At 69.6% G+C, this 57,465-nt stretch carries 50 protein-coding genes (1 of these 50 only partly in view); 19 read left to right on the top strand and 31 right to left on the bottom strand.

The features are described 5' to 3' along the window. From FHT26_RS11010 to FHT26_RS10990, 5 genes are all read left to right on the top strand, one after another. Window positions 1-53 carry the end of a helical backbone metal receptor gene (locus tag FHT26_RS11010; RefSeq protein ID WP_349238127.1) on the top strand. 745 nt of this gene lie to the left of the window's left edge, so only the last 53 of its 798 coding nucleotides appear in the window; its start codon lies off the left edge, out of view; the stop codon is at window positions 51-53. Then, a complete protein-coding gene (locus tag FHT26_RS11005; RefSeq protein ID WP_056802809.1) occupies window positions 32-670 on the top strand; it encodes a MarC family protein in 639 nt (212 codons plus the stop codon). The genes FHT26_RS11010 and FHT26_RS11005 overlap by 22 nt, the downstream gene beginning before the upstream one ends. 75 nt (window positions 671-745) lie before the next feature. Then, entirely contained in the window at window positions 746-2,119 is a 1,374-nt protein-coding gene (gene creD / locus FHT26_RS11000; protein ID WP_168560186.1) for a cell envelope integrity protein CreD, read from the top strand. Window positions 2,120-2,277: 158 nt separating this feature from the next. After that, entirely contained in the window at window positions 2,278-3,957 is a 1,680-nt protein-coding gene (locus tag FHT26_RS10995) for a GMC family oxidoreductase (protein ID WP_168560185.1), read from the top strand. After that, on the top strand, window positions 3,954-6,245 hold the full coding sequence (locus FHT26_RS10990; protein WP_168560184.1) for an EAL domain-containing protein: 2,292 nt from the start codon (window positions 3,954-3,956) through the stop codon (window positions 6,243-6,245). Before FHT26_RS10995 ends, FHT26_RS10990 begins: the two co-directional genes overlap by 4 nt. A 43-nt stretch (window positions 6,246-6,288) precedes the next feature. Here FHT26_RS10990 and FHT26_RS10985 read toward each other — a convergent pair whose 3' ends face one another. Further along, window positions 6,289-8,436, bottom strand: a complete 2,148-nt coding sequence (locus FHT26_RS10985) for a TonB-dependent siderophore receptor (protein WP_349238126.1) — start codon at window positions 8,434-8,436, stop codon at window positions 6,289-6,291. 264 nt (window positions 8,437-8,700) lie between these two features. Further along, window positions 8,701-9,144, bottom strand: a complete 444-nt coding sequence (locus FHT26_RS10980; RefSeq protein WP_168560183.1) for a universal stress protein — start codon at window positions 9,142-9,144, stop codon at window positions 8,701-8,703. A 194-nt stretch (window positions 9,145-9,338) separates the two neighbouring features. Between FHT26_RS10980 and FHT26_RS10975 the strand changes: the two genes are divergently transcribed. From FHT26_RS10975 to FHT26_RS10930, 10 genes are all read left to right on the top strand, one after another. After that, window positions 9,339-10,538, top strand: coding sequence for an acyl-CoA dehydrogenase family protein (locus FHT26_RS10975; RefSeq protein ID WP_168560182.1), 1,200 nt, complete (start codon window positions 9,339-9,341; stop codon window positions 10,536-10,538). Between the two features lie 10 nt (window positions 10,539-10,548). Then, window positions 10,549-11,361, top strand: a complete 813-nt coding sequence (locus FHT26_RS10970) for a methionine ABC transporter ATP-binding protein (protein WP_168560181.1) — start codon at window positions 10,549-10,551, stop codon at window positions 11,359-11,361. Next, entirely contained in the window at window positions 11,354-12,016 is a 663-nt protein-coding gene (locus tag FHT26_RS10965; RefSeq protein ID WP_168560180.1) for a methionine ABC transporter permease, read from the top strand. The genes FHT26_RS10970 and FHT26_RS10965 overlap by 8 nt, the downstream gene beginning before the upstream one ends. A 38-nt stretch (window positions 12,017-12,054) precedes the next feature. Continuing rightward, on the top strand, window positions 12,055-12,867 hold the full coding sequence (locus FHT26_RS10960; RefSeq protein WP_168560179.1) for a MetQ/NlpA family ABC transporter substrate-binding protein: 813 nt from the start codon (window positions 12,055-12,057) through the stop codon (window positions 12,865-12,867). Further along, window positions 12,864-14,237, top strand: a complete 1,374-nt coding sequence (locus FHT26_RS10955) for an LLM class flavin-dependent oxidoreductase (protein ID WP_349238125.1) — start codon at window positions 12,864-12,866, stop codon at window positions 14,235-14,237. Before FHT26_RS10960 ends, FHT26_RS10955 begins: the two co-directional genes overlap by 4 nt. A 34-nt stretch (window positions 14,238-14,271) precedes the next feature. Next, entirely contained in the window at window positions 14,272-15,246 is a 975-nt protein-coding gene (locus tag FHT26_RS10950; RefSeq protein WP_168560178.1) for an aliphatic sulfonate ABC transporter substrate-binding protein, read from the top strand. Continuing rightward, window positions 15,236-16,063 carry an ABC transporter permease subunit gene (locus FHT26_RS10945; RefSeq protein WP_168560177.1) on the top strand — a complete coding sequence of 276 codons (828 nt, stop codon included), beginning with the start codon at window positions 15,236-15,238 and terminating at the stop codon, window positions 16,061-16,063. The genes FHT26_RS10950 and FHT26_RS10945 overlap by 11 nt, the downstream gene beginning before the upstream one ends. A gap of 27 nt (window positions 16,064-16,090) precedes the next feature. Continuing rightward, window positions 16,091-16,879 carry a MetQ/NlpA family ABC transporter substrate-binding protein gene (locus FHT26_RS10940; RefSeq protein WP_168560555.1) on the top strand — a complete coding sequence of 263 codons (789 nt, stop codon included), beginning with the start codon at window positions 16,091-16,093 and terminating at the stop codon, window positions 16,877-16,879. Between the two features lie 133 nt (window positions 16,880-17,012). Next, window positions 17,013-17,534: a GrpB family protein gene (locus FHT26_RS10935; protein WP_168560176.1), complete on the top strand. Its 522-nt coding sequence runs from the start codon at window positions 17,013-17,015 to the stop codon at window positions 17,532-17,534. A 98-nt stretch (window positions 17,535-17,632) separates the two neighbouring features. After that, window positions 17,633-18,403: a fumarylacetoacetate hydrolase family protein gene (locus FHT26_RS10930; RefSeq protein ID WP_168560175.1), complete on the top strand. Its 771-nt coding sequence runs from the start codon at window positions 17,633-17,635 to the stop codon at window positions 18,401-18,403. On the opposite strand, the gene FHT26_RS10925 is transcribed toward FHT26_RS10930, so the two are convergent. The 13 genes from FHT26_RS10925 to FHT26_RS10865 all read right to left on the bottom strand — a co-directional run bounded on the left by FHT26_RS10925 (window position 18,388) and on the right by FHT26_RS10865 (window position 31,963). Then, window positions 18,388-18,828 (bottom strand): GNAT family N-acetyltransferase, encoded by a 441-nt coding sequence (locus tag FHT26_RS10925; RefSeq protein WP_168560174.1) that lies wholly within the window; start codon window positions 18,826-18,828, stop codon window positions 18,388-18,390. The two genes, FHT26_RS10930 and FHT26_RS10925, sit on opposite strands and share 16 nt — an antisense overlap. 7 nt (window positions 18,829-18,835) lie before the next feature. Next, a complete protein-coding gene (locus tag FHT26_RS10920; RefSeq protein ID WP_168560173.1) occupies window positions 18,836-19,297 on the bottom strand; it encodes a GNAT family N-acetyltransferase in 462 nt (153 codons plus the stop codon). A 15-nt stretch (window positions 19,298-19,312) separates the two neighbouring features. Further along, window positions 19,313-19,867 carry a DUF1697 domain-containing protein gene (locus tag FHT26_RS10915; protein WP_168560172.1) on the bottom strand — a complete coding sequence of 185 codons (555 nt, stop codon included), beginning with the start codon at window positions 19,865-19,867 and terminating at the stop codon, window positions 19,313-19,315. 36 nt (window positions 19,868-19,903) lie between these two features. Then, entirely contained in the window at window positions 19,904-20,911 is a 1,008-nt protein-coding gene (locus FHT26_RS10910) for a 2-dehydropantoate 2-reductase (RefSeq protein WP_168560171.1), read from the bottom strand. 10 nt (window positions 20,912-20,921) lie between these two features. Then, window positions 20,922-22,442, bottom strand: coding sequence for a tripartite tricarboxylate transporter permease (locus tag FHT26_RS10905; RefSeq protein WP_168560170.1), 1,521 nt, complete (start codon window positions 22,440-22,442; stop codon window positions 20,922-20,924). A gap of 45 nt (window positions 22,443-22,487) precedes the next feature. Continuing rightward, on the bottom strand, window positions 22,488-22,985 hold the full coding sequence (locus FHT26_RS10900; RefSeq protein ID WP_168560169.1) for a tripartite tricarboxylate transporter TctB family protein: 498 nt from the start codon (window positions 22,983-22,985) through the stop codon (window positions 22,488-22,490). A gap of 16 nt (window positions 22,986-23,001) precedes the next feature. Then, window positions 23,002-24,006 carry a Bug family tripartite tricarboxylate transporter substrate binding protein gene (locus FHT26_RS10895; RefSeq protein ID WP_490362782.1) on the bottom strand — a complete coding sequence of 335 codons (1,005 nt, stop codon included), beginning with the start codon at window positions 24,004-24,006 and terminating at the stop codon, window positions 23,002-23,004. A gap of 141 nt (window positions 24,007-24,147) precedes the next feature. Further along, a complete protein-coding gene (locus FHT26_RS10890; protein WP_168560168.1) occupies window positions 24,148-25,671 on the bottom strand; it encodes an acyl--CoA ligase in 1,524 nt (507 codons plus the stop codon). Window positions 25,672-26,020: 349 nt separating this feature from the next. Further along, complete coding sequence (locus tag FHT26_RS10885; protein ID WP_168560167.1) at window positions 26,021-26,662, bottom strand: peroxiredoxin; 642 nt, start codon at window positions 26,660-26,662, stop codon at window positions 26,021-26,023. A 36-nt stretch (window positions 26,663-26,698) separates the two neighbouring features. Beyond that, entirely contained in the window at window positions 26,699-27,310 is a 612-nt protein-coding gene (locus FHT26_RS10880; protein WP_168560166.1) for an RBBP9/YdeN family alpha/beta hydrolase, read from the bottom strand. Between the two features lie 22 nt (window positions 27,311-27,332). Continuing rightward, window positions 27,333-27,551: a TOBE domain-containing protein gene (locus FHT26_RS10875; RefSeq protein WP_168560165.1), complete on the bottom strand. Its 219-nt coding sequence runs from the start codon at window positions 27,549-27,551 to the stop codon at window positions 27,333-27,335. A 232-nt stretch (window positions 27,552-27,783) separates the two neighbouring features. Then, entirely contained in the window at window positions 27,784-29,565 is a 1,782-nt protein-coding gene (locus FHT26_RS10870; protein ID WP_168560164.1) for a carbohydrate-binding protein, read from the bottom strand. 265 nt (window positions 29,566-29,830) lie between these two features. Next, entirely contained in the window at window positions 29,831-31,963 is a 2,133-nt protein-coding gene (locus FHT26_RS10865; RefSeq protein WP_168560163.1) for a glycoside hydrolase family 52 protein, read from the bottom strand. Window positions 31,964-32,081: 118 nt separating this feature from the next. On the opposite strand from FHT26_RS10865, the gene FHT26_RS10860 reads away from it, so the two are divergent. Continuing rightward, on the top strand, window positions 32,082-32,984 hold the full coding sequence (locus FHT26_RS10860; RefSeq protein ID WP_168560162.1) for an AraC family transcriptional regulator: 903 nt from the start codon (window positions 32,082-32,084) through the stop codon (window positions 32,982-32,984). On the opposite strand, the gene FHT26_RS10855 is transcribed toward FHT26_RS10860, so the two are convergent. From FHT26_RS10855 to FHT26_RS10800, 12 genes are all read right to left on the bottom strand, one after another. Further along, a complete protein-coding gene (locus FHT26_RS10855) occupies window positions 32,930-33,628 on the bottom strand; it encodes an amino acid ABC transporter permease (protein ID WP_168560161.1) in 699 nt (232 codons plus the stop codon). The two genes, FHT26_RS10860 and FHT26_RS10855, sit on opposite strands and share 55 nt — an antisense overlap. A 19-nt stretch (window positions 33,629-33,647) precedes the next feature. Beyond that, on the bottom strand, window positions 33,648-34,343 hold the full coding sequence (locus FHT26_RS10850) for an ABC transporter permease subunit (protein WP_168560160.1): 696 nt from the start codon (window positions 34,341-34,343) through the stop codon (window positions 33,648-33,650). Window positions 34,344-34,355: 12 nt separating this feature from the next. Next, entirely contained in the window at window positions 34,356-34,730 is a 375-nt protein-coding gene (locus FHT26_RS10845) for a HepT-like ribonuclease domain-containing protein (protein ID WP_349238124.1), read from the bottom strand. Then, complete coding sequence (locus tag FHT26_RS10840; protein ID WP_168560159.1) at window positions 34,727-35,017, bottom strand: nucleotidyltransferase family protein; 291 nt, start codon at window positions 35,015-35,017, stop codon at window positions 34,727-34,729. The genes FHT26_RS10845 and FHT26_RS10840 overlap by 4 nt, the downstream gene beginning before the upstream one ends. A gap of 211 nt (window positions 35,018-35,228) precedes the next feature. Further along, a complete protein-coding gene (locus FHT26_RS10835) occupies window positions 35,229-36,062 on the bottom strand; it encodes an ABC transporter substrate-binding protein (protein WP_168560158.1) in 834 nt (277 codons plus the stop codon). A 100-nt stretch (window positions 36,063-36,162) separates the two neighbouring features. Then, entirely contained in the window at window positions 36,163-37,338 is a 1,176-nt protein-coding gene (locus tag FHT26_RS10830; RefSeq protein ID WP_168560157.1) for a trans-sulfuration enzyme family protein, read from the bottom strand. Then, window positions 37,335-38,708 carry a pyridoxal-phosphate dependent enzyme gene (locus FHT26_RS10825; RefSeq protein WP_168560156.1) on the bottom strand — a complete coding sequence of 458 codons (1,374 nt, stop codon included), beginning with the start codon at window positions 38,706-38,708 and terminating at the stop codon, window positions 37,335-37,337. Before FHT26_RS10825 ends, FHT26_RS10830 begins: the two co-directional genes overlap by 4 nt. A gap of 115 nt (window positions 38,709-38,823) precedes the next feature. After that, window positions 38,824-40,479, bottom strand: a complete 1,656-nt coding sequence (locus tag FHT26_RS10820; protein WP_168560155.1) for a family 2A encapsulin nanocompartment cargo protein cysteine desulfurase — start codon at window positions 40,477-40,479, stop codon at window positions 38,824-38,826. Next, window positions 40,479-41,408 carry a family 2A encapsulin nanocompartment shell protein gene (locus FHT26_RS10815; RefSeq protein ID WP_168560154.1) on the bottom strand — a complete coding sequence of 310 codons (930 nt, stop codon included), beginning with the start codon at window positions 41,406-41,408 and terminating at the stop codon, window positions 40,479-40,481. Before FHT26_RS10815 ends, FHT26_RS10820 begins: the two co-directional genes overlap by 1 nt. 85 nt (window positions 41,409-41,493) lie before the next feature. Continuing rightward, entirely contained in the window at window positions 41,494-41,730 is a 237-nt protein-coding gene (locus FHT26_RS10810) for a helix-turn-helix domain-containing protein (protein WP_168560153.1), read from the bottom strand. After that, a complete protein-coding gene (gene epsC / locus FHT26_RS10805) occupies window positions 41,727-42,617 on the bottom strand; it encodes a serine O-acetyltransferase EpsC (protein ID WP_168560152.1) in 891 nt (296 codons plus the stop codon). Before epsC ends, FHT26_RS10810 begins: the two co-directional genes overlap by 4 nt. A gap of 82 nt (window positions 42,618-42,699) precedes the next feature. Continuing rightward, entirely contained in the window at window positions 42,700-43,182 is a 483-nt protein-coding gene (locus tag FHT26_RS10800) for a rhodanese-like domain-containing protein (RefSeq protein ID WP_168560151.1), read from the bottom strand. 199 nt (window positions 43,183-43,381) lie between these two features. Here FHT26_RS10800 and tauA point away from each other — a divergent pair, with 199 nt between their 5' ends. From tauA to tauC, 3 genes are read left to right on the top strand one after another with little or no spacing between them, the layout of a single operon-like run. Further along, window positions 43,382-44,413, top strand: a complete 1,032-nt coding sequence (gene tauA / locus FHT26_RS10795) for a taurine ABC transporter substrate-binding protein (RefSeq protein WP_168560150.1) — start codon at window positions 43,382-43,384, stop codon at window positions 44,411-44,413. Window positions 44,414-44,447: 34 nt separating this feature from the next. Then, on the top strand, window positions 44,448-45,242 hold the full coding sequence (gene tauB / locus FHT26_RS10790; protein WP_490362781.1) for a taurine ABC transporter ATP-binding subunit: 795 nt from the start codon (window positions 44,448-44,450) through the stop codon (window positions 45,240-45,242). Between the two features lie 7 nt (window positions 45,243-45,249). Continuing rightward, on the top strand, window positions 45,250-46,116 hold the full coding sequence (gene tauC, locus FHT26_RS10785) for a taurine ABC transporter permease TauC (RefSeq protein ID WP_246867837.1): 867 nt from the start codon (window positions 45,250-45,252) through the stop codon (window positions 46,114-46,116). Between the two features lie 57 nt (window positions 46,117-46,173). Here the strand turns inward: tauC and FHT26_RS10780 are convergent, their stop codons facing one another. The 4 genes from FHT26_RS10780 to FHT26_RS10765 all read right to left on the bottom strand — a co-directional run. Further along, window positions 46,174-54,231, bottom strand: a complete 8,058-nt coding sequence (locus tag FHT26_RS10780) for a putative Ig domain-containing protein (RefSeq protein WP_168560148.1) — start codon at window positions 54,229-54,231, stop codon at window positions 46,174-46,176. A gap of 153 nt (window positions 54,232-54,384) precedes the next feature. Next, entirely contained in the window at window positions 54,385-54,819 is a 435-nt protein-coding gene (locus tag FHT26_RS10775) for a hypothetical protein (RefSeq protein ID WP_168560147.1), read from the bottom strand. Further along, on the bottom strand, window positions 54,819-56,309 hold the full coding sequence (locus tag FHT26_RS10770; protein WP_168560146.1) for an HlyD family type I secretion periplasmic adaptor subunit: 1,491 nt from the start codon (window positions 56,307-56,309) through the stop codon (window positions 54,819-54,821). The genes FHT26_RS10775 and FHT26_RS10770 overlap by 1 nt, the downstream gene beginning before the upstream one ends. Continuing rightward, a partial coding sequence (locus FHT26_RS10765; protein WP_168560145.1) for an ATP-binding cassette domain-containing protein occupies window positions 56,306-57,465 on the bottom strand: 1,160 nt, incomplete at its 5' end. The genes FHT26_RS10770 and FHT26_RS10765, both read right to left, overlap by 4 nt.

The raw sequence follows: 57,465 nt of genomic DNA, 5'->3' as shown, positions 1-57,465 counted from the left end.
TGCGGCAGCTGAGGGACCGGCAGAATGCCGCATGGACATCTACAAGCCGCTGATCGCCCTGCTCGCCATCGTGAACCCGATCGGCGTGATCCCGTTCTTCATCCATTTCACCGGGGGCTTCACCCGCGAACAGCGCCAGCGCACGATCCGCGTCGCCGCGTTCAGCGCTTTCATCGTGATCGCCGTCAGCGCGATCGCCGGGCTGAAGATCATCGAGTTCTTCGGCATCTCGCTGGCATCGTTCCAGGTCGGCGGCGGCACGCTGCTGCTGATCTCGGCGCTGCAGATGCTGAACGCGCAGCCCGCCGAAACGCGCCAGGAAGACGTCACCGAGGGCAACACCAAGGTCGATGCCGGCGACAGCATCGCGGTGGTGCCGCTGACCATCCCGCTGCTGACCGGCCCGGCCACCATCTCGACGATGGTGATCTACGCCGACAAGACGCGGCACTGGTGGGAGATCGCGGTGCTGGTCGGCTACGGCGTGGTGATCGGCATCGCGGTGTGGCTGGCCTTCAGCGCGTCCGGCCGCATCGCGCGGGTGCTCGGCAAGACCGGCATCAACGTGATGACGCGGCTGATGGGGCTGATCCTCGCGGCGCTGGCGGTCGAGGTGATGTCGGACGGGCTGGTGAAGCTGTTCCCGATCCTCGCGAGCAGCATCCACTGAGCCGGCTTCATCGCGATTTCACCGGCGCTTCACCGGTGCCCGCGACAGTCCGCCCCTTCAACTCCGGAGGCGGACATGAGATTGCAGCGTGCGGTGGCCAAGGGTCTCGCGATCCTGGTGGTGGTGGGACTGCTCTCGATCGCGCTGATGCGCATCGAGGGCCTGGTCGGCGAGCGCCAGGCGCGCTCGCTCGAGGCGGAACAGAGCATCGCCGACAGCCAAGCGGGCCGCCAGGCCGTGCTCGGCCCGGTGCTGCGCAGCCGTTGCGTCGAGACCTGGGACGAGCGCGAAGGCAGCGGCAAGGACGCGAGGAAGGTCGAGAAGCGCCGCGAGTTCGCGCTCAGCGCCATCCCCGCCAGCGCGTCGGTCGAGGCGCGTGTCGCGATGGAGCCGCGCTACCGCGGCCTGTTCAAGGTCAACACCTACGTGGCGCAGCTGCAGGTGGCGGCTGAATGGGGTCCGCTCACCGCGTTGCGTCCCGCCGCCGAGCACACCGGTTCGCGCATCGCGTGCGACGCGCCGGCGATGATGCTGGCGCTGAGCGACGCGCGCGGCATCCGCCAGGCCGCCGTGCGCCAGGACGGCCAGCCGCTGGAGGTGGTGGCCGGGACCGGGCATGAGAAGTACCTCGCTGGCTTGCGCGCCGTGCTCCCCGAAGCGCGCCGCCAGGCCGTGGCGCCGCTGCGGCTGGACATCGCACTGGACCTGGTCGGCACATCGTCGCTCGCCGTCGTGCCGCTGGCGAACCAGGCCCGGGCGCACATCGCCGGCGACTGGCCCCACCCGTCGTTCAACGGCCGCTTCCTGCCGGTGACGCGGCAGACCGGCAGCCAGGGCTTCGACGCCACCTGGTCGGTGTCGGCGCTGGCCACGCAGGCTCCGCAGGACTTCCTGCACGGCGCTGCTCGGCTGTGCGAGCCCGGCGCGCGGGGCGGCGGCGAGCCCTGCATCGACACCTTCGACATCGACTTCATCGATCCGGTGAACCCCTACTCGCTGAGCGATCGCGCGATCAAGTACGGCATGCTCTTCATCGGCCTGACCTTCGTCGTGGTCGGCATGGTCGAGCTGCTCGGGCGCCGGCGCGTCCACCCGGTCCAGTACCTGCTGGTGGGCTGTGCGATCAGCATCTTCTTCCTGCTGTTGCTGGCGCTGTCCGAGCACCTGGCCTTCGCGCCGTCGTATGCCGTCGCGGCCGGGGCCTGCGCCGGGCTGCTCGCCTTCTACGGCCGGCACATGCTGGGCGGCTGGCGAGCCGGCGCGCTGTTCGGTGCCGGCATCGCCGGGTTGTATGGCGCGCTCTACGTGCTGCTGCAGATGGAGCAGGCCTCGCTGCTCACCGGGGCGGCGCTGCTGTTCTGCGTGCTCGCCGGCGTGATGGTCGCCACCCGACGGCTCGACTGGCACGGCCTGGCCGAAACAAACTTGCAACAAGTCGACGCGACTTAGCACAACAACTTGGCAGCGGGCGGCGTGCGGGGCGCCGTCCGCGCGACGACGGCAGTCGTACCATGCCGCTTCATGAATGTGCTCAGCTTCGACAGCTTCGGTGCGCCGGACGCAATGCGCCATCGCCGGCATCCCGACCCGACGCCGGGGCCGTCGCGATGAGCGAGATCACCTACGACTACATCGTCTGCGGTGCCGGCACCGCCGGCTGCCTGCTGGCCAACCGGCTGAGCGCCGACCCGACGAAGAGCGTGCTGCTGATCGAGGCCGGCGGCAACGACGACTACCTGTGGATCCACATCCCGGTCGGCTACCTGTACTGCATCGGCAACCCGCGCACCGACTGGCTGTACCACACCGATGAAGACCCGGGCCTGAACGGCCGCTCGCTGCGCTACCCGCGCGGCAAGGTGCTGGGCGGCTGCTCCAGCATCAACGGCATGATCTACATGCGCGGCCAGGCGCGCGACTACGACCACTGGGGCGCGTTCGGCAACCCCGGCTGGAGCTGGCAGGAATGCCTGCCGTTCTTCAAGCAGCACGAAGACTTCCACAAGGGCGCCGACGAATTCCATGCCGCGCCCGGCTTCGACCGCAGCGGCCGGCGTGCGGGCGGCGAATGGCGGGTCGAGAAGCAGCGGCTGCGCTGGGACATCCTCGACGCGTTCGCGCGGGCCGCGCAGCAGGCCGGCATCCCGCACAGCAGCGACTTCAACCGCGGCGACAACGAAGGCGTCGGCTACTTCGACGTCAACCAGCGCCACGGCATCCGCTGGAATGCGGCCAAGGCCTTCCTGCGGCCGGTGCTGCGGCGGCCGAACCTGCAGGTCTGGACCGGCGCGCAGATCGCGCGCCTGCTGATCGAACCGGGGCCGAGCGACGGCTCGTGGGACGGCATGCCGCAGGCGAGCGGCGTCGAGGTGATCCCGCAGGGCGGCGGCGAGCGCGTGCGCGCCCGCGCGGCGCGCGAGGTGATCCTGTGCACCGGCGCGGTCGGCACGCCGCAGCTGCTGCAGCTGTCGGGCATCGGCCCGCGCGCGCTGCTGCAGCAGCATGGCCTGATGGTGATGCGCGATGCGCCCGGCGTCGGCGGCAACCTGCAGGACCACCTGCAGATCCGCGCCGTCTACGAGGTCGACGGCGTGCGCACGTTGAACGCGATGGCGAACTCGCTGTGGGGCAAGGCGATGATCGGCGCCGAGTACCTGCTGCGCCGCAGCGGCCCGATGAGCATGGCGCCGTCGCAGCTCGGTGCGTTCACCCGCAGCGACCCGTCGCAGCGCCATGCCAACCTGCAGTACCACGTGCAGCCGCTGTCGCTCGATGCGTTCGGCCAGCCGCTGCACCGCTTCAATGCGTTCACCGCCAGCGTCTGCAACCTGAACCCGACCAGCCGCGGGCGCATCGACATCCGCAGCGCCGATGCCGCCGCCGCGCCGTCGATCCGGGCCAACTACCTCGGCACCGACGAAGACCGCCGGGTCGCGGCGGCGTCGCTGCGCGTCACCCGCCGCATCGTCGCGCAGCCGGCACTCGCTCCGTACCACCCGAAGGAGATCAAGCCCGGCGTCCAGTTCGAAAGCGACGACGAACTCGCGCGGCTGGCCGGCGACATCGGCACCACCATCTTCCACCCGGTCGGCACTGCGAAGATGGGCCCGGCCGACGACCCGGACGCGGTCGTCGATGCGCAGCTGCGCGTGCACGGCGTCAAGCGGCTGCGCGTGGCCGATGCGAGCGTGATGCCCGCCATCACCAGCGGCAACACCAATGCGCCGACGCTGATGATCGCCGAGCGCGCCGCCCACTGGATCCGCGCGGAAGCGACCGGCCCGTGACGCTCGCCCTCGCCATCAACGCCTGCGTCAACCTGATCGTCGGCTGGGCGCTGCTGCTCGCCTGGCGCAGCGACCGGGCGCAGCTGTTCTCGCGCGACCTCGGCTGGGCCTTCGCGAGCCAGGCGATGATCCCCGCCGCCTACCTGATGCAGGCGCAGAACCAGGGCATCGTGTCGGCGCTCGGCACGGTCGTGATCGTCGCGGTGTCGGCGCTGTACCTGTCGCTGCTGCTGCTCGGCAGCGCCCGCCTGGCCGGCCGCGCGCCGACGCGGGTGCAGGGCTTTGCGCTCGGCGCGGTGCTGCTGCTGGTCGCCGCGCTGCTGGTGCCGCTGAACGTGCAGGCGGCGCAGGCGGTCAGCGCGAGCCTGCACGTGGCCGCGGGCGTCGTGGCCACCGTCTGGCTGTGGCGCCAGGGCGGCTCGGAGCGCTTGGCCGGGCTGCTGCTGATGCTGCTCGGCGTCAACCAGTTCATCTTCGTGTTCTGGGGCGCGGCCGGCATCGCGGTGCAGGCGACGGTGGCCGCGATGCTGCGGTTGACGCTCGGCCTCGCGCTGCTGCATGCCGCGGTGCGCCGCTCGCACGAGGAGTCGGGCCGGCTGCGCGACCGCTTCCTGCAGCTCACCGAGCATTCGCACCAGGGCGTTGCGGTGGTGCGCGGCGAAGACCTGCTGTACGCCAACCCGGCGCTGCTGAAGATCTACGGCCTGGGCTCGCTGACCGAGGTGCTGACGCTGTGGCGCGAGGCCACGATGCCGCCCGAGGAGCGCGAGCAGGCGCGCGACCGGCACCGCAAGATCATCGCCGGCGAGCTGACGCAGGCCAGCTGGCAGGGGCTGCGCTACCGCTTCGACGGCACGCCGATCCAGCTGCGCTTCAGCGCCTGGCGCATCGACTGGGACGGCCGTCCGGCCGAGCAGGTGGTGGTGACCGACGAGACCGCGCAGCACGACGCCGCGCAGGCGATGCTGTACCAGGCGACGCACGACGAGCTGACTGGCCTGCCGAACCGCGTCGCGCTGCTGCAGCGGCTGCGCGACCTGTGCGCGGCTGAATTGCCGACGCCGTTCGCGCTGGTGCTGATGGACGTCGACCGCTTCAAGCTCTTCAACGAGGCACACGGCCCGTCGATCGGCGATGCGGTGCTGCGCTCGCTGTCGGCCGCGCTGCAGCTGGCGCTGGCCGGGCGCGCCGAAGTGATGCGCCTCGGCGAGGACGAGTTCGCGTTGCTCGCGCCGGGCAGCGAAAGCGACCGCACCGCGCACACCGTCGCGCAGGCGGTGCGCCAGCTGCTGATGCAGCCGCTCGCGCTGCCGCAGCACGAGTTCTTCCTCGATGTCTCGATGGGCATGGCGACCTACCCGGCCACCGCGCGCGAGCCGGAGGCGCTGCTGCGCGCGGCCAACGCCGCGATGCACGAGGCCAAGCGCACGCCCGGCACCTCGGTGCAGTTCGCCGAGGAGCGTTTCGAGCGCGGCTCGGGCGCGTCGCTCGACGCCGAGCAGGCGCTGCGCGCCGGCATGAAGAACGACGAGTTCTGCCTGGTCTACCAGCCCAAGGTCGATGCGCAGAACAAGACGCTGGTCGGCTTCGAGGCGCTGGTGCGCTGGGACCGGCCGGGGCTCGGGCGCATCAGCCCGATGGAGTTCATCCCGGCGGCCGAGCGCACCGGGCTGATCGGCCCGCTGGGCAACCTGATCCTGACGCAGGCCTGCCAGCAGATCTCGGAATGGCGCGGCGCGTTCGGCAAGACGGTGCCGGTGGCGGTGAACGTGTCGCCGCTGCAGCTGCTGGACCCGGGCTTCCCGGAACTGGTGCTGCGCACACTGCGGCACTTCGACGTGCCGCCGGCGCTGCTGACGCTGGAGATCACCGAGAGCGCGGCGGTGACCTACATGGAGCAGGCGCGCGAGCAGATCCGGCAGATGCGGGCGCACGGCATCGAGGTCGCGCTGGACGACTTCGGCACCGGCTTCTCGTCGCTGAACATGCTGCGCAGCCTGCCGCTGCGCACCGTGAAGATCGACCGCAGCCTGATCGACCCGATGCCGGCACCCGACGCGACCGCGGTCGTCAAGGCGATCTGCGACCTCGCGTCGGCCTTGCGCCTGGACGTGGTGGCCGAAGGGGTCGAGACGCGCGAGCATGCGCGCGCCGCGACCGCCGCGGGCTGCGACGTGCTGCAGGGGTACCTGTATGCGCGGCCGCTGTCGCCGGACGAGGCCGCGCGGTGGCTGAGCGAGATGCGCAGCCCGGATGCCAATCCGGGACTCCCCGTCACGACCCATTGAAGACCCACCCGGATGGGCCTCCGGGCGATGGCCGTGGCTTGCGTCAGAGCTTGTAGTCGAGCGACACCGCGACATTCCGCGGCGCGCCGTAGATCGCGCCGTAGGCCAGCCCGGTGACGTACTTCTTGTCGAAGAGGTTGTTGACGTTCAAGCGCACCGTCGCGGCCGGGGTCAGCTCGTAGGCCGCGAACGCATTGGCCACCAAGTAAGCGCCCTGCTTCGCGCCGCCGATCTTGCTGACCTCGGACTGCCAGCGACCGCCCGCGCCGACGCGCAAGGCCGGCAGCACACGGGTGTCGACGCGGAAGTTGACGGTGTTGCGCGGCACCCATTCGTAGATGTCGTTGCCGTCCGGCCCGGTCAGGATCAAGCGGGTGTAGCCGACGGTCAGCCTGGTGTCCCGGGCCACGCGGCCGGTGGCCTCGATCTCGTAGCCCTTGGACTTCACGTCCTTGCCCTCGTACCAGTCCTGGTTGTAGCGCGGGTCGGTCGTCGGGACGTCGGTGATCTTGCCGGCATAGGTCGCGAGGCCGTCCTGCTTCGCGGTGAACAGCGCGAAGGTCGTCAGCAGCGACTTGTCCAGCCATTCGGCCTTCACGCCGACCTCGGTGTTGACGCCCTTCATCGGGTCCAGGTACTTGCCGTCGTGGTCGGTCTGGTCCTGGTTCTGGAAGATGTCCGAGTACGACACGTAGCCGAGGAGGCCGGGCGTGAAGTCGTAGGTGAGCCCGACGTAGGGGCTGGTCTCCTTCGTGACCGGGTAGTCGGTGTTGGTGGCTACCGTGCCGTAGATCGACGCGCCTTCGCGCGCGAGACGCACGGCGTTGACGCCGAGCACGCCCTTCAGCGAATCGGTCAGCGCCAGGTGCGAGGCGGCGTACAGGCGGGTCAGCGTCTGCTCGCCGCGCGTGCTGGGCTGGCGCGGGCCCCATGCCGGTTCGGCGAACGCGTCGCCGCCATAGGGGAAGGCCGGCAGCGCCGGCGGGTTCAACAGGTCGGTCGACGGCTCGAAGGTGTCGACGGCGGTCTTCTCGCGCGACCGGCTCACGCCGAACAGCAGGCTGTGCCGGCGACCGAACGCGGAGACCTCGCCATTCAGGTTGACGTCCAGCACGTGGTTGTCGGCGCTGCCTTCGCTGCGGTAGGGCCAGACGACCAGGCCGGTGTTGTCCGGGTTCAGCACGCCGGTCGGCGAGTAGGCATACAGCAGCCGTGTCGATTCGTTGCCGTGGCGGTAGTTGTAGGTCGCTTTCGCCTCCCAGTCGGTGGACAGGTGGTGGGCGTACTCGACGAAGGCGTTGTACGACTTGTTGTTCCAGTAGGTCCAGTTCTGCGAGGTCGACGAGCCGACATCGAAGTCGGCCTGCGTGCCGTCGGAGCGCAGCAGCGTCAGCGAGCCCCACATCGGCGAATCCTGCTTCGCGTCGACCGCGGTGACGCCCAGCGTCAGCACGCCGTCGGTGCCGACCTGGCCGTCGACCACGCCGTAGAGCGAGCTGCGTTCGTTGTGCAGGTCGCGGATCCAGGCGTCCTTCTGCTCGTGGGCGACGACGAACCGGCCAGCCCACGAGCCATCCTCGGCCAGCACCTTGTTGTAGTCCAGCGCCACGCGCTTCAGGCCGTAGGAGCCGAGCGTGACGCTGGCCAGGCCGCCGTCCTCGTTCTTCGGGCGCTTGCGGATGTAGTTGATCGTGCCCGATGCGTTGCCGACGCCGGTCAGCAGCCCGTTGGCGCCGCGGATCAGCTCGATGCGCTCGAACAGGAAGGTGTCCTCGCGGCCGACGACGGTGCCCCACGAATTGGTCATGCCCAGGCCGTCGACCTGCGTCAGCTGGATCTCGAAGCCGCGCGCATTGAAGGTCGCGCGGTTGGTTTCGTACTGCTCGACGTTGATGCCGGTGGCCAGGCCCAGCGCTTCGTTGCTGCCGGTCAGGCCGAAATCGGCCATCTCGGCCTGGTCGATGGTGCTGATGGTCTGCGGCGTGTCCTTCACCTCCATCGGCAGGCCGGTGGCGCCCTTGGAGACGCGGTGGGCGCGTTTGCCGGTCACCGAGACCTTGTCGAGCGTGGTTTCTTGCGCCTTGGCCTGCGGGGCCGTGGCGTCGGCCGTGCGGGCCTCTTGCGCCCGGGCATCGCCCAGTGCCACGCAGGCCGCGAGCGCGCAGGCCGTCATCAGGAATGGTTGCTTCACTGCTGCTTCTCCAAATACAACGTCGGGATCGAACGGCGCTGGACGCGGCACTTCGGCGGGCATGGCTGCGCCACGCGCAGCCGATGGCGGACGCGTCCTGCTCTGAAGGGGGGTGGGGTTGCCGGCGGCGATCGATCTCGCGGCGGAAGGCGGTCTGCCAGCGCTCCTGGCCGGCGAGTCTACAGGCTGATAAGAACTATTCTCAACAAAGCGTTTTGAAGCGTGGCCTGGTGTCTTGTCGGCGCGACGCCGGCTTGCGCTCGATCAATCGGCGGGCGGTCGCACCAGCAGCACCGGCACCGGCGAGCTGCGCAGGATCTGCTCGGCATCGCTGCCCAGCAGCCAGCGCCCGACGCCGCGGCGGCCGTGCGTGCCGAGCACCACCACGTCGGCCGGCCAGCGCCCGATCTCGTCGACGACGACATCCGCGAGCCGGTTCGACATCGTCTCGAACAGCGCGGTCTCCGCCTCGACACCGGCTGCCTTCGCGCGTGCCGCGCCTTGCGCCAGCACCGCGTTGCCGGCGTTCTTCATCACGGCGGCCACGTCGCCCGCATAGCCGCCGAAGCCGGTCGCGAAGCTCAGTTCGTCGACCATGTGCACCAGGCGCAGCTTTGCGTGCGTCAGCTTCGCGAGCTGGACGGCCTCATCGAGCCCATGGTTGGAGGTGTCGCTGCCGTCGACCGGGACAAGGATGCGTTGGTACATGGGGCGCCTTCCGCGAATGGGGAGCCTCGATCTTGCCGCGGGGTGGATGTCCGCGTCGTTGAGGTGGGGCAAGGGCCCGGCAGGCAGCTGCCGTCGAATCCCGCCGAAGCTCATGCCGGGGTTGCAAACCGCAGATCGACCGGCGATTTCCTTCCTTCGCCGCGAGCAGGCCGCGGCCCACACTGCACGCCACGATGTCCCAGGTTCTCCCGTTGTCCCGCCATGCCGATGTGCATGAGCGCATCACTGCAGCCACCACCACGCTCGTCTCGCAGCTCGCCGCCACCGCGGTCGAGCGCGACCGTGCCGGTGGCCACGCCGCCACCGAGCGCGGCCACATCCGCGCCAGCGGCCTGCTGGCGCTGACGATCCCGCGCGAGTTCGGCGGCCTTGGCGCCGACTGGCCCACCTTCCACGGCGTGCTGCGCCAGCTCGCGCAGGCCGACAGCGCCCTCGCCCACCTGTTCGGCTTCCACCACCTGCAGCTCGCCGGTGTGCTGCTGTACGGCAACGCCGACCAGCAGCGCACGCTGCTGCGCCGCACCGTCGACGAGCAGCTCTTCTGGGGCAATGCACTGAACCCGCTCGACAAGCGCGCGCTGGCCCGCGAGGTCGACGGCGGCTTCGTGATCGACGGCCTGAAGAGCTTCGCGTCCGGCTCGGTCGGCTCCGACCAGCTGACGGTCTCCGCCTGGCACGAGCCGACGCAGACCGCGCTGATCGCCGCCGTGCCGACACGCCGCGAAGGCGTCAGCGTGCAGGCCGACTGGGATTCCTTCGGCCAGCGCCAGACGGACAGCGGCAACGTCGCGTTCCACCAGGTGCTGGTCTCGCACGACGAGGTGCTGCAGGCGCCCGGCGTCGTGCCGACCGCTCGCGCGACGCTGCGCTCGCAGGTGGCGCAACTGATCATGGCCAACCTCTACCTCGGCATCGGCCTCGGCGCGTTCGACGAGGCCCGCCGCTACACCCGCGAGTCGAGCAAGCCGTGGTTCGCGTCCGGCGTCGCGCAGGCCGGCGACGACCCGTTCATCCAGCACCGCTACGGCGAGCTGTGGCTGCTGCTGCGCCCAGCGATCGCGCTGGCCGACGAAGCGGGTGTCCGGCTCGACCAGGCGCTGCGCCAGGGCCCGTCGCTGACGGCCGCCGAGCGCGGCGAGGTCGCGATCGCGGTGGCCGAGGCTAAGGTGCTGTCGCACCGCGCCGCCATCGAGGTCAGCTCGCAGCTCTTCGAGCTGACCGGCGCCCGCTCCACCTCGCAACGCTACGGGCTCGACCGCTTCTGGCGCAACGCCCGCGTGCACACGCTGCACGACCCGGTCGACTACAAGCTGCGCGACATCGGCCGCTACGTGCTGAACGGGCAGATCCCCGAGCCGACGGCCTATTCATGAGCCACCCTGCATGAGCAACATCCAGAACCTCGACCCCGGCCTGCCGCCGCCGCTGATTCGCCTCGACGGCCTGAGCAAGTCCTTCGCGCTGCCCAACGGCACCCGCTTCGACGCGGTGAAGAACGTCTCGCTGCAGGTGCGCCAGGGCGACATCTTCGGGCTGGTCGGCAAGAGCGGCGCCGGCAAATCGACGCTGCTGCGGCTGATCAACCTGCTGGAGCAACCCGACCACGGCAGCGTCACGGTCGACGGCCGCGCGCTGACGGCGCTCGGCAAGCGCGAACTGCGCGAGGCGCGGCAAGGCATCGGCATGATCTTCCAGCAGTTCAACCTGCTTCAGAACGCCAGCGTGTTCGACAACGTCGCGTTCCCGCTGCGCATCCACGGCCGCTGGCGCGCGGCCGGGATCGCGCAGCGCGTGCACGAGTGCCTCGCGCTGGTCGGCCTGGACGAGAAGGTCGACGCGCACCCGGCGCAGTTGTCCGGCGGGCAGAAGCAGCGCGTCGCGATCGCCCGCGCGCTGGCGCCGCGGCCGTCGGTGCTGCTGTGCGACGAACCCACGTCGGCGCTCGACGCCGAAACCACGCAGTCGCTGCTGGCCACGCTGCGCGACATCAACGCGCAGCTCGGCGTCACCATCGTGATCGTCACGCACGAGCTGCCGGTGGTGCAGGCGCTGTGCCGGCATGTCGCGGTGATCGAAGACGGCGCGGTGGCCGAGCAGTTCGCGCTGGCCGAGACCGGCGCGCTGCGCAAAACGGCACTCGGCCGCGCGCTGGCCCGCCTGGCGGCCGCGCCGCTGCAGGAGGCGGCGTATGCCTGACAACATCGTCGCCATCCTGCCGGAGCTGTCGACCGCGCTCGGCCAGACGCTGCTGATGCTGGCCATCGGCCTGTCGGCCGCGGTGCTGCTCGGCGGGCCGCTGGGCATCTGGCTGTTCCTGCTCGGGCCCGGCCAGTCGCTCGCGAACCGCCCGCTGTTCGCCGTCGTCAGCTGGGCGGTGAACACCGTGCGCTCGTTCCCGTTCATCATCCTGCTGGTCGCGCTGGTGCCCTTCACCCGCGCGATCGCTGGCAGCTCGATCGGGCCGGTGGCCGCCGCGGTGCCGCTGTCGTTCGCCGCGATTCCGTACTTCGCGCGCCTGGTCGAGCAGAACCTGCGCGACGTGCCGCGCGGCGTGATCGAGGCGGCGCATGCGATGGGCGCCTCCGAGCTGCAGATCATCTGGCGCGTGCTGATCGTCGAGGCGCGCTCGGGCCTGGTGCTCGCGCTGACGGTACTCGCGATCAGCTTCCTGTCGTACTCGGCGGTGGCCGGCGTGGTCGGCGGCGGCGGCATCGGCGACCTCGCGATCCGCTACGGCTACTACCGCTTCCAGACCGACGTGATGGTGTTCACCGTCGCGATCCTGATCGTGCTGGTGCAGGCGATCCAGCTGGTGGGCAACACCATCGCGCGCCGGCTCGACAAGCGCTGACCCCCTCGTTCCCTTCTTCCGTTTCCCCAGGAGTACCCATGTCGTTCGCACGCCGCTCGCTGCTGGCCCTCGCACTCACTGCCGTCGCGCTCGGCGCGGCCGCCCAGCAGAAGAAGGAGATCGTGTTCGGCGCCACCGCCGGCCCGTACGCCGACCAGATCAAGCTCGGCATCAAGCCGCTGCTCGAGAAGAAAGGCTACGTCGTGAAGGTCGTCGAGTTCAACGACTACATCCAGCCGAACCACGCGCTGGCGCAAGGTGCGCTCGACGCGAACGCGTTCCAGCACATCGTCTACCTGACGAAGTTCGCGACCGAGAACAAGCTCGCGATCAGCGAGCTGCTGAAGGTGCCGACCGCACCGATCGCGATCTACAGCCGCAAGCACAAGACGCTGGACGTGAAGGAAGGCGCCGTCGTCGCGCTGCCGAACGACCCGACCAACGCGGCGCGCGCGCTGGTCGTGCTGCAGGAGATCGGCTGGGTCAGGCTGCGCGAAGGCACCGACCCGATCCGCGCGTCGGAGAAGGACGTGGCCGTCAACCTCAAGAAGATCAAGCTGGTGCCGATCGAGGCGGCGCAGCTGCCGCGCTCGCTGGACGACACCGACTACTCGTTCGTCAACGGCAACTTCGCGCTCGCGTCGGGCCTGAAGCTGACCGAGGCGCTGGCGCTCGAGAAGACCGGGCCGACCTACCAGAACGTGGTCGCGGTGCGCACCGCCGACAAGGACACGCCGTGGGTGCGCGACATCGCCGAAGCCTACCGCTCCAAGGAATTCCTGGCCATCACCGACACGAAGTTCCCCGGCTTCGTGAAGACCGACTACCAGCAGGCGCTCGCAAGCAAGTGATCCGCTTCAACGCCTTCCAGATGAACACGGTCGGGCACCAGTCGCCCGGGCTGTGGACGCATCCGCGCGACCGCTCGCACCGCTACACCGACCCGGACCACTGGGTCGAGCTCGCGCAGCTGCTGGAGCGCGGCCGCTTCGACGGCGTGTTCCTGGCCGACGTGCTGGGGGTCTACGACGTGTACCAGGGTGCTGCCGACGCCGCGCTGCGCCACGGCGTGCAGGTGCCGCTGAACGACCCGCTCGCGCTGGTGCCGCTGATGGCGCAGGTGACGCAGCACCTCGGCTTCGGCGTGACCTGCGCGCTGACCTACGAGCACCCGTACCCGTTCGCGCGTCGCATCAGCACGCTCGACCACCTGACGCGCGGCCGCATCGGCTGGAACATCGTCACCGGCTACCTCGACAGCGCCGCTCGCAACCTGGGCCTGCCGCAGCAGCCGGCGCACGACGACCGCTACGACGTGGCCGACGAGTACCTGGAGGTCGTCTACAAGCTGTGGGAACACAGCTGGCAGGACGATGCGGTGGTGCGCGACAAGGCGCGCGGCGTCTTCACCGACCCGGCCCGCGTGCACCCGATCCGCCACCGCGGCGAGCACTACCAGGTGCCCGGCATCCACCTGTGCGAGCCGTCGCCGCAGCGCACGCCGGTGCTGTACCAGGCCGGCACGTCGCCGCGCGGCAAGGCGTTTGCCGCGCGCCACGCCGAATGCGTGTTCGTCAGCGGGCCGAGCGTCGCGGTGGTGCGCAAATACGTCGACGGCATCCGCGCGGCGCTGGTGGCGCAGGGCCGTCCGGCGAACGATGTGCTGATCTACGCGCAGGCGCTGGTCATCACCGGCGAGAACGAAGCGGCCGCAAAGGCCAAGCATGCCGAGTACCGCGAGCACATCGACCTCGAAGCGTCGCTCGCGCTGCTGTCCGGCTGGACCGGCGTCGACTTCAGCCGCTTCGCGCCGGACGCGACCGTCGAGTACATCGACACCGAAGCCGGCCGCAGCGCGCTCGCGTCGTTCAACCAGGCCGACCCGTCGCGGGTGTGGACGGTCCAGGAAGCCGCGCAATTCATCGGCCTGGGCGGCCGCGGGCCGGTGATCGTCGGCGATGCGGTGCAGGTGGCCGACGAGCTGGAGCGCTGGGTCGACGCGACCGGCGTCGACGGCTTCAACCTGGCGTACGCGGTCGCGCATGAATCGATGCGCGATGTCGTCGACCACGTGGTGCCCGAGCTGCAGAAGCGCGGCCGCTACCGTCGCGAGTACGCCGGCGGCACGCTGCGCGAGCAGCTGTTCGGCCGCGGCCCGCGGCTGGGCGCCGACCACATCGCGAAGCGGCTGCGGCTCGATGCCGTGCCCGCCGCCGCCTGAACTTCCCTCTTGAGTTGTCGACCGAAAGTTGCCGATGAAACGCCGTACCGTCCTCCATGCCGCCGCTGCCGCGCTGGCCGCACCCGCCTTCGTGCGCGCCGCCGACGCGAAGGAGCTGCGCCTCGACTATGCGTACTACTCGCCGTCCAGCCTGGTGCTGCACCGCTTCGGCTGGCTCGAAGACGACTTCAAGCGCGACGGCGTCAACGTCAAGTGGGTGCTGAGCGCCGGCAGCAACCGCGCGCTCGAGTACCTGAACAGCAACAGCATCGACATCGGATCGAGCGCCGGGCTGGCCGCGCTGCTCGCCAAGGCCAACGGCAACCCGATCCGCACGCCCTACATCTTCTCGCGCCCGGAGTGGACTGCGCTGGTGGTGCCGAAGGGCTCGCCGATCAAGTCGCTGGCGGACCTGAAGGGCAAGAAGGTCGCGGCGACCAAGGGCACCGACCCGTACCTGTTCCTGCTGCGCGCGCTGCACAGCGTCGGGCTGAAGCGCAGCGACATCGAGCATGTCGCGCTGCAGCATGCCGACGGCCGCACCGCGCTGGAGCAAGGGCGCGTCGACGCCTGGGCCGGTCTCGATCCGCTGATGGCCGCCAGCGAGCTGGACGCCGGCTCGACGCTGCTGTACCGCAACATCGCGTTCAACACCTACGGTTTCCTGAACGTGCGCGAAGACGTGCTCGTGCAGCGCCCGAACGACGTGAAGCGCGTGATCGCCGCCTATGAGCGCGCGCGGCTGTGGATCCTGGCGAACCAGAGCGAGGCCGCGAAGATCCTGTCCGAAGAGGCCAAGGTCAGCCTGCAGGTCGCGCTGCTGCAGATCAAGCTGCGCACCGACCTCGGCAACCCGCAGCCGTCGGCCGAGCATGTGAAGGCGCTGCAGGCCGCGGCGCCGATCCTGCTCGACGAGCAATTGGTCAAGCCCGCGACCGACCTGAACCGCACGATCGCCGAGCTGGTCGACACCCGCTTCGCGGTCGGCGTGATCCAGCGTGCCGCCTGAGCTGTCGCTGGCGGCCGAGCCGGCACCTGCTGCGGCGCCGGCGCGGCGAAGGCCGCTTCGCTGGCGGCTGCCGGTGGGCCTGGTGCTGCCAGTCGTGGTGCTGGGTGCGATCGAGCTGGCCGCCTGGCTCGGCTGGTCGGGCAGCCGCGCGCTGCCGCCGCCCAGCGAGGTGCTGCGCACGCTGATCGGCCTCGGCGGGCAAGCGCTCGGGCTGCACGTGCTCGCGAGCACCGGCCGCGTCGCGGCGGGCTTCGCGCTCGGCAGCGGGCTCGCGCTGGCGGCCGGCTCGGCGGTCGGCCTGTCGCAGCGAATCTCGGCCTGGCTCGACCCCTCGGTGCAGGGTCTGCGCGCGATCCCGTCGCTGGCCTGGGTGCCGCTGCTGCTGCTGTGGCTGGGCATCGACGAACTGCCGAAGGTCGTGCTGATCGCGATCGGCGCGTTCTTCCCGGTCTACCTCGGCGTGGCCTCGGGCTTTCGCGGCGTCGACCGCAAGCTGGTCGAGGTCGGCCGGCTGTTCGGCTTCTCGCCGCTGACGCTGGTGCGGCGCGTGCTGCTGCCGGCGGCGCTGCCGTCGGTGCTGACGGGGCTGCGCAACGGCCTCGGCCTCGCGTGGATGTTCATGGTGGCCGCCGAACTGATCGCCGCGAGCAGCGGCCTGGGCTACCTGCTGACCGACGGCCGCGAGACCGGCCGCGCCGACATCGTGCTCGCGGCGATCGCGCTGCTGGCGCTGCTCGGCAAGCTGAGCGACGGCGCGATGCGCGCGCTGGAGCGCCGGCTGCTGGTGTGGCGCGATGCGTTCGAGCCCGGCGCCTGATTCCCTTTTCCTCCCACCCGCATGACCATGACCTTCCATCGCCGACCCCTGCTGTTGTCCGCCCTCCTCGTTGCCGTCGCCGGCCCGGCCGCCGCGCAGGAGACGATCAAGATCGCCGTCACCGGCGGCCCGCATGCGCAGATCGCCGAGGTGGCGAAGAAGGTCGCCGAGCGCGATGGGCTGAAGCTGCAGATCGTCGAGTTCAACGACTACATCCAGCCGAACGCGGCGCTCGACGCCGGCGACGTGCAGGCCAACAGCTACCAGCACCTGCCGTTCCTGCAGTCGCAGATCCAGGCGCGCGGCTACAAGATCAGCCCGGTCGGCTACACCGTGACCTTCCCGATGGGCTTCTATTCGAAGAAATACAAGTCGCTGGCCGAGCTGCCGCCCGGCGCGAAGGTCGGCATCCAGAACGATCCGTCGAACAGCGGCCGCGCGCTCGCGCTGCTGCAGAAGTACGGCGTGATCAAGCTGAAGCCGACCGCGGGCATCAGCGCGACGGTGCAGGACGTGGTCGAGAACCCGAAGAAGCTGCATATCGTGCAGGTCGAGGCGGCGCAGCTGCCGCGCTCGCTCGACGACCTGGACGCCAGCGCGATCAACACCAACTATGCGGTGCAGGCCAAGCTGGTGCCGACGCGCGACGCGATCGCGATCGAGGACCCGAAGAACCCGTACGCCAACCTGCTGGCGGTGCGCACCGACGACAAGGACAAGCCCTGGGTCGCGAAGCTGGTGAAGGCCTTCCAGTCGCCCGAGGTGAAGCAGCTGGTCGAGTCGACCTTCGCCGGTTCGATGGTGCCGGCGTTCTAAGGCCCCCCAGTCGCTGCGCTCCTGCCCCCAAGGGGCGCCACCCAGCGGCCCGGCAAAGCCGGTTCCGCGGGCGTTGCTTGATCAGGCTCGGTTTACGTTGTACCGTGCGGGCGCGTCCGTTGGAGGCCCCGCCATGTCCGACACCATCGAACTCGTTGACTACGATGCCCGCTGGCCTGCCCTGTTCAAGGCCGAGCAGCAGGCGATCCGCGCCGCGCTCGGGCCGGAGATCGAGGCGTGCATCGTGCACATCGGCAGCACCGCGGTGCCCGGCCTGCCGGCCAAGCCGATCATCGACATCCTGCTGATCGCGCCGGTGACGGCGCAGTGGCCATCGTTCATCGAACCGCTCGAAGGCCTGGGCTACGTGTTCTGGCCCGACAACCCGCGGCGCGACCGCATGTTCTTCGTGAAGGGCATGCCGCCCTACGGCACCGGCCGCACCCACCATGTGCACGTGCGCGTGCCGGCCGATGCGCAGGCCGAGTTGCGGTTTCGCGACCAGCTGCGCGCGCACCCCGAACTGGCTGCGCAATACGTCGACGTGAAGCGGGCACTCGCCACACGCTACCGCGACGACCGCGAGGCCTACACCGAAGGCAAGTCGCGCTTCATCCGCGAGTTGCTCGCGGCCGCCTGCGTCGACGGCGCATGAGTGAGCCCCCCAGTCGCTTCGCTCCTGCCCCCAAGGGGCGCCACGCCAGGGGCCCGGCAAAGCCGGTTCCCCGGCGCGTTGCTTGATCGGGGACCCGCATGAAGTGGTTGCGCGGCTTGACTGGTGGGCGTGAAGTCTTCGGAACGCTCGAGGGCGACGAGGTCGTCGTGCACAGCGGCGACCTGTTCGATGCCCCGTCCCCCACCGGCGAGCGCGTGCCGGTCGCGGGCCTCGACTGGCTGACGCCCTGCCGGCCGTCGAAGATGATCGCGTTGTGGAACAACTTCGCCGCGGCGGCCGAGAAGAACGGCTGGTCGCGGCCGGTCGAGCCGCTGTACTTCCTGAAGGCGCCGAACAGCTTCGCGGCCCATGGCCAGGCGATCCCGGTGCCGGATCCCGACGTCGGCCGCATCGCCTATGAAGGCGAACTGGCGATCGTGATCGGCCGGCGTGCGAAGGCCGTCGCGGTCGACCAGGCCGCGGCGCACATCTTCGGCTACAGCTGCGCCAACGACGTGACCGCGATGGAGCTGATCGCGCGCGACCCGAGCTTCGCGCAATGGGCGCGCGCGAAGAGCTTCGACGGCTTCGGCGTCTTCGGCCCGGTCATCGAGACCGGCTTCGACCCGGCCGCCGCGACGCTGCGCACGACCGTCGGCGGCCGCGAGCGCCAGAACTACCCGCTGGCCGACATGTTCTTCACGCCGGCCGAACTGGTGTCGCGCCTGTCGCACGACATGACGCTGGAGCCGGGCGACGTGATCCTGTGCGGCACCTCGCTGGGCGTGCTGCCGATGAAGCCGGGCACGCGCGTCGAGGTGACGATCGACGGCATCGGCACGCTGGCCAACGTCTATGGCGCCGGCTGAACCGGCGCCAGCGCCTTCTTCATGAAGTAGCGCGCGAAGCCCGGCGGGTAGTCGTCGATCTGGCCGAAGCAGGTGTAGCCGAGCTTCTCGTAGAAGCCGCGCGCCTGGAACTCGAAGGTGTCGAGCCAGGCGCCGACGCAACCGCGCTCGACGGCCTCGGCTTCGGCGCGCTGCATGATCTGCGTGCCCAGGCCCTGGCCACGCGCGTCGGCGGGCACGACGAGCAGCTGGATGAACAGCCACTGGAAGCCGGTGTAGCCCCAGGCGCCGCCGACGACCTGGCCCTGGTCGTCGTGCACCAGCACCGCGAGCTGGCGTTGTCCGCTGGCGCCGGCCTGCGACAGGTTGTACACGCGCAGCGGCGCGAGCACCGCCTGGCGCAAGGCTTCGTCGTCGGAGTCGGTGAGGGTCAGCGTGTAGGGCATCGGGTGGTCACAGCATCTTGCGGTAGATCTGGAAGCCGGTTTTCTCTGCGACCTGGTCGTAGAGCTTCATCGCGGTCGCGTTGGTCTCGTGCGTCATCCAGTAGACGCGGCCGGCGCCACCGGCGCGGGCGCGCTCGTACACGCCGTCGATCAGCGCCCGGCCGACGCCGCGGCCGCGCGCGGCCACCGTCGTGAACAGGTCCTGCAGGTAGCAGGTCGGCCCGAGCAGCGTCGTGCTGCGGTGGAACAGGTAGTGCGTCAGGCCCAGCAGCTCGCTGCCGCGCGCGGCCACCAGCGCATGCACCGGCTCGTAGGCGTCGAAGAAGCGCGACCAGGTGGCCCGCGTGATCTCGTCGGGCAGCGCGGTGGCGCCCTCGCGGCCGTAGAACGCGTTGTAGCCGTCCCACAGCGGCTTCCACGCGGCGAAGTCGTCGCGCGCGACGGGGCGGATCGTGAAGTCGGGTTTCATGGCAGCGAGCCCAGGTCAGTCGGCGGACGCGGCGCGGTGCTTGCGCACCAGCCGCACAAGGGTGTTCCAGGCGCGCGTCGTCAGCGGCGAGCCGAGGCGCTTCTCGAGGAAGGCGTTCGGGCTGCCCGGCGAGGCGCCGAGCTTGCGGCTGACGCTCAGCACCTCGCCCGGTGTCAGCGCGATCAGCTCGACGTTGCCGTTCGCCGACGCGAGCGGCAGCGTCGGCGGCGTCACGTCCGGCGAATGCAGGAAGGACACGCAGAACTCGTAGACGCTCGCGCGGTCGATGCCGGCGAACGGGTCAGTGTCGACCAGCGCAGCGAGGTAGTCGACGCTGCGCACAAAGGCGGGCTCCTTCAAACCGCAGCGGGTGTCCAGCAGCACCCGCGCCCGGTCGAACACCTGCTGCGCCGCCGCCGCGGACGGCGCGGCATAGACCAGCGTGCCGTTGGTCAGCAGCGACGCGGCGGCGTCGGCACCGGCATCGAGGAACGCAGCTTCGAGTTGCAGCTTCGTCGGGCAGTTCGTCCGCCCGAGGTTCAGGTTGCGGAAGAAGACAGCGAGGTCCATGCCATCGTCACGCCGGGCGGGTCCAGGCTTCGCGTCTCAGGCGGGCGAGATCGCGAGCTTGCCGGCGTGTTGCGCCAGCGTCTGCGCCAGCAACCCGGCCACCGCATGGATCGCCTCGATGTTCGGCGCCGGCGTCTGCGTGATCTGCGCGAGCTCGACCACCGAGCCCACCAGCGCCTGCAGCTCCAGCGCGCGGCCGTGTTCCACGTCCTGCAGCATCGAGGTCTTGTGCGCGCCCACCGCTTCGGCACCGGCGATGCGCTTGTCCAGCGAGACCTTGAACTCCACGCCGAGCTTCTCGCCGATCGCCTGCGCCTCGGTCATCATGCGCGCCGCGAGCTGCCGGGTCGCCGGGAAGCGGCAGATGTCCTGCAGCGTCGCATGGGTCAGCGCGCTGATCGGGTTGAAGCTCAGGTTGCCCCACAGCTTGACCCAGATCTCGCCGCGGATGTCTTTCGAGATGGGCGACTTGAAGCCGGCGCGCATCAGCGCCTGCGACAGCGCCTCGATGCGCTCGCTGCGCGAGCCGTCGAGCTCGCCGAGCGTGAAGCGGTTGCCTTCGACCACCCGCACGACGCCCGGCTCGACCAGTTCCGACGCCGGATAGACGACGCTGCCGATCACCCGCTCGGCTTCGATGTGCGCGCCGATCAGGCCGCCGGGGTCGACGCTCTCGAGCGAGCGGCCTTCGTACGGGCCGGCCAGCTTGTGGAAGTACCACCACGGCAGCCCGTTGATCATCGTGACCACCAGCGTGTGCGGACCGAACAGCTCGCGCAGCTCGGGCAGCACGTCCTTCACCTGGTGGGCCTTCAGCGTCAGCAGTACCACGTCCTGCGGGCCGGCCTCGGCCATGCGCTGCACGGCGCGCAGGTTGCGCGCGACCTGCTCGCGGCCGTCTTCCTCGATCAGCCTGAAGCCGTTCGCGTTGATGGCCGCCAGGTTGCGGTTGCGGGCGATGAAGGTGACCTCTTCGCCGGCCAGTGCCAGCCGGGCCCCCAGGTAGCCGCCGATGGCACCGGCGCCGACGATCGCGAATTTCAAGGCAGTCCTTTCAAGGATGGTCTCCGACCGGCGCGGATTCGCGCGTGCGCGCCCAGCCACGCGCCCGCTGCACCGCTGGCCACAGCAGGATCACCAGCGCCAGCGCGGTGATGCCGCCGACCAGCGGGTTCGACCAGAAGATCGAGAGTTTGCCCTGAGACGCGAGCATCGACTGCCGGAAGCTCGCCTCGGCCATGTCGCCCAGCACCAGCGCCAGTACCATCGGCGCGAGCGGGTAGCGCAGCTTCTTGAAGACGTAGCCGACGACGCCGAACACCAGCATCATCGCCACGTCGAACATCGCGCTGTGCACGGTGTACGCGCCGATCGCGCAGATCACGATGATCACCGGCGCGATCACCGAGAACGGGATGCGCAGGATCGCCGCCCACCACGGCACCGTCGTCAGCACGACGATCAGCCCGACCAGGTTGCCGAGGTACATCGACGCGATCAGCCCCCAGACGAAGTCCTTCTGCTCGACGAACAGCATCGGCCCCGGCTGCAGCCCCCAGATCAGCAGGCCGCCGAGCAGCACCGCCGCGGTCGGCGAGCCGGGGATGCCGAGCGTCAGCATCGGCAGCAGCGCCGAGGTGCCGGCCGCATGCGCCGCGGTCTCGGGCGCGATCACGCCCTGGATCTGCCCCTTGCCGAAGCCCTGCGGGTCGTCGGACATGCGGCGCGCCATGCCATAGCTCATGAACGAGGCCGGCGTCGCGCCGCCCGGCGTGATGCCCATCCAGCAGCCGATCGCGGTCGAGCGCAGGAAAGTCTTCCAGTGCCGCGCCAGCTCGCCCCAGGTCTGCCACACCACCTTGAAGTCGATCTTCGCGCTCTTGCCCTTGAAGGCCAGGCCTTCTTCCATCGTCAGCAGGATCTCGCCGATGCCGAACAGCCCGATCACCGCGATCAGGAAGTCGAAGCCCTTCAGCAGCTCGGGCACGCCGAAGGTCATGCGCAGGTTGCCGGTCACGCTGTCCATGCCGACCGCGGCGAGCGCGAAGCCGAGCATCATCGACGCGATGGTCTTGGCCGGCGGCTCCTTGCTGGTGCCGACGAAGCTGCAGAAGGTGAGCAGCTGCACCGCGAAGAACTCCGGCGGGCCGAACTTCAGCGCGAACTTCGCGAGCAGCGGCGCGAGGAAGGTGATCAGCAGCACCGCGAACAGCGCGCCGACGAACGACGAGGTGAACGCCGCGGTGAGCGCCTGCGCCGCCTTGCCCTGCTGCGCCATCGGGTAGCCGTCGAAGGTGGTGGCCACCGACCACGGTTCGCCGGGAATGTTGAACAGGATCGACGTGATCGCCCCGCCGAACAGCGCACCCCAGTAGATGCACGACAGCATGATGATGGCCGACGTCGGGTTCATCGAGAAGGTCAGCGGCAGCAGGATCGCGACGCCGTTGGCGCCGCCGAGTCCCGGCAGCACGCCGATCAGCACGCCCAGCGTCAGCCCGATCAGCATGAAGCCGAGGTTGGGCAGCGTGAGGGCCACGCCGAAGCCGTGCATCAGGTTGGTGATTTCTTCCATGCGCTCTCTCCCTGTGGGTTCTTGTGTGCGCCGGCGGAGGAACTTCTACAGCCCGAGAAGATGCTCGATCGGCCCCTTCGGCAAGGGCACGAGGAACCACTTCTCGAACACCGCGAACAGCAGCAGCGGCACGCCGACCGACACCGCCACGGTCAGCGGCCAGCGGTACTGGCCGTGCCGGCGCATGAAGTAGCCGATCAGCAGCGCCGACGCGAGGTAGATGCCGAGTCCCCAGATCAGCGCGACGTACGCGACCATCGGCAGCAGCACCGCGACCACGCTGCGCAGCTGCGCGCGCTCGGCGAACGGCGGGTCGGGCTGGCGCCAGCGCCGCAGCTCGCCGACCACGATCGCGAGGCTCGCCGCCAGCAGCAGCCCGCCGATGTAGAACGGAAAGTAGCCGGCGCGCGGGCCGTCGTCGGCCCAGCCGATGCCCACGCGCAGGCTGTCGCCGATCACCACCAGCGCGATCGCGGCCAGCACGCCGGCCATGCCGAGTTCCGGGCCGCGCTTGCCGACCGGTTCGGATTCAGGTTCGCTCATGCATCGCCTCGTCGGGTCATTGCGCCAGGAAGCCGGCCTGCTTCATCAGCTCGCGGTGCATCTGCTCGTTCTTGCCGAGCCAGTCGACATACTCCGCACCGCTCATGAAGGTCTGCTTGAACGCACCCTTGTCCATGAAGTCCTTCCACTCCGGCAGCGCGCGCAGCTTCTTGAACAGGTCGACGTAGAACGCCACCTGGTCCGGCGTCACGCCCGGCGGCATGAAGATGCCGCGCAGCATCAGGTAGTCGACCGGCACGCCGGCCGACGCGCAGGTCGGGATGTCGTTCCAGCTCTGCGTCGGCGTCAGCTTGCTGCTGTACGGCAGCTTGTCCTTGTCCATCACGCACAGCGCGCGCAGCTTGCCGGCGCGCCAGTGCGATTCGGCCTCGATCGGGTTGTTGACCGTCGAGTCGACGTGCTTGCCCACCAGCTGCACCGCGACATCGCCGCCGCCCTTGTACGGGATGTAGGTGAGCTTCCTGCCGACGGCCTTTTCCAGCATCGCGGTGATGATCTGGTCTTCCTGCTTCGAGCCGGTGCCGCCCATCTTGAAGCTGTTGGCCGGCTGCGCCTTGATCGCGTCGATGTACTCCTTCGCGGTCTTGTACGGCGACTCGGCATTGACCCACAGCACGAACTCGTCCTGCGCGAGCATCGCCACCGGCGTCAGGTCGCGCCAGTTGAACGGCACGCCGGTCGCGAGCGGCGTCGTGTACAGGTTCGACAGCGTGATGACGATCTTGTGCGCGTCGCCCTTCGCACCCTTCACGTCGAGGAAACCCTCGGCGCCGGCACCGCCCGCCTTGTTGACGACGATGATCGGCTGCTTCATCAGGTTGTTCTTCGCGACCACGCCCTGGATGAAGCGGGCCATCTGGTCGGCCCCGCCGCCGGTGCCGGCCGGCACCACGAACTCCACCGGCTTGGCCGGTTCCCAGGCCTGCGCCGCACCGCCCACGCTGGCCGCACACAGCGCCGTCGCGGCCGCCACCCACTGCTTGAACTGCTGGTACTTCAAGATCGCTCCTTGTGGTTGTCACGCTGGGAGGTGATCACCCCCCGGGGTCCGTCGGTGTCGTTCTTGTGGGTGCGGCCGCCAACGTCCTCACGGACGCCGACCGCGGGCGACCGGCAGGGTTCGCCCGGGAAGAAAACGGTGTCAGCCGAGCCCGAGCTTCTGCGCCAGGCCGATGCGCTGCAGCTTGCCGGTGGCGCCTTTCGGGATCTCGTCCATGAAGAGGATCTTCTTCGGCACCTTGTAGTCGGCGGCGCGCGTCGCGACGAAGGCCTGCAGCTCGCGTTCGGTCGCGGGCTGGCCTTCGCGCAGCACGACGACCGCAGCGACCTCTTCGCCGAGCTTGGGGTGCGGCATGCCGAAGCACACCACCTGCGCGACGGCCGGGTGGTCCATCAGGATCTCGTCGACCTCGCGCGGGCTGACCTTCTCGCCGCCGCGGTTGATGATTTCCTTCAGCCGCCCGGTCAGGCTGATGTAGCCGTCGGCGTCCATCGTGCCCTGGTCGCCGGTGCGGAACCAGCCGTTGGTGAAGCCCTCGGCGTTCGCCTTCGGGTTGTTCTCGTAGCCGCGCGTCACGTTGGCGCCGCGGATCACGATCTCGCCGATGCCGCCGGCCGGCAGCAGGCTGCCGTCCTCGCCCATGATGGCCACCTCGGGCCCGGCCGCGAGGCCTACCGCGCCGGGCTTGCGGGCCGCCGGCGGCAGCGGGTTCGACGCCATCTGGTGGGTGGCCTCGGTCATGCCGTAGGCCTCGATCAGCGGGGCGCCGAACACCTCTTCGAGCTCGCGGATCACCTGCGGCGGCATCGACGACGACGACGAGCGCAGGAAGCGCAGCGGATGGCGTTTGATCACGTCGGCGTTCTTGGCGGCGCGCGACAGGATGGCCTGGTGCATCGTCGGCACCGCCGTGTACCAGGTGGGCTTGGCTTCGTCCATCCAGCCGAAGAACTTCAGCGCGTTGAAGCCCGGCGTGCAGAACACCTGCGAGCCGGCCGACAGCGGCGCGAGCACGCCGGCGATCAGGCCGTGGATGTGGAACAGCGGCATGATGTTCAGCCCGCGGTCGGCCGCGGTGAACGCGAGCGTGCGGCGGATGTTGCCGGCCGATGCGCACAGGTTGCGTTGCGACAGCGGCACGATCTTCGGGCGCGAGGTGGTGCCGGAGGTGTGCAGCACCATCGAGACGTCGTCGGGCTCGGCCCAGGCGGGTTGCGCGACCGACGCCGCGATGGCGCCGTCGCGCGGTTCCAGCACGAAGCTGCCGGCGGCGGCACCGTCGTGGACGACCAGGTCGATCACGCGCACGCCGAGCTTCGCGGCCACGCCGATCGCCGGCGAGACGCTGCCGCGCTCGACGACCAGCGCCTTCGCGTTCAGGTCGGACAGGTAGAACTCGAATTCGTCGGCGCGGTAGGCCGGGTTCAGCGGCGCGCTGGTCACGCCGCAGGCGCAGGCGACGAAGCAGGTTGCCATCTCGGGGCCGTTGTTCAGCACGATGGCCACGCGGTCGTTGCGCCCGATGCCCAGGCCGTTCAGCCGCGCAAGGGTTTCGGCGATCAGTCGGCGCAGTTCGCGGTGGCGCAATGGCGGCCGGTCGGGAGCGGAGACGGCGACGTCATCATCGACGCCGGTGGCAAGCAGATCCTTCAAGCTGTCGGACATCGGTGCCTCGCTAGATGGGAACGAGGCCGCGCGTCGACGACGCACGCCCCCCAACGTGGTGTGTTTCTACTTGTTGTCGGAGGCGAGTGTGCCGCACGAACCCGGCGACTGGCAAGAACGGGGGTTCCCCGATCAGTGCGGGCGGGTGTCGAGGGCCGTCATGCTTGTGAGGGGGCAGCGGAGCTGTCTGTCCAGGGGCGCGCGCAAACCCCACCCGTTCGCCCTGAGCACGGACTGAGCTTGTCGAAGGCCCGTCCGTCGAAGGGTGGGTGCCCCGGCACGAGGGCTTCGACAGGCTCGGCCCGAACGGCTTTCCTTGCCAGCGCGGGCCTTCCTCGGCCCTCCCCGGTCAAGGCTTGTTGGGCTGCGGCGTCAGGCGCAAGTAAGGGGTGATGGCCGTGTACCCCTTCGGGAACTTCTTCCTGATCAGCTCCGGGTCCTGCAGCGACGGCACGATCACGACGTCGTCGCCGTCCTTCCAGTTGCCCGGTGTCGCGACGCTGTGCGAATCGGTCAGCTGCAGCGAATCGATCACCCGCAGGATCTCGTCGAAGTTGCGGCCGGTGCTGGCCGGGTAGGTGATCGTCAGGCGGATCTTCTTCGCCGGGTCGATCACGAACAGCGAGCGCACGGTGGCGGTGGTGCTGGCGTTCGGATGGATCAGGTCGTACAGCTCGGCCACCTTGCGGTCGGCGTCGGCCAGGATCGGGAAATTGACGATCGTCTTCTGCGTCGTGTTGATGTCGTGGATCCACTTCGTGTGCGAGTCGACCGGGTCGACGCTCAGCGCGATGGCCTTCACGTTGCGCTTCGTGAACTCGTCCTTCAGCCTGGCCGTCAGGCCGAGCTCGGTGGTGCACACCGGCGTGAAGTCGGCCGGGTGCGAGAACAGCACGCCCCAGCTGTCGCCGAGCCACTGGTGAAAGCGGATCGGGCCGTCGGACGATTGCTGTTCGAAGTCGGGGGCGATGTCGCCCAGTCGCAAGCTCATGGAGTTCTCCTGATGATGGAACGAAGCGTGGTCGGGTCAGACGGCGAACGAGAACTCGTGCAGCGCGGCACGTTCCGGCCGCCGCGATTGCTCGACGCGGTGGATCAGGAACTCGGTCAGCTTCTTCGCCGCCGGCAGCGGGCCGAAGCCCGCCTCGGCATTGATGTGGCCGGCATCGCCCAGGTTCACGAAGCCGCTGCCCCAGGCCTGGGCGAACGATTCCGCGCTCGACGCGCTCATCCACGGGTCGGTGTCGCTCGCGAGCAGCGTGGCCGGCAGCCGCAGCCGCTGGCGCAGCGGCTGGTCGTCGAGCCCGAAGCGCGCCGGATCGGCCGGCGCCACCAGCAGCGCGGCGCGCACGCCGTGGGCGCTGCGCCCGCAGGTCGACAGCAGGTGTTGCGCCAGCGCCAGGCAGCCGAAGCTGTGCGCCACCGCGACCCACGCGCCGAGCGGCTCGGCGGCCAGCGTCTCTCCGATGCGCGCGGCCCAGGCCGCGAGGTCGGCGGTGTTCCAGTCGTGCTGCTCGACGCGCACCGCGCGGCGGGACTGCCGCAAGTGCCCCTGCAGCCAGCTCTGCCAATGCGCCGGGCCGCTGCCGCGCAGCCCGGGGATCACCAGCACCCGCACCGGGCTGCCCTGGAATGCCATCGCGGTCTCCTTCACGGTCGGGTCAGAGCGTCGCGATCGACACCTCGGTCGACTTGACCAGCGCGATCACGTCCTTGCCGACCGCGAGCCTCAGCTCCTTGACCGACCGCGTCGTGATCACCGACGTGACGATCAGGCCGGATGGCGTCTCGACGTCGATCTCGGAGACGACCGGCCCTTCGATGATTTCCTTGACCTTGCCGCGGAACTGGTTGCGCACGTTGATGGCGGTGATGCTCATGAATGTCCTCGGGGTGAGAGTGAGCATCGATGATGGGCACGCGGCCCGGTGCCCGCAACGAATGAAACCGGATCAGGTCATGCGGATAGCGAATTTGGGTGCGCCATGAAAAAAGCGCCCTCCCCCGAAGGGAGAAGGCGCTTGAGGATCCAGCTACGCCCGTGGATCCGGCTCTGCCGATCCACCAGGCGGCGCCCCTTGGGGGCAGGAGCGCAGCGACTGGGGGCCCTGTTTACTTCCAGTCAGCCGATTGCAGCAAGGGGTCGACCGGCAGGCCGAAGCTGTTGCCGACCTTCTGCCCCACCGTGCCCGGCGCTGCCAGTGCGGCGCTGCCGCACGAGCCGCTGGCCGGCTTGATGATGGCCCACAGCATCGCGCCGTCGCGGGGGTTCTTGTTCGACGCCGTGCTGTTCAGCACCGCCGCGGTGTAGCGCTGCACCGAGTACGGCAGGTTCAGCGTCGCGCCGTACTGGTCCTGCAGGATGCGCGAGCCTTCGCACTGCGCGTCGCCGTCGTTGATGACCAGCTGGCCGCCGCTCCAGCCTTCCGGCGCCGGCTCGAAGCCGATCGACACGATGGTCTTCGACGGGTAGAGGCTGCGGTACTGGTTGTACGCGACCACGCCGTCGAAGTGCTCGTAGCGGGCGTCGTAGCTCATCACGTTGACCAAGTCCAGCATCGCCGCGGTGGCCGGGTACTTCAGCACCACGCCGCGCTCGCGCCCGGCGTTGCCGCCCCAGTACGACATCTTGCCCGCGCAGCGCGAGTCGGCCGTGGTGCCCGAGGTGCAGTCCGCGCCGCTCGACCAGCCGGCCAGCGTCAGCACGCGGCCGCCGCCTGCGATGTCCACTGCGCGGCGCAATGCCTTGATCGCGTTGGCGTAGCGGTCCACGTCGCCGTCGACCTCGTAGTCGACATCGAGGCCGTCGAAGCCCATCTCCGTCTGGATCTTCGCGAGCGCGTTGATGATCGGGCCGCTGCCGGCCGCGCCTTCGGCCGCGATCGGACCCCAGTTGTTGTAGGTCGCGCCGCCGACCGCCAGGATGATCTTCAGGTTGCGCTTGTGCAGTACGTCGATCGCGGCCTTGATGTCGCGCGGGGTGGCATTGAAGTTGATGCCGGTGCCCGAGAAGCTGTTGGTCGCGATGCCGGCCCACGAGAAGTTCGGGTCGGCGAACGAGGCCATCACGTGCGTGTAGGTGGCCGGCACGCGCGCCAGCTTGCTGGCGGTGTAGACCTCGGCCGCGCTCTTGCCGGTGGCGTCGAACCAGTTGTCGCTCCAGCTCGGGTAGTAGCCGACGTAGACGCGCTTGCTCTGGTTCGCCGACAGCGCGCCGGCCGGCAGGTCGCCTGCCGGGGCGGGAGCCGGTGCCGGTGCCGGAGCAGGCGCGGGGGCCGGTGCGGGTGCAGGCGACGGCGCGGGGGCCGGTGCCGGCGCCGGGGCATTGCTGCAGTTGCCGGTCGGCGTCCACGGCTGGCCGCTGCCGACCGGGCCGCTGTTGGTCGACGGGTTGTTGCCCTGCGTCCACCAGTTGGCCTTGTAGTTCACGCCGTTGACGCTGACGACCGCGCCGCCGTTGTACGCGGTGCTGGCCGACCAGGGCATCGCGCAGGTGCCGGGAGCCGGGGCGGGCGACGGGCTCGGCGCGGGGGCAGGTGCCGGAGCGGGCGCCGGAGCGGGCGCCGGAGCGGGCGCCGGCGCCGGGGCGGGCGCGCTGCCGCCGGTCGGCGACCACAGCGTCGGCGTCGCGGCCGGGTTCCAGTTGGTGCCGGCCCAGGCGGTGTGGGTCACCAGCGCGACATACAACGCGCCGTTGTAGCTGACGATGGTCCCGGCGGTGTAGGTCACGCCTTCCTGCCAGGCCGGGGCCGTCGCGGCCTGGGCCAGCAGCAGGCCGTCGAACGATGCCTGCGCGGCCACCGCCGCCGTCGCCGGCTGCAGGCTGGCGGCCTGCACCTGCGACCACAAGCCGCCGATGGCCACGGCCACCACGGTCATTCCCACGCTCTTCATGATCTGTCCCTTTCAGTGTTGTGACGACGAAGCACTGAGGGAATTCTCGAAGGCACCTTCACCGGCGGCGAGCGATGTCTTGCAACAAGATGCGAGCGCTTTCAGAGCGACGCGAATGGTGGCTCCAGACGCCAAGCCGGTGCCATCGGATGCCAATGCAAGGCATCAACAGGTATTAGATTGGTTATGTACCGGTCTGCTTTGGTATTCTTCCTGTCGCACAGCTTACGTTTGGTTTCAAACAAGGCGGCCGGCGTGAACCCGGTCAACCCTGGGGCGCACGCTCGGTCAGCCAGATCTGGCTGCTGACGCCGCGTGGGTAGTACTTGGCGGCGAACACCAGCCCGTTCTTCACCTGCTCGCTCCAGCAGTGCACGCTGAGGTCCGGGTGCAGCTGCCAGGCGGCATGGGCTTCGTCGGCACGCATGCCGACCGTGCCGAGCGGCATCTGCAGGATCTCGCGGGCGACGAACTGGCAGACGTAGGCCTTGGCCGGGAAGGTGTTGTCGCTGCGCGAGGTGATGCGCCAGCCGCCGTCGGCGAACAGGCAGGTGTCTTCGCGCAGCACGTGCTGGCCGACGTGCCGCTTCAGCGCGGCGAGGTACGGCGCGTACTCGCCGTCCGCCGCCAGCGCGTCGCGGCAGCCGGCGAACCACGGGTAGGCCAGCGCCTCGATCACCGGCAGGATCACCGCGTCGTCGTCGGGCGCTTCCAGCAGCGCCGGGATCAGCCCGTCCGGCCGGGCCGCCGCGGCGACGGTCGCCGCGGCGCGCCGGGCCTGCGCATGGGCTCGTTCGGCCAGCGCCGGCCGGTCGAGCTGCGTGAACAGCCGCTGCAGGACGACGTACGCCGCCCAGGCCTTGCCGGCGATGTAGGTGTTGCCGGCGGCCTGGCCGAGCGACGGGTCGAGGCAGTCGTAGGTGGTGATCTCGCGCCCGCCCTCGCAGCGACTGCTGTCGGCGCGCGGCACGCCGTTGCGCAGCGCCGGCTCCGGGTGGTCGCGGCGCTCCAGGCTCTGCAGGCAGCGCTCCAGCAGCGCGGCATGGCGCCGTGCCCACGCGAGGTCGCGACCCTGGTGCGCATACAGCCCGGCGCACAGCGTCCAGTTCAGCAGCTCCTCGGTCGTCATCTGCGAGAAGCAGCCGGTCAGCCCGGCACGCTCGTAGGCCGAGCGGCCGGGCGGCGAGAAGATGCCGTCGACGCCCATGTCGTGCGTGAAGCTGACGCCGCCCGGGTGCGTCGCGTCGCTGCCGGCGAAGCGCAGCTCGTCGTCGTAGGCGTAGCCGGCGGCGTACTGGTCGAGCACGTTGCGGATCGTCCACGGGTGGTGCAGGCCTTCGTACAGCGAATGGTCGGCCACCAGGTCGAGCGTGTTCAACATGTTGTACTCGCCCTCGTTGACGACCCACAGCGCGCGGCCGTCGCGCTCGAGCAGCTGGGTCGAGTACAGGTACGAGCGGGTCGCGTGCGCCACCGTGAAGCGCTGCGCCGCCGACAGCGCGCTGGCCGCGAGCCGCGCATCGGCGGCCCGGCAGGCCTGCACCGCCTCGTCGAAGTCCGACAGCGCGAAACGCGCGACCGACTCCACCGAATCGAACCAGCGGTTGTAGAGCTGGCGGGTCGCGATGCCGCCGGTGATGACGCCGGCCCGGTGGAAGCAGAACGCGAAGCGCAGCGTGCGGCGCTCGCCGGCCGGCACCTCGGCGCAGACCAGACCCCAGCCGCCCAGCATCGACCCGCGGTTGCTCGGGTGCCGGTCGCCCAGCACCGCCAGCGGGTCGAAGCCGATGCCCGACCAGGCGTCGGGCGCGTCGGTCGCGAAGCCCTGTTCGAGCCCGTCGCCGATGCCGATCCCGTCGGCACGCTCCCCGAGCACCAGGTGGCGCAGCCCGCGCAGCGGATCGATGCCCGACAGCCCCACCGCGACCCGCCGTGCGCGCGTGCCGGCCCGGTTGTCGACCTCGATCTCGGCGCGCACCGCCGGCACGAAGGCGCGCATCGCGTCCAGCGGCGCGCAGGCGTCCGGATCGGGCAGCGCGCGCACCGGCGAGTACAGCGTGAAGCGCAGGTCGCCGGCCTGCCAGCGGTCGGTGGCCAGCGAGAACTCGCGCTGCACCTCGTCGGGTTCGAACAGCCGCGCGCCGAGGCCCGATGCGCCGAGGTGGGCGTCGCCCTGGTCGCTGACGAAGCGCTGCCGCTCGGCGTCGTCGGGCGGCTCGCAGAACGGCAGCGTCTCGAACAGGCCGGGCTGCTGCGCCGATTCGAGCGCCACCAGCACCGACTGGCCGGGCGCGCCGCACAGCTCCAGGTCCATGCCGCCGCGGGCGCCGGGAAAGCCGAGCGTCAGGCTGGCGTGGGCGCCGACCGGCGCATGCTGGGTGTTGAAGAAGCGATTCATGCGCAATCCCGGTGTAAGGTGCCGATTCTGCGAGCGCGGCCGCGGCCCGGCCATGTCCCGAAGCGGGATGCGCTTGCCCTGAACCGCGAACCCCGCGGCCACCGCAACCCCACGAGCCATGTACCCCGTCCGTCCCGAGACCGCGTTGCCGGACTACACCAAGCAACCGGACGTGCGCACGACCGTCACGATGACCGACGCCCACACACGCCGCGTCGGCCCGCGCTGGCAGTACCCGCGGCATGACCACCCGTACTTCGAGCTGTGCCTGCTGCTGTCGGGCGAGCAGCAGGTGCGGCTGACCGGCCGCACGCTGGCCCAGCAGGCCGGCGACCTGCTGCTGATCACGCCGTTCGAGGCCCATGCGTCGAGCACGCCGGTCGCAGCGCGCCTGTATTGCGTGCACTTCGACCTCGACGACCTGGAACTGCGCCGCCTGCTGTGCCGTGCCGGCACGCGCATCTTCGCCGCCGACAGCGCGCTGACGCAGCGGCTGCAGCCGGCGCTGCAGCGCATGCTGGCGCTGGCCGCCGACCATGCGGCGCTGTCGCCGCTGGCGCACCGGCTGGAACTGGGCGCCTCATTGATGACGCTGTTCGCCGCGCTGACCCGCGGGCTCGAGCAGGAGGAGATCGCCGCCGCCCCGGTGCCGCAGCTCGCGCTGCAGACCGCCGGCCGGCTGGCCGAGCTGATCGAGCGCGAGGTGCAGCGCGGCGGCGCCGAGACCTCGCTCGAAGCGGCGATCCGCCGGCTGGGCTACACGCCGGACCACGGCAACGCGTTGTTCCGGCAGGTCTACGGCATGTCGGCGCGCCAGTACCGCTCGACGCTGAAGCTGCGCCGCGCGAAGCTGCTGCTGATGGACGCGCAGCTCAGCATTGCAGCGGTCGGCGAGCGGCTCGGCTACGCGAGCGGTGCGCACTTCAGCCGGCAGTTCAAGCGCTGGTGCGGCGTGGCGCCGGCCGACTACCGGCGCGACAGCGGCACGGCCGCCGTCCCGAGCCGCCGCTCCATCGCGTAGGCCACGCGCGACAAACCGAAGCACAGCACGAAGTAGGTGATGGCGAGCGCGGCATACACCTGCACCGGCTTCGTGAACACCTGCGTGTTGATCTGCGTCGTGATGAACGCCACCTCGGTCAGCCCGATGATGTAGCCGAGCGAGGTTTCCTTGATCGTCGAGACGAACTGGTTCACCAGCGACGGCAGCATGTGGCGCAGCGCCTGCGGCAGGATCACGTAGCGCAGCGCGCCGAAGCGGCCGAAGCCGAGCGAGCGCGCGGCCTCCATCTGGCCGGTCGGAATGCCGCGCACGCCGGCGCGCACGATCTCGGCGATGTAGACGCCGTCGAACACCACCAGCGCGACCAGCATCGTCGTGAACTGGTCGGTCTTGTGGCCGGTGACGGCGGGCAGGAAGAAGTAGGCCCAGAACACCACCATCAGCAGCGGGATGCCGCGCACGACGAACACCAGCGCCGTCACCGGCCAGCGCAGCGCGCGGTGTTCGCTGATGCGCGCCAAGCCCAGCAGCAGCCCGAGCGGAAACGCCAGCAGCAGGCCGAGCGACGCCAGCAGCAGCGTCAGCGCGAGCCCGCCCAGCGGACCGTTCGGGTACTGGCCGATCAGGAAGTAGAGCCAGTAGGTGTGGATCAGCTCGATCATCGCGCGCTCTGTTCGGACATCACCGGGAGCGCACCGGGTAGCGGTGCTGGTACCAGCTCGCCAGGCCGGTGATGGTGAGCGAGATCGTCAGGTAGGCCGCGGTCGCGAACGCGAAGGCCTCGACGCTGCGGAAGGTGGCCGACTCGACCTGCGCCGCGCGGTACATCATCTCGGCCACGCCGATCACGGTGGCGATGCTGGTGTTCTTCCAGAGGTTCAGCGTTTGCGAGATCAGCGGCGGGATCGTGACCCGCACCGCCTGCGGCAGGATCACCAGCTGCATGGCCTGCAGGAAGCCCAGCCCGAGCGCGCGGCTCGCCTCCATCTGGCCCGGCGGCACCGCGCGGATGCCGCTGCGGATGTCCTCGGCCATGTAGGCGGCGGTGTAGAGCGTGAGCGCCACCACCGCGCTGATGGCCTCGATGTTGGTGGCATACAGCCGCTGCTTCAGCGCCTCGGGCAGCATCTCGGGCGCGCCGAAGTACCAGAACAGCATGTGCGCCAGCAGCGGCACGTTGCGGATCGCCTCGACGTACGAGACGCCGACTGCGCGCAGCAGCCGCGACGGCGACAGGCGCAGCATCGCGACCGCGGTGGCCAGCGGCACCGCCAGCACCAGCGTGACGGCCGTCAGCTGCAGCGACAGCACGAAGCCGGCCACCAGCGCATCGTGGTACTGGCCGGACAGCAGCAGGGAGAAATCGAAAGAGAACACAGGGACTGCGGTTCAGGAAATCTCAAGGAGAGGGCAAGCCGGCCTGTGCATCTTTGATCCGCGCCAGAAGGCCGGGAAGGTCGCCATGGATCGTCTTCCAGACGATCTCGAAGTCCACCTTGAAATAGCCGTGGCCAGGGCATTGCGCATCTGATAGGCGAACGCCAGGGGCAACTCGGGGTGCTGGGCCGCGAACTCGGGGCAATGCCGTTCGATGTTGTTGCTGGCCTCTCCGATGATCTCCAGATTGCGGACCACCGCATCCTGAACAAGCTGGTCGTTCAGGAAGGTCGATTCGTCCAGATTTGCCGTGTAGCGGTCGATGCGCCCGATGGCTTCTGCGATGTGCGCGAGATAGTCGGCAAGCCGCTGTGGGTCGCGACTCATACCGGGCGAGCTTCGGCAAGCACCGCGGCGCGGAACTTGTCGGGCAAGGCGTTGGGGGTCAGAACATCCACCGAAATTCCGAGCAGTTGACCCAACTCGTGGCGGATGGCTCCGATGTCGAACAGCGTGGTTTCCGGGGTGGGATCGATGAGGATGTCCAGATCGCTGCCGGTGGTGTCGTTGCCGCGTAGAACAGAGCCGAACACCCGGGCATTGCGCGCGCGATGGGACGCGACGACGCGACGAATCGCGTCGCGGTGCGAGTCCAATGCTTCAGAGGGCTTCATGCGTTCTCCTGCAACAGATTCTGCGCAGTGTTGCTTCTGCATCTCGCATTTGACAACAAAAAAGCCCCACCTTCCTGCGAAGGCGAGGCTCGTGGGTATCGCTTCGGAATCGGGGCGGCGAGCGTTTCACCAGGCGCACCGAACGCCCGTCGGTGCCCGCGCGTGCCTGGCTTCGCGGCGGCTGGCGCGATCGCTCTTCGAGTGCAGGCCGTCAGCTGTCGATCTTGTCCGAAACGAACTTGAAATCACGCGACTGGAATTTCAGCCGCGTGTTCGGCCCGTACCACTTCTGGAACAGCTTGTCGGCCTCGCCCGATTTCTCGAGGTCGCGCAGCACGCCGTCGACGACGCCCTTGACGCCGGTTTCGCCCTTGCGGATGCCCAGCGCCAGCGCTTCGGTGCTGATGCTCTGCGGGATGATCAGGTAGTTCTTGGCGGCCGGGCCGAGCTTGCCGAAGTCGTCGATCAGCGACGCCTCGTCGTTGACGTAGCCGACGCCCTTGCCCTGCTGCAGCGCCAGGAAGGCCTGCTGCGTGGTCTCGAAGGTGACGACGTCGACGGTGGGCACCGCCTTGCGGATGTTCGGCTCCTGCGTGCCGCCCTTGACGGTCAGTACCTTCTTGCCGGCGAGCTGCGACAGCTGCGAGATGCCGCTGTCCTTCTTCACCAGCACCTTCTGGCCGGTCACGAAGGTGGTCAGCGAGAAGTCGACCAGCGCCTCGCGTTCCTTGTTGTGCGTGAGCGAGGCGGCCAGCAGGTCGACGCGGCCTTGCTGCAGCTCGGGGATGCGGGCGGCGACCGCCAGCTGCTTGAACACCGGCTTCACGCCGAGCTTCGCGGCGATCGCGCGGCCGATGTCGACCTCGTAGCCGACCACGTCGCGGGTCTTCGGGTCGACGAAGCTGTTCGGCTCGTCGGTGCCGAGCACGCCGATCACGATCTCGCCCTTCTTCTGGATGTCGGCGAGCTGGTCGGCATGGGCGCCGACCGAGAACACCGCGGCGGCGGCCGCGACCAGCGTGGACAGGAACAGGCGTTTTTGCATGGAGGTTCTTTTCAGCATGTGGTTGGAATCAGGGTTCGCAGCCTACCGAACAGCGCTCGGTCTGCGAACGACTGAATCCGGATAAGCAAAAGCGTGTCGGTTAGATGCGCGCCAGTGCCCCTTCGAGGTCGGCCCGCTGGTCGGCCAGGTCCTCGACGCCGACGCTCAGCCGCACCAGTGCATCGCCGATGCCGAGCTGCGCACGCTGCTCGGCCGGGATCGTCGCGTGCGTCATCAGCGCCGGATGCTCGATCAGGCTCTCGACGCCGCCCAGGCTCTCGGCCAGCGAGAACACCTCGCAGGCTTCGAGGAAGCGGCGCGCGCCGGCCAGGTCGGTGTCCAGCGTCACCGACAGCATGCCGCCGAAGCCATGCATCTGGCGCTTCGCGAGCGCATGCTGCGGGTGCGATTCGAGGCCGGGGTAGTGAACACGTGCGACCTTCGGGTGGCGCTCCAGCCACTGCGCGAGCGCCGAGGCGTTCTCGCCATGCCGCTGCATGCGCAGCGCCAGCGTCTTGACGCCGCGCAGCGTCAGGAAGCTGTCGAACGGCCCGGCGATCGCGCCGACCGCGTTCTGCAGGAAGCCCAGGCGCTCGGCATGCCCCGCGGCCTCGGCGCGCTGGCCGACCACCGCGACTCCGCCGATCACGTCGGAGTGGCCATTGAGGTACTTGGTGCTCGAATGCACCACCACGTCGAAACCGAGCTCCAGCGGGCGCTGCACGTACGGGCTCGCGAAGGTGTTGTCGGCCACCGCGAGCAGGCCGTGCTCGCGCGCGATGCGGGCGACGGCCTCCAGGTCGGTCAGCTTCAGCATCGGGTTGCTCGGCGTCTCGACCCAGACCATCTTCGTCTCGGGCCGGATCGCGGCCCGCAGCGCCTGCGGGTCGGACAGGTCGACGAAGCTGAAGCGGTGCCCGGCGCTGCGGGTGCGCACCTTGTCGAACAGCCGGAAGGTGCCGCCGTACAGGTCGTCGCTCGCGATCACGTGGGCCCCGGCATCCAGCAGCTCCAGCGTGGTCGAGATCGCGGCCAGCCCGGAGGCGAACGCGAACGCGCGCGTGCCGCCCTCGAGGTCGGCGACGCAGCGCTCCAGCGCCCAGCGCGTCGGGTTGTGCGAACGGCCGTAGTCCAGGCCCTTGTGCACGCCGGGGCTCTGCTGCACGTAGGTGGAGGTGGCGTAGATCGGCGGCATGATCGCTCCGGTCGTCGGGTCGGGCGACTGGCCGGCGTGGATCGCGCGGGTCGCGAACTGGTGGGTGTCCTTGGAGCTCATCGGCGTGCCTTGCGAAGGTGATTCAAGAGGTCGAAGCGGGTGATCAGGCCGTGGAATGTATCGCCGTCGGCGACGATCGCGACGAGGCCGCGGTCCAGCACCTGGCGCAGCGCGGCGATGCTCGAACCCGGCCGCAGCGTCTCCAGCGCGCTGCTCATCGCCGTGCTGACGGTGTGGGCATAGTGCGCCGGGTCGCCGTGCAGCTGCATCAGCACGTCGGACTCGTCGATCACGCCGGCCAGCCGCGTGCCGTCGAGCACCGGCAGCTGGGACACGTCGGCCAGCCGCATGCGCTGGAACGCGGTCAGCAGCGTGTCGTCGGGCGACACGCTGACGACGCCGCCCTCGTCCGGCCGGCGGGCGACGATGTCGCGCAGGTCGCCGTACTGCGTGCGGGCAAGCAGGCCCTCGTCGATCATCCAGCTGTCGTTGTAGACCTTCGACAGGTAGCGCGTGCCGGTGTCGCAGACGAAGGTGGCGACGCGCAGCGGCTTCGTCTGCGCGCGGCAGAAGCGCAGCGCGGCGGCCAGCAGCGTGCCAGTCGACGACCCGCCCATCAGGCCTTCGGCGCGCAGCAGCGCGCGCGAGGTCGCGAAGCTCTCTTCGTCGGGGATCGAGTACGCATGCTTGATGCCGGACAGGTCGGCGATCGGCGGGATGAAGTCTTCGCCGATGCCCTCCACCGCCCACGAGCCGGCCGGGCCGTGCGTGCCGGTCAGCACCTGGTCGGCGAGGATGGAGCCGACCGGGTCGGCGAGCACGAATTCGAGCTTCGGCTGCACGCCGCGGAAGTAGTTCGTCAGGCCGGTCAGCGTGCCCGACGAGCCGACGCCGACGACGATCGCGTCGAGGTCGTGGCCGCTCTGCTCCCACAGCTCGGGGCCGGTGCCGCGCTCGTGCGCCAGCGGGTTGTTCGGGTTGTTGAACTGGTCGGCGAAGAACGAGCCGGGGATTTCCTTCGCCAGCCGCGCGGCGTAGTCCTGGTAGTAGGCCGGGTGGCCCTTGCCGACGTCGGAGCGCGTCGTGTGCACCTCGGCGCCGAGCGCCTTCAGGTGCAGCACCTTCTCGGTCGACATCTTGTCGGGCACCACCAGCACCACGCGGTAGCCCTTCGCGCGCGCGACCAGCGCGAGCCCGAGGCCGGTGTTGCCGGCGGTCGCCTCGACGACGGTGCCGCCCGGCTCCAGCTTTCCCTCGCGCTCGGCGGCCTCGATCATCGAGACGCCGATGCGGTCCTTGATCGAGCCGCCGGGGTTCTGCGATTCGAGCTTCAGCAGCAGCGTGCACGGGCCGGTGTCGAGGCGCGTGACGCGCACCAGCGGCGTGTTGCCGATCAGGTCGAGCACGGCGGGATGGTGGGTGGCGTTCATCGGCTTGTCTCCTGTAAGGCAGCGCCCGCCTCGTGAGCAGGCGCCGGGTAGCCCGGATGCTAATCCGGGATGCATGTCATCGAGGAGAACCCGGATTGGCATCCGGGCCACGCGGTCATCGCCGGTTCGCCAGCTGCCGGATCACCGCGATGAAGCGGTCCACCTCGTCGCAGGTGTTGTAGAACGCCAGCGACGGCCGCACCGTCGCCTCGAGCCCGAAGCGGCGCAGGATCGGCTGCGCGCAATGGTGGCCCGTGCGCACCGCGATGCCTTCTCGGTTCAGCGCCTGGCCGACCTGGTCGGTCGAATACCCGTCGAGCACGAACGACAGCACGCTCGCCTTGTCGTCGGCGATGCCGACCAGCCGCACGCCGGGGATCGGCTGCAGCGCCTGCGTCGCGTAGCCGAGCAGCGCGTGCTCGTACTGCGCGATCGCGTCGAGCCCGAGCCGCTGCACGTAGTCGATCGCGGCACCCAGCCCGACCGCATCGGCGATGTTGCCGGTGCCGGCCTCGAAGCGCGTCGGCGCGCCGTGGTACACGGTCTTTTCGAAAGTCACGTCGGCGATCATGTTGCCGCCGCCCTGCCACGGCGGCATGTCCTCCAGGATCGCCTGCTTGCCGTACAGCACGCCGATGCCGGTCGGGCCGAACAGCTTGTGGCCGGAGAACACGAAGAAGTCGGCATCGATCGCGCGCACGTCGACCCGCATGTGCGACACCGACTGCGCGCCGTCGACCAGCGCCTTCGCGCCGGCCTGGTGGGCGAGCGCGACGATCTCCTGCACCGGCACCACGGTGCCGAGTGCGTTCGACACCTGCGTCACCGCGACCAGCTTCGTCTTCGGGCCGAGCAGCCGGCGGTACTCGTCGAGCCGCAGCTGGCCGCGGTCGTCGACCGGGATCACGCGCAGCACCGCGCCCTTCTCGGCGGCGAGCCGCTGCCACGGCACGATGTTCGCGTGGTGCTCCAGGTGCGAGACGATGATCTCGTCGCCGGCGCCGATGTGCTTCGCCCCCCAGCTCCCGGCCACCAGGTTGATCGCCTCGGTGGTGCCGCGCACGAACACGATCTCGTCGACCGATGCGGCGCCCAGGAAACGCTGCACCGTCTGGCGCGCGCCTTCGTACGCATCGGTCGCGCGCGCGGCCAGCGCGTGCGCCGCGCGGTGGATGTTGGAGTTTTCGTGTTCGTAGAAATGGCTGATGCGGTCGATCACCTGCTGCGGCTTCTGCGTGGTCGCGGCGTTGTCGAACCAGACCAGCTGGCGGCCGTTGACGCGCTGCTGCAGGATCGGGAAATCGCGCCGCGCCGCGTTCACATCGAACGCCGGCTTCACCGGTGCGGCGTGGGCCGGTTCGCCGAGCGCGCGCTGGCCCGGATGGCGCGGCGTCTCGAGGAAGTAGAACGATGGCGAGGCAGGCGCGACGCCGGCCGCCGAGCTGCCGAAGCGCCCGTCCCAGGCCGGTGCCGCGGTGTAGCCCAGGTCCGGCACGCCATTGCCGGCTGGCGCATGCGGCAGCGACGACGGCCCCTGCGCGGCCAGCGCCGCCGGATGCTGCGGCGAACTGGGCGCCAGGTTCGCACCGGGCACGGCCGCGGCGAGCGGCTGCACGTTCGGCGTGACCGGGCCGCTGCTGCCGGGCGGCGGCGTGAAGCCGCCCGGGTGCGCGTTGGCCGGCACCTGCGGCGTGGCCCCAGGCCAGTTCGCGAAGAGTTCGCCGGCCAGCTTCGCGATCGCCGACGGGTCGAGCGCGTCGATCGTGCCCATCACTTGTAGGTGTCCGGATACTCGTGGAACTTGGCGATCTCGACGTCCTCGAGCACGGCCAGCGCATCCGGTGTCTGCACCGCGAGCGAGCAGTACAGCGAGATCAGGTACGACGAGATCGCGTTGCGGTTGATGCCCATGAAGCGCACCGACAGCCCCGGGCTCTGCTCGCCGGCGAGGCCGGGCTGGTACAGCCCGACGACGCCCCGGCGCTTCTCGCCGACGCGCAGCAGCAGGATCTTGCTCTTGCCGTCGGCCACCGGCACCTTGTCGGACGGGATCAGCGGGATGCCGCGCCAGGTGATGAACTGCGAGCCGAACAGGCTCACGGTCGGCGGCGGCACGCCGCGGCGGGTGCACTCGCGGCCGAACGCGGCGATCGCGAGCGGGTGCGTCAGGAAGAAGGCCGGCTCCTTCCAGACCTTGCCCAGCAGCTCGTCCAGGTCGTCCGGTGTCGGCGCGCCGGTCAGCGGGAACACGCGCTGTTCGTCGGCGACGCTCGCCAGCAGCCCGTAGTCCGGGTTGTTGATCAGCTCGCTCTCCTGCCGCTCCTTGATGGTCTCGATCGTCAGGCGCAGCTGCTCCTTGATCTGGTCGTGCGGACTGCTGTACAGGTCGGAGATGCGGGTGTGCACGTCCAGCACCGTGCTGACCGCGTTCAGGAAGTACTCGCGCGGCTGCTCTTCGTAATCGACGAAGGTGCTCGGCAGTTCGCCCTCGTCGCGCTGCGACGAGCAGGCCACCAGCACGTCCTGCGGGTTCTTCACCTGGTTCAGGCGGTAGATGCCGGCTTCGACCGGCACCCACTGCAGCAGGTGCGTCAGCCAGCGCGGCGTCAGCGTCGCGAGCGTCGGCGTGGTCTTGGTCGCGTTGGCGAGTTGCCGGGCGGCGTGGTCGCCGAGGGCCAGCGGTTGCTGGGGGTCAGCCATGGAATGGACTCCTGAAACGAAAAGCGGATGAACTCATGCGGGGATCGGATAAGCGGCGGCAGTGTCGCCAGCGCCTGCGCGCCGATCAACCGGCTATCGCCATCAATTCGAAGCGCGCTATCAGCGACGACAGGCTCACGCCGAGCGCCGCGGCGAGCTTGGCGGCGGTCTCGATCGACGGCATCACGGTGCCGCGCTCGATCTCGCCGAGGTACGAGCGGTTCAAGTCCGCGCGGCCGGCGAGCTGCTCCTGCGACCAGCCGCGGTCCTCGCGCGTCGCACGCACCACCTGGCCGAAGCGCTGGCGCAGGCTCGTGCTCATGGCCGGCGGTCTTGTCGGAGGCTGGCCTGCGTCACGTGGCTGCCCGGCGGCACGCTCTCGGTGACCCAGACGTTGCCGCCGATGGTGGATCCTCGGCCGATCACGATGCGCCCGAGGATCGTCGCGCCGGCGTAGATGACCACGTCGTCTTCCACCTGCGGATGGCGTGCGAGGCCCTTCTGCAGCTTGACGCCGCCGCGGTCGTCCGGGTCGGTCGGGAAGCGCTTCGCGCCCAGCGTCACCGCCTGGTAGACGCGCACCCGCTCGCCGATCACCGCGGTCTCGCCGATCACGACGCCGGTGCCGTGGTCGATGAAGAAGCCGGCGCCGATGGTCGCGCCCGGGTGGATGTCGATGCCGGTGCGGCCGTGCGCCAGCTCGGCGACGATGCGCGCGAGCAGCGGCACGCCGAGCTCGTACAGCCGGTGCGCGACGCGGTGGTGCACCATCGCGTCGATGCCGGGGTAGCACAGCAGCACCTCGTCGACGCTGCGCGCGGCCGGGTCGCCGTGGAAGGCGGCGAGCACGTCGCTGTCGAGCAGGCCGCGGATCGCCGGCAGCGACGCGGCGAAGCGGCGCACCAGGCCGTCGGCATCGGCCTCGTGCTGCCCGGCATGGCGCAGCTCCAACCGCACCTGCGCACACAGCGCATGCAACAAGGCGTCGAGCGTGTGGCCGACGTACCAGTCCTCGGCGTCCTGGCGCAGGTCGGGCGGGCCCAGGCGCATCGGGAACAGCACACCGCGCAGCGAATCGAGGATGCCTTGCAACGCCTCGCGCGACGGCAGCTCGCGCCCGCCGGGTTCGCGCTGGCGCTGCTGCGATTCGCGCCAGCGCGTTCTCGCAGTGCGCAGGTTCGCGACAACTTCGTCGATGTCGAAGCTCATGGCACCAGCCGCCGCCGGGCCGCCCCAAGGCGGCTGCGCCCCCCCGGGGGGCAGGAACGAAGTGACGTGGGGGCGGACATGACTAGTCCTGGGTCCACGGCAGGCCGTGGAAACGCCAGCCGCCGCTGTGGCCGCGCTGCTGTCGTTCATCGAGCTCGCCCTCGAAGCCTTCGCTGACGTTGAACGCCTGCGCGAAGCCGGCCTTGGCCGCCGCCTCGGCCGCCAGCGCCGAGCGCTTGCCGCTGCGGCACAGCAGCAGCACGACCGCCGGCTTGGCGACCTTGGCCTCGAGCTCGCGGACGAAGCGCGGGTTGCGCGTCAGGCCGGTGCCGGTGGCCCAGGGCACATGCACGCTCTCGGCGACATGGCCGACGAACTTGCGTTCTTCGGCGGTGCGCACGTCGACCAGCACGGCCTGGCCGCTGCGTGTCAGCGCCCAGGCATCGACCGGCGACAGGCTGCCGGCGAACGGCAGCTTGCCGTCACGGGCGCGTTGGCGGGCTTCTTCGAGCACGCTGGCGCGGGGGAACTCGGTGAGTACTGCGGCTGCGAGCACGGCGGACATCGGCGGTCTCCTTCATGGATCAGGGTCGATGAAGGCTATCGCCACCAATTGCAGCGGCGAACGAAGAAAAGCGCGCTTCGATATCTGCCCGTGTCGCGCGCCGCATGAGCACATCCGAAAAGCTTCGTTCGTGCGGCGCGGGCCGCGCCGTACCGTGCAGGTCGTGACGAGTTGCACCGAACCCCGAGGAGGAGAACCCATGACACACACGCGCCGCGCATCCATCGTCCAGGCCCTGGCCATCGCGCTCGGGCTGTTCGCCACCGCCGCAGCAGCCACCGCGCAGGTCCGCATCGCCTACCAGACCGTCGTCGAGCCGGCCAAGGTCGCGCAGGCCGACGGCCTGTACGAGAAGGCGACCGGCCAGGCCATCGAATGGCGCAAGTTCGAGAGCGGTGCCGAGGTGATCACCGCGGTGGCATCGGGCGACATCCAGATCGGCTACGTCGGCTCCAGCCCGCTGGCCGCCGCGGCCAGCCGCGAACTGCCGATCGAGACCATCCTGGTCGCGGCCGAGATCGGCAGCGCCGAGGCGCTGGTCGTGCGCAACGGCTCGGGCATCGCGAAGCCGGCCGACCTGGTCGGCAAGAAGATCGCCGTGCCCTTCGTGTCGACGACGCACTACAGCCTGCTGGCCGCGCTGAAGCACTGGGGCATCGATTCGAAGACGCTGAACATCGTCAACCTGCGCCCGACCGAGATCACCGCGGCCTGGCAGCGCGGCGACATCGACGCCGCCTATGTGTGGGACCCGGCGCTCGGCAAGATCAAGGAAAGCGGCACGCTGCTGACCAGCTCGGCCGAGGTGGCGACCTGGGGCGCGCCGACCTTCGACGCCTGGATCGTGCGCCGCGACTTCGCGCAGAAGAACCCGGCGTTCGTCGCGCAGTTCGTGCGCATTACCGGCCAAGCCTATGCGGCCTACCGGAAGGACGCGAAGGCCTTCATCGCGAACACCGCCAACGTCGACAAGATCGCCCGGCTGACCGGCGCCAACGCGGCCGACGTGCCCGAGCTGCTGGCCGGCTCGAAGTTCCCGACGCTCGCGGAGCAGGCCGCGCCGGCGTTGCTGGGGGGCGGAACCGTCAAGGCACTGACCGACACCGCGAAGTTCCTGAAGGAGCAGGGCAAGGTCGACAAGGTGCTCGCCGACTACGGCCCGTATGTCAGCCCGAAGCACGTGCAGGCTGCGACCCAGGCCTCGGGCCAGGCGGTCGCAGCCGCGCGCTGAAACACCACATCAAGGACACGAAGGAGTTCACGCCGTGGTCGAACTGCAGGCGGTCACTGTAGGGTACCGGGGTGCTGCAGGCTCGGCCACGGCTGTGAACACCCCGGTGCTGGACGGCATCAGCTGGCAGGTGCCGCAAGGCGCGCTGGCGGTGCTGCTGGGGCCTTCGGGCTGTGGCAAGTCCAGCTTGCTGAATGTCATCGCCGGGTTCGTGACGCCCAGCGGCGGGCGGGTGTCGGTGTCGGGTCGGCCGATCACCGGGCCGGGTGCGGACCGCGGCGTCGTCTTCCAGGACGACGCGCTGCTGCCCTGGCTCGACGTGTTGAACAACGTCGCGCTGCCCTTGCGCCTGCGCGGTGGGAGCCGCGCCGCGCGAGAGGATCGGGCGCGCAAGCTGCTCGCGCTGGTCGGGCTCGAAGGCGTCGGGTCGCGGCCGGTGTGGGAGCTGTCGGGCGGCATGCGCCAGCGCGTCGGCATCGCCCGCGCGCTGGCCGCCGACCCCGAGGTGCTGCTGATGGACGAACCGTTCGGCGCGCTCGATGCGCTGACGCGCGAGCGCATGCAGGAGCTGCTGCTGAAGGTATGGCAGGCCACCGGCAAGACCATCGTGCTGGTCACGCACGGGGTCGAGGAGGCGGTGTTCCTCGCGACCGACCTGGTCGTGCTGTCGCGCCGGCCGGCGCGCATCGTCGAACACCGGGCGCTGGACTTCGGCCGCCGCCATGCGCAGGGCGAGGCGGCGCGGGCGATCAAGTCGCTGCCGGCATTCGTCGCGGTGCGCGAGCAGGTGCTCGGCGCGGTGTTCGCGCAGGACGAAGCGGTGCACTGAACCTGCGATGGATGCGATCTCCCCGATGACGGTGCGCGTGCTCACGCAGCCTGCCGCGCTTGACGAATCAGGCCAAGCGCCGGCTGTGCCCGAGGCCGTGGCGCCGCTGTGGTCGCGCCCCGCCGTGGTCAGCCTGCTGAGCGTGCTGGTGCTGGGGGCCGCGTGGCAGGCGGTGACGGCGGCGCGCTGGATCGAGCCGCTGTTCCTGCCGCCGCCCGCTGCGGTGTGGGCGCAGTTGCTGCGCGTGGCCGGCGAAGGCTATCTCGACGCCACGCTGTGGCAGCACGCCGGCGCGAGCCTCGCGCGCGTTGCGCTGGCGCTCGGCCTCGCGGCGCTGACCGCGATCCCGCTCGGGCTGTGGATGGGGCTGTCGCCCGCCGCTCGCGGCGTGTTCGATCCGCTGGTCGAGTTCTACCGGCCGGTGCCGCCGCTGGCCTACCTGCCGTTGATCGTGATCTGGTTCGGCATCGGCGAGCTGTCGAAGGTGCTGCTGATCACGCTCGCGATCTTCGCGCCGCTGGTGATCGCCACCTCGACCGGCGTGCGACAGGTCGACGAGGGCCGGCTGCGCGCCGCGCAGTCGTTCGGTGCGACCCGCTGGCAGTTGCTGCGGCACGTGGTGCTGCCGAGCGCGCTGCCCGAGATCCTGACCGGCCTGCGCGTCGGGCTGGGCGTCGGCTGGTCGACGCTGGTCGCGGCCGAGCTGGTCGCCGCGACGCGCGGCCTCGGCTTCATGGTGCAGTCGGCCGCTCAGTTCCTGAACACCGACATCGTGCTGCTGGGGATCTTCGCGATCGCGCTGATCGCGTTCGGGGGCGAGCTGGGGCTGCGCGCGCTGCAGCGGCGGTGGGTGCCGTGGCAGGGGCGCGGCTGAAGCCCACGTGCTTCAAAGGGGACCGAGGCAGCCCGTGCCGCCCCGGCCGCCGAGGGCCTACACCGCCGACCCCGGCATCGCGAACACCGGCATTGGTTTGATGCTGGAGGCCAGCGGGTGCTGGTTGCCCGCATCGCTGTCGCCCGGCACCGCGAACTGCGCCATGGCCGACACCAGCGCGGCCGCATCCTGGTCGATCGAGATGGCCTGCGCGGCTTGCGTTCCCGCGGATGACAGCGGGATCGACGACGACGGGATCACGCTGCCGTTGGCCAGCCGGATCTCTTCGATCTTGTTGGCCGTGCCGACATACCAGTTGCTCACCGTCAACTTGTCCGTGCCGGTCGTCAGTCCGATCACGAGGTTGTTGCCGCTGCGCGTCAGCGTGACCTGCGCAGCCGTGATGCCTGCCCCGATCTCGATGCGGTCGCTGCCGCCGGCGTCGCTCAACGTGTCCAGGCCGTCGCCCAGGCCCCAGCGGTAGACGTCGTTGCTGGTGGTCGAGGTGTCGGTCAGCGTGTCGTTGCCCAGGCCCCCGCTGTAGGTGTCGTTGCCGGCACCGCCCGTCAGCGTGTTCGCGCCGCTGCCGCCGATCAGCACGTTGGCCAGTGCGTTGCCGGTGGCGTTGATCGCCCCCGTCCCGGTCAGCGTGAGGTTCTCGACGTTGGCGTAGGCCGCGACGCCGAGATCCCAGGTCACTGCGCTGTTGATGGTGTCGGTGCCCTCGCCCGCGTTCTCCGTCACCACGTCGGTGCTGACGTTGACGACGTAGACGTCGTCGCCCGCTCCGCCGGCCAGCGTGTCGTTGCCCGTGCCGCCATCGAGCGTGTCGTTGCCCAGCCCGCCGGTCAGCGTGTTGTTGCCGCTGTTGCCGGTCAACTGGTTGTTCAGCTCGTTGCCGATGCCGTTCAACCCGGTGGTTCCGCCCAGCAGCAGGTTCTCGACGTTGCCGCCCAGCGTGTACGTCGCGAGCGTGCTCTGCACGGTGTCGATGCCCTCGTTCAGCGCCTCGACGATGACGTCGGTGCTGCTGTCGACCACGTAGGTGTCGTCGCCGGCGCCGCCGGTCATCGAGTCGTTGCCGGTGCCGCCGTTCAGCGTGTCGTTGCCGGCATTGCCGACCAGCGTGTCGTTGCCGCCGGCGCCGCTGATCGAGTCGTTGCCGCTGCCGCCGATCAAGGTGTCGGCGTTGGCGGTGCCGTTCAGCACCAGGTTCTGCAGGCTGACCGCGATGTCGAACACGTCGCTCGCCGACGCGTTGCTGGTGTCGGTCGCCGTGACCTTCACGCTGACCGTCCCGAGCGCGGTGGGCGTGCCGCTGAAGGTGCGCGTGCCCGCGTTGAAGCTGAGCCAGGCCGGCAGCGCGCTGCCGTCGGCCAGCGTCGCGGTGTAGGCGAGCGCATCGCCATCGGCATCGGTGAAGGACGACGCCGGCAGCGCGAAGCTGAGCGGCGCGCCTTGTGCGGCCGTCTTGTCGGCCAGCGCGGCATTCACCACCGGTGCGCGGTTGGCCGGGCCGACGTTGAGCGTGACGAACTCCCCGGCCGAGAAGTTGTAGTTGTCGGTGCCCCACAGCACGAACTGCAGGCTGCCGACGTTGGCCGTGCCCGGCGTGCCGGACATCGTGCGCGTCGCCGGGTCGAACGTGAGCCACGCCGGCACCGCGCTGCCGTCCTGCATCGAAATGCGGTAGGTGATGGAGTCCCACGCGTCCGGATCGGTGATGGTGTTCAGCGGCACGGTGTAGCTGAAGGCACTGCCGGCTTTCGCGTTGAGCGTCGGCAGGAAGGTGTTCACCGTCGGCGAATGGTTGTTGTTCGCGCGGTCGACCACCGTCTGGATCATGGCCTGGTCCCACACGACGCCGTTCGAGAACTCGATGCGGTCGATCTTGTGGTCCTGCGTGACGCCGTTCACCACGCTGTTGCCGGCGTAGTAGTTGATGAAACCGACCTGGTCGGTCGAGCCCTTCACCTTGAAGAACAGGTTGGCACCCGACTGGAAGGCCAGCACATCGTTGTCGGTGATGCCGGCACCGAAGCGCAGCGTGTCGGTGGCGGCCAGCGCGTCGGTGTTGTCGACGCTGTCCTGGCCATCGCCGCGGTTGAAGACATAGACGTCGTTGCCGGCATCGCCGAACAGGAAGTCGTTGCCCTGCCCGCCGGTCAGCGTGTTGCTGCCGGCGTTGCCCCACAGGCCGTTGGCCAGCGCGTTGCCGGTGGCGTCCAGGTTGTCCGAGCCGTCGAGGGCGACGCGTTCGAAGTTGGCACCCAGCGTCCAGCTGACGCCGGACCGGATGAAGTCGTCGCCCTCGCCCGCGTTCTCGACCAGGACGTCGCCGGCATCGTCGACCTCGTAGTAGTCGTCGCCGCTGCCGCCGACCAGCGAGTCGGCGCCTTCGGAGCCGAACAGCGCATCGTCGCCGGCACCGCCGATCAGCGTGTCGTCGCCGCCGAGGCCGAGCAGGTTGTTGTCGCTCGCGTTGCCGACGATCAGGTTGTCGAGGTCGTTGCCGTTGCCCCGTTCCACCGTGCCGGCCAGCGTCAGGTTCTCGACGCCGTCGTTCAGGATGAAGAAGCTGTCGTAGCTGCGCACGACGGTGTCGATCCCTTCGCCGGCCGCCTCGAAGACCCGGTCGTCTTCGCTGTCGACGAGGTAGGTGTCGTCGCCATCGCCGCCGATCAGCACATCGGCGCCGCCACCGCCGTCCAGCACGTTGTTGCCGGCGTTGCCTTCGAGCACGTTGTCGCCGGCGTCGCCGGTCGCGTCCAGGTTCGCGCTGCCGGTCAGGCGCACGTTCTCGATGTTGTTGCCGGTCGCGTAGCTGAAGCCGACCACGACGGTGTCGCTGCCTTCTCCGGCGAGCTCGACCACCTGGTCGGCCGCGCTGTCGAGCACGTAGGTGTCGTCGCCGTCGCCGCCGGCCATCGTGTCGATGCCGGCGCCGCCGTCCAGCACGTTGGAGCCGCCGTTGCCGGTGAGCCGGTTGGCGAAGTCGTTGCCGGTTGCATCGCTGCTCGAGAAGCCGGTGAGGACCAGGTTCTCGAGGTTGGCGCCCAGCACGTAGCTGACCGAGCTCTGCACCGTGTCGTCGCCTTCGCCGGCCTGCTCGACGACCTGGTCGTCGCTGCGGTCCACGTCGTACAGGTCGTCGCCGCTGCCGCCGACCAGCGTGTCGACGCCACTGCCGCCGATCAGCTCGTCGTTGCCGGCACCGCCTTGCAGCAGGTCGTCGCCGGCCTGGCCGTCGAGCCGGTTGTCCTGCGCGGTGCCGGTGATCGTGTTGGCCTGGCCGTTGCCGGTGCCGGCGGCGGCGCCGCCGGTGAGCCGCAGCGTCTCGACGTTGTCGGAGAGCGTGAAGTCGGCGCTCGCGACGACGGTGTCGTTGCCTTCGGCGTTCAGCTCCGTCACCGCATCGGTGGACGCGTCGACGAGGTAGAGGTCGTCGCCCTGGCCGCCGAGCAGCGCGTCGCTGCCGCTGCCGCCGTCCAGCGTGTCGTTGCCGCCTGCGCCGATCAGCGTGTCGGCGCCCACGAGCCCGGCGAGGAGGTTGTCGCCGTCGTTGCCGGTCAGCGTGTTGTCCTGCGCGTTGCCGGTGCCGTTCAAGGCCGAGGAGCCGGCCTGCAGGACCAGGTCTTCGACGTTGTCCGAGAGCGTCAGGCTGAGCGCGCTGCGCACCGTGTCGTGGCCCTCGCCGGCGGCCTCGATCACCTGGTCGGTCGCGTCGTCGACGATGAAGCTGTCGTCGCCCGCGCCGCCGGACATCGTGTCGGCGCCGGTGCCGCCGTCCAGAGCGTCGTTGCCGGTGCCGCCGGCGAGCAGGTCGGCCCCGTCGCCGCCTTGCAGCCCGTCGTCGTCGTCGCCACCGTTCAGCGTGTCGTTGCCGGCATCTCCAAGCAGTTGATCCGCGCCGGCATCGCCGGCCAGTTGGTCGTTGCCGTCGCCTCCCGACAGCAGGTCGTTGCCGTCGCCGCCGGCCAGTCCATCAGCGCCCTGCCCGCCTTCCAGCTGGTCGGCGCCGGCCTCGCCCAGCACCGTGTCGTCGCCGTCGCCACCGGTGACGCTGTCGTTGCCGTCACCGCCCAACGCGATGTCGTTGCCGGCACCGAGGTCGAGCACGTCGTTGCCGCCACGACCATCGACGAAGTCGTCGCCTGCCAGCGCGTGGATGACTTCCTTGCCGGAGGTGCCGCGCAGGTAGTCCTCCAACTCGGTCGCCGGAATGCCGATCGACACGGCATCCAACAGCTGTCCGATGGTCAGCGTCGTGCCATCGGAGAACTGGATGGCGTTGATCGGCGACGTATTCGCCAGGTCGTCATAGTCGACGCCGTCGAGATGGATCTCGCTGTCGCCCGAGCCCGCGCCGATGACCAGCGAGCCCAGCGACAACTGCACCAGGCTGAAGGTGAAGCCCGCTTCCAGGATCAGCAGGTTCCAGTCGCCGTCGTTGCGCTGCGTCTCCTGGATGTGCTTCGCACCGCTGCCGAGCGCGACGTAGTAGATGTCGCTGCCGGCTCCGCCGTCCAGCGTGTCGTTGCCGGCGCCCGAGCGCAGGAAGTCGTCGCCATCGCCGCCCAGCAGCATGTCGTCGCCGTCACCGCCCCAGAGGCTGTCGTTTCCTGCGTCGCCGGACAGGGCGTTGTTGCCGTTGCCGGCCAGCAGCACATCGTTGCCGTCGCCACCGTACAGCACGTCGTCGCCGGTCAGTTCACTGCTTGCCGACGTGCCGAGCTGGTCTTCGCCCGACAGGAAGTCGTTGCCGTCGCCGCCCTGCAGCAGGTCGTTCCCACCTCCGCCCAGCAAGGTGTCGTTGCCCTCTCTGCCATCGAGGACGTCGTCGCCGTGGAATGACGCCGCCACGTCGGCGGCACTGCCGTCGCCGCTGAGGAAATCGTTGCCGGCACCGCCCGCCAACGTGTCGTTGCGGCCCAGGCCGAACAGCCGGTCATTGCCGTCGCCGCCATCGAGCACGTCGTTGCCGTGGAATTCGCCGCCCAGCCGATTGCTGCCCGCGTCGCCCTGCAACTCGTCGTCGCCGCTGCCGCCGGCGAGCGTGTCGTCCCGGCCGCCCCCCACCAGCAGGTCGTCGCCGTCCTCGCCGTCCAGGTAGTCGTTGCCGTGCGAGGCGCCGCCCAATCCCGGCTCGTCGGCATCGCCCCACAGGCTGTCCTTGCCGGCACCGCCGTACAGCACGTCGTCCTTGCCGCCGCCCACGAGTTGGTCGTCGCCGTCCTCGCCGTCCAGGTAGTCATTGCCATGGAACTCGCCGGACAGCGCATCCTCCGTCAACTCGTCGCCGGCCAGCAGGTCATTGCCTTCGCCACCGTACAAGGTGTCATTGCCACCGTCGCCGAGGATCTGGTCGTCGCCATCCTCGCCGTCGAGGTAGTCCGCGCCGTGGAAGCTGCCAGCCAGGTCCTCTTCCCGGGCGTCGCCGCGCATCACGTCCGCTCCGGCGCCGCCGTACAGCGTGTCGTCCTTGCCGCCTCCGGCCAGGTAGTCGTCGCCGTCCTCGCCATCGAGGACGTCGTTGCCGTGGAACGTGCCGCCCAGCATGTCCTCGGTGTCGCCGTCACCCCACAGGCTGTCGTCGCCGCCACCGCCATAGAGCTGGTCATCGGCCCCGCCGCCGACCACCTGGTCGTTGCCGTCCTCGCCGTCGAGGTAGTCGTCACCGTGCTGCGCGCCCGGCAGCTCGTCCTCGCCGGTCTCGTCGCCCCACAGCGTGTCCGAACCGGTGCCGCCGAACAGCACGTCGTTTGCGCCGCCGCCCTTCAGCGTGTCGTCGCCTTCGCCGCCGTCCAGGAAATCATTGCCGTGCTGCGCCGGCGACAGGGTCTGGTAGTAGCCGGCGTCCCGGATGCCGTCGCCGACCAGGTAGTCGGCACCGGCACCGCCTTCGAGCGCATCGTCGCCGCCGTGACCCCACAGCGAGTCGTCGCCCGTACCGCCTTCGAGGCGGTCGCTTCCCAAGCCGCCGATCACGATGTCGTTGCCGTCGCCGGCATCCACCGAATCGCCGGCACTGTCCATCGCCAGCGAACCGCCGCCGACGATGGTGCGCGATCCGTTGCTCTGGTAGACGCCCCAGTTGCTGCCGCTGATCCACGCACTGGTACCCGGCGGCGGCACCCATTGGTCATCCGGGCTGGCCCGCTGGAACACGCTCAGCCCGGTGGCGCCCAGGATCACGTCATTGCCGGCGCCGCCGTGGATCGCGTCGCTGCCGGCGCCGCCGCCGATCAGGTCGTCGCCGGTGCCGCCGTCGATCTCGTCGTTGCCCGCGAGGCCATCGAGCGCATCGTTGCCGCCCTTGCCGTCGATCTTGTCCTTGTCCGCGCTGCCGTCGATGACGTCGTTGAAATCCACCTCGGGCTTGCCGCCGTTGAGGGTGCCGTCGGTGGACCACTGGGTGGCCGTCCACTTGTAGGTGTTGTAGCGGGGATCGCCTGGCAGGATCTCCAGGTCCACCTCGACGCCGCGGATCAGCGCACGCTGATCGCCGTTGTAGGTATGTGTCTCGTCGCCGTTGTCGTGCACGTCGAGGTTCCACGCGTTCGAGCTGGCGCTGCTCGCGCCCTCGCCTTGCCCCGCATAGGTCGCACTCAGCTGCGCGCTGCCATCGGTTTCCAGTTCACCGGTCTGCTTGAGTGCGAAGCTGACCTGGGTCTGGCCGTCCGCCAGCACGATCACTGCGCCGTTGGCGGCCACCACGTCGTCACCGAGGATGGCCTGGAACTTGTCGCCCAGGTCGGACAGCGCGAGCGTGATGGTGTCGCCGGCCTTGGCCGCCTTGTTCAGGTAGAGCGTGTAGAAGCTGGAGCCCCCTTCGGCCATCGAGGACGAACCGACGACGCTGCCCGGGTCGAAGCCCGCCGTGGCAAAGGGGTCGCCGCCGGTGCCCTGCTGAAGAACGACCTTGGTCGTGCTGACGAGCTCGATGCCGAGGTAGCCGCCCGGACGGGTGATGTCGAAGCCGTTGATCGTGATCTGCCCACCCGGGCCGAGTCCCGTTCCGGTGATGATCAATCGGCGCTGCTTGTCGTCCAGCGTGTAGATGAACGCCCCGTTGCCGATGTTCCATTCGTCGAGGTTGCCGACCCTGCGGTGCTGTGCCGCCGAGCCCTTGGGCAGGGGCGTTCCTGCCACGACGATCTGGCCGCGGCCGTCGGAATCGATGATCGTGTCCTTGCCGTCCCCCAGCCGGTAGATGTAGCTGTCGACCCCGACCCCGCCCTGCAAGGTGTCATCGCCGGTGCCGCCGATCAGTTTGTCGTCGGTCACGCCGGCCCGGATGCTGTCGTTGCCCGCACCGGTGAAGTACGTGATGCCGTTCTGGACGAAGCTCGATACGTCGAAGCCCGGCGAATGCGACGTCGCCAGGTTCACCGGATGCTTGCCGACCGTGATCGTGCCATTGACGATGTCGGCCTGGTCGGTGCCGTAGAGGATGGGGCGGTTGCCGTCGAGAAGTTGGGTGACCCCCGCGCTCCAGAGTGCATCGACCAGCGGCGGGATTTCACTGAGGAGGCTGGAGGCGTTCGCGAAGTGCGTGTAGGACGCGGCGTACTTCTGCTGGTCCGCCTGGTAGGTCTGCTGTGTGTAGCTGATGCGCGGTATGGCGTTCTTGCTCGCCGCGTCGAATTTCAGCCTCAGGATCCGGCCGATCTGGTCGGGATCGATCCGTGCGTTGAGGTACGCGTTTCCGATGTTGGACCAGAACGATCCTTCGAAATCGAAGTTGTCGTCGAAGGGCAGGACCGCAAAATTCTCGATGTGCCGGTCGCCGTTGGCATCGATCACGAACGTCGCGCCGGGAGCGATCCTGAAGCTGTCCTGGTTGTAGAGATAGCTTCGCAGCGCGTGGTCTGCCACCCCGTCCTTGTAGTCCATCTGCAGGATGGACAGCTTGTCGGCACCGGCCTTGCCCAGCGCCGTCATGGCCTGCTGCAGCGAGAAACTCTGTGGCCCCTTCAGGCTCCCGAACAAGCCGCCCGACATGAAGGCATCCACCAACGCGAAGGACGAGCCGAACGCGAATCGTCCCGCACCATTCGACATGAACGAGACCGCATCGATGTCGATCGGCTGCTCCTTCCCGGCCGGTCGCATCAGGGTCTCATCGAGGAGATTGGCCGGCTTGTTCGGCTGACCGTACAAGAACCAATTCGTGAGCTCCGCGGCGGTGAGCTGATTCCAGGTGTAGACCATGCTTGCCCCTGTCAATAGGTTGATGGGTACTGCGGTGGATGGGTACTTCGCGTCTCAATCGATGAATTCGCCGAACATGTCCGCGCGCAAGCCACAGGCATTCATCCGGACGTAGTTCGAGTATTTCTTCTGGCCCGTACTGGAGGCGAATCCGGGCCGCACGTCATAGGTGACCTTGACGATCACGCCGAAGAAGCCGACGAGCCGTTCAAGCGGTCCGCTCGCCATGGAGGTGACGCGATCGACCTCGCAGCAACCGGGATGGTCGACCATGAACCTGTCGATCTCGGCAGTCGAGCCGCCCAGGCCCATGTCCGTCGCGTTGGCGCGGATGGCTTCCCGGATCAGATCGTCGTCGGAAAGGTATCGGCCCTGATCCCAGCAATACCCATTGAAGTTCCTGTAGCCGCCGACGCCGAGCAACAAGGTCGCCGCCGCCGCGACCGCCAGCGACATCCGCGGAGACATCTTGCGTTTGCCGGATCGCATCACCGCTCCTTCAGGCTGCCACCGAGGTGCTCGCGCACCGGGCTCAGCAGGTAGTCGATGACCCGGCGCCGGCCGGTCTTGATCTCCGCTGTCACGTTCATCCCCGGCGACAGGTGCACGCGCCGGCCGTCGACGTTGATGTCGCGCTGGTCGAGTTGCAGCGTCGCCGGGAAGCTGGCGCCTTGCGGGGCCTTGTTGTCGGTGCTATTGGCGTTGTTGCCGAAGCTGTTCTGCGGCGCACGCGCCGGCTCGCTGACCACCGCATCGGCGGCCACGCTCATCACCTTCGCGCCCACCGTGCCATAGCGCGTGTACGGAAAGGTCTCCAGCTTCACCTCGGCATGCTGGCCTTCGCGCACGAAGCCGATGTCCTTGTTCTCCAGCGTCACCTCTGCCGTGACTTCGGCCCGGTCGGGCACCACCACCAGCAGCACCTGCGCCGGCGTCACCACGCCGCCGGCGGTGTGCACCGCGAGCTGCTGCACCGTGCCGTCGACCGGCGCGGTCAGTTGCGTGAGCCGCGTCTTCTGCGTCGCCTTCACCGTCTCGGCATTCAGTTGCCGCCGCTTCAGCTCGGCGTCCGCATGGCGCTCGCCGAGCACGCGCACGATCTCGGCGCGCTGCGCCGCGTGGCCCTGCTCGCTCTCGTGCTGCGCGGCTTCGGCCTCCAGCTGGCGGGCGCGCGCGGTCGCCAGGTCCTTCTCCATCTCGATGCGCTCGCGCGTGCGGTCCTGGCCGGCGTGGCCGGCGATGAAGCCCTGCTCCGACAGTGCCTTGAAGTCGGCCTCGCGCTGGCGTGCCAGCGGCACGGTCGTCTCCAGCTTGTCGATCTGCTGCGCCACCGTCTGCGCCTCGGCGCGGTGCTTGGCGGCCTCGGCGCGCAGCTTGGCCAGCCTGGCGTTGATGTCGGCCCACTCGCTGCGCAGTTGCGATTGCACCGCGCGCCGACCATCGGCGTTCAGGTCGGGGTCGATGGCCAGTTGCGGCTCGCCGCCATGCTCCAGCGCATCCAGCAGCGCTGCCGTGCGCACCGCCTCCGAGATCGCCGACGCCCGCTCCTGCATCACCCGCCCGCGATCGGCCTCGGCCAGCGTCGCATCGAGCTCGATCAGCAGCTGCCCGGCCTTCACGCGGTCGCCGTCCTGCACCTGGATGGCCTTGACCACACTGGCTTCCAACGGCTGGATCAGCTTGCTGCCATCGCTGACGACGATGCGCCCCGGGGCAGAAGCCACGATGTCCAGCTCGCCGAAGCTGGCCCACAGCAAGGCCACCACGAAGAGCGCGCAAATCACGAAGGCTGCACGCCTCGGCGCGGGGTGCACCGGCGTCGCCTGGAGACTCAGCGCCGCCGGCAGAAAGGCCGCCTCGTCGGCCAGCCGCTTCGGGCCCGCCAGTTCATGCCGCGCCTGCCAGGCCGCGGCGAACACCGCGCGGTAGCGCGCCAGCAAGGCCAGCGCCGGATGCCGGGCCGGTGCAGCGCCGCTCACGCCTGGACTTCCACGACAACCGGCGCGCGCTCGACGCCGCCCTGCATCTGCCACAGGTAGGCATACAGCCCCTTCGGCCTGGCGAGCAATTGCTCGTGCGGGCCCATCTCGACGATGCGCCCCTTGTCCATCACGATGATGCGGTGGGCATTGCGCACCGCGCTCAGCCGGTGAGCGATCACGAGCACCGTGCGGCCCTGGCAGATCGCGGCCATGTTGCGCTGGACGATCGCCTCGCTCTCGTAGTCGAGCGCGCTCGTCGCCTCGTCGAAGATCAGGATGCGCGGGTTGCTGAACAGCGCCCGCGCGATCGCGATGCGCTGGCGCTGCCCGCCCGACAGGCTCGCGCCCTGCTCGCCCACCAGCGTGTCGTAGCCCTCGGGCAGCTCGCTGATGAACTCGTGGGCGCCGGCGAGCGTGGCCGCGGCGATCACGTGCTCCAGCGGCGCCGCCGGGTCGGTGATCGCGATGTTCTCGCGCACGCTGCGGTGGAACAGGAAGTTCTCCTGCAGCACCACGCCCACCTGGCGGCGCAGCTGGGCCGCGTCGATCAGGCTGATGTCGATGCCGTCGACCAGCAGCCGGCCCTGCTCCGGCGAGTACAGCCGCTGCACCAGCTTCGTCAGCGTGCTCTTGCCCGACCCGGATCGGCCGACGATGCCGATCACCTCGCCCGGCCGCACATCGAGGCTCACGCCGTGCAGCACCGGCGGCGCCTCGGGCCGGTAGCGGAACACCACCTGGTCGAGCGTGATGCGGCCCTTCAGCGGCGGCAGCTGCGCCGCGGTGCTGGGCGCCACCTCGGTGCGGGTGTTCAGCACGTCGCCCAATCGGGCCATCGAGATGCCGGTCTGCTGGAAGTCGGTCCACATCTGCGCGATGCGCATGATGGGCTGCGCGACGCGCTGCGCGAACATGTTGAACGCGACGAACTGGCCGACGCTCAATTCGTTGTCCATCACCAGGTGCGCGCCGTACCACAGCGTCGCGGCGTTCACCAGCTTGCCCGCGAGGTTGATGCCCTCGTGCGCGAAGGTCGACAGGTTCTGCGTGCGAAAGCTCGCCGACACGTAGGCCGCGAGCTGCTCGTCCCAGCGCCGCGACATCGCCGGCTCGAGTGCGGTCGCCTTGACGGTCTGGATGCCGGTGATGGTCT

It is taken from the genome of Rhizobacter sp. SG703 (assembly GCF_012275445.1).
Lineage (GTDB): Bacteria > Pseudomonadota > Gammaproteobacteria > Burkholderiales > Burkholderiaceae_C > Rhizobacter.
Note: the sequence above shows the minus strand (reverse complement) of the source record. Positions and strands in the feature narration are given on the sequence as shown.

Coding starts and splice junctions, on each gene's coding strand:
- FHT26_RS10870 (WP_168560164.1), bottom strand. CDS start 29,565: ATGAAGAGCGTGGGAATGACCGTGGTGGCCGTGGCCATCGGCGGCTTG.
- FHT26_RS10845 (WP_349238124.1), bottom strand. CDS start 34,730: ATGAGTCGCGACCCACAGCGGCTTGCCGACTATCTCGCGCACATCGCA.
- FHT26_RS10855 (WP_168560161.1), bottom strand. CDS start 33,628: ATGATCGAGCTGATCCACACCTACTGGCTCTACTTCCTGATCGGCCAG.
- FHT26_RS10965 (WP_168560180.1), top strand. CDS start 11,354: ATGCCTGACAACATCGTCGCCATCCTGCCGGAGCTGTCGACCGCGCTC.
- FHT26_RS10915 (WP_168560172.1), bottom strand. CDS start 19,867: ATGGACCTCGCTGTCTTCTTCCGCAACCTGAACCTCGGGCGGACGAAC.
- tauC (WP_246867837.1), top strand. CDS start 45,250: ATGGATGCGATCTCCCCGATGACGGTGCGCGTGCTCACGCAGCCTGCC.
- FHT26_RS10865 (WP_168560163.1), bottom strand. CDS start 31,963: ATGAATCGCTTCTTCAACACCCAGCATGCGCCGGTCGGCGCCCACGCC.
- FHT26_RS10960 (WP_168560179.1), top strand. CDS start 12,055: ATGTCGTTCGCACGCCGCTCGCTGCTGGCCCTCGCACTCACTGCCGTC.
- FHT26_RS10890 (WP_168560168.1), bottom strand. CDS start 25,671: ATGTCCGACAGCTTGAAGGATCTGCTTGCCACCGGCGTCGATGATGAC.
- creD (WP_168560186.1), top strand. CDS start 746: ATGAGATTGCAGCGTGCGGTGGCCAAGGGTCTCGCGATCCTGGTGGTG.
- FHT26_RS10875 (WP_168560165.1), bottom strand. CDS start 27,551: ATGAGCATCACCGCCATCAACGTGCGCAACCAGTTCCGCGGCAAGGTC.
- FHT26_RS10940 (WP_168560555.1), top strand. CDS start 16,091: ATGACCTTCCATCGCCGACCCCTGCTGTTGTCCGCCCTCCTCGTTGCC.
- FHT26_RS11005 (WP_056802809.1), top strand. CDS start 32: ATGGACATCTACAAGCCGCTGATCGCCCTGCTCGCCATCGTGAACCCG.
- FHT26_RS10800 (WP_168560151.1), bottom strand. CDS start 43,182: ATGTCCGCCGTGCTCGCAGCCGCAGTACTCACCGAGTTCCCCCGCGCC.
- FHT26_RS10830 (WP_168560157.1), bottom strand. CDS start 37,338: ATGAGCTCCAAGGACACCCACCAGTTCGCGACCCGCGCGATCCACGCC.
- FHT26_RS10885 (WP_168560167.1), bottom strand. CDS start 26,662: ATGAGCTTGCGACTGGGCGACATCGCCCCCGACTTCGAACAGCAATCG.
- FHT26_RS10930 (WP_168560175.1), top strand. CDS start 17,633: ATGAAGTGGTTGCGCGGCTTGACTGGTGGGCGTGAAGTCTTCGGAACG.
- FHT26_RS10970 (WP_168560181.1), top strand. CDS start 10,549: ATGAGCAACATCCAGAACCTCGACCCCGGCCTGCCGCCGCCGCTGATT.
- FHT26_RS10835 (WP_168560158.1), bottom strand. CDS start 36,062: ATGCAAAAACGCCTGTTCCTGTCCACGCTGGTCGCGGCCGCCGCCGCG.
- FHT26_RS10810 (WP_168560153.1), bottom strand. CDS start 41,730: ATGAGCACGAGCCTGCGCCAGCGCTTCGGCCAGGTGGTGCGTGCGACG.
- FHT26_RS10815 (WP_168560154.1), bottom strand. CDS start 41,408: ATGGCTGACCCCCAGCAACCGCTGGCCCTCGGCGACCACGCCGCCCGG.
- FHT26_RS10905 (WP_168560170.1), bottom strand. CDS start 22,442: ATGGAAGAAATCACCAACCTGATGCACGGCTTCGGCGTGGCCCTCACG.
- FHT26_RS10975 (WP_168560182.1), top strand. CDS start 9,339: ATGTCCCAGGTTCTCCCGTTGTCCCGCCATGCCGATGTGCATGAGCGC.
- FHT26_RS10925 (WP_168560174.1), bottom strand. CDS start 18,828: ATGCCCTACACGCTGACCCTCACCGACTCCGACGACGAAGCCTTGCGC.
- FHT26_RS10995 (WP_168560185.1), top strand. CDS start 2,278: ATGAGCGAGATCACCTACGACTACATCGTCTGCGGTGCCGGCACCGCC.
- FHT26_RS10860 (WP_168560162.1), top strand. CDS start 32,082: ATGTACCCCGTCCGTCCCGAGACCGCGTTGCCGGACTACACCAAGCAA.
- tauA (WP_168560150.1), top strand. CDS start 43,382: ATGACACACACGCGCCGCGCATCCATCGTCCAGGCCCTGGCCATCGCG.
- FHT26_RS10950 (WP_168560178.1), top strand. CDS start 14,272: ATGAAACGCCGTACCGTCCTCCATGCCGCCGCTGCCGCGCTGGCCGCA.
- FHT26_RS10840 (WP_168560159.1), bottom strand. CDS start 35,017: ATGAAGCCCTCTGAAGCATTGGACTCGCACCGCGACGCGATTCGTCGC.
- FHT26_RS10825 (WP_168560156.1), bottom strand. CDS start 38,708: ATGAACGCCACCCACCATCCCGCCGTGCTCGACCTGATCGGCAACACG.
- FHT26_RS10775 (WP_168560147.1), bottom strand. CDS start 54,819: ATGCGATCCGGCAAACGCAAGATGTCTCCGCGGATGTCGCTGGCGGTC.
- FHT26_RS10880 (WP_168560166.1), bottom strand. CDS start 27,310: ATGGCATTCCAGGGCAGCCCGGTGCGGGTGCTGGTGATCCCCGGGCTG.
- FHT26_RS10920 (WP_168560173.1), bottom strand. CDS start 19,297: ATGAAACCCGACTTCACGATCCGCCCCGTCGCGCGCGACGACTTCGCC.
- FHT26_RS10820 (WP_168560155.1), bottom strand. CDS start 40,479: ATGGGCACGATCGACGCGCTCGACCCGTCGGCGATCGCGAAGCTGGCC.
- FHT26_RS10935 (WP_168560176.1), top strand. CDS start 17,013: ATGTCCGACACCATCGAACTCGTTGACTACGATGCCCGCTGGCCTGCC.
- FHT26_RS10980 (WP_168560183.1), bottom strand. CDS start 9,144: ATGTACCAACGCATCCTTGTCCCGGTCGACGGCAGCGACACCTCCAAC.
- FHT26_RS10780 (WP_168560148.1), bottom strand. CDS start 54,231: ATGCGACCGGCCGGGAAGGAGCAGCCGATCGACATCGATGCGGTCTCG.
- epsC (WP_168560152.1), bottom strand. CDS start 42,617: ATGAGCTTCGACATCGACGAAGTTGTCGCGAACCTGCGCACTGCGAGA.
- FHT26_RS10900 (WP_168560169.1), bottom strand. CDS start 22,985: ATGAGCGAACCTGAATCCGAACCGGTCGGCAAGCGCGGCCCGGAACTC.